The organism is Clostridium gasigenes (assembly GCF_900104115.1).
Classification (GTDB): domain Bacteria; phylum Bacillota; class Clostridia; order Clostridiales; family Clostridiaceae; genus Clostridium; species Clostridium gasigenes.
The window spans coordinates 1-57,671 of the sequence record NZ_FNJM01000009.1 but is presented as its reverse complement, the minus strand read 5'-3'; the positions used below and the strand labels follow the sequence as shown (position 1 = coordinate 57,671).

51 protein-coding genes, 2 pseudogenes and 2 riboswitches (1 of these 55 running past the window's edge) are annotated in these 57,671 nt (G+C 28.7%); of the genes and pseudogenes, 4 read left to right on the top strand and 49 right to left on the bottom strand.

The genetic code is table 11. The features are described 5' to 3' along the window. From cbiT to BLS77_RS13595, 25 genes are all read right to left on the bottom strand, one after another. On the bottom strand, nucleotides 1-78 hold the 5' end (the start) of the coding sequence (gene cbiT, locus BLS77_RS13715; RefSeq protein ID WP_089971001.1) for a precorrin-6Y C5,15-methyltransferase (decarboxylating) subunit CbiT. 513 nt of this gene lie to the left of the window's left edge; 78 of the gene's 591 nt are visible here — the first part of the coding sequence; the start codon lies at nucleotides 76-78; the stop codon falls past the left edge of the window. Between the two features lie 59 nt (nucleotides 79-137). After that, entirely contained in the window at nucleotides 138-743 is a 606-nt protein-coding gene (cbiE, locus tag BLS77_RS13710; RefSeq protein WP_089970998.1) for a precorrin-6y C5,15-methyltransferase (decarboxylating) subunit CbiE, read from the bottom strand. An 80-nt stretch (nucleotides 744-823) separates the two neighbouring features. Beyond that, nucleotides 824-1,942: a cobalt-precorrin-5B (C(1))-methyltransferase CbiD gene (cbiD, locus tag BLS77_RS13705; protein WP_089970996.1), complete on the bottom strand. Its 1,119-nt coding sequence runs from the start codon at nucleotides 1,940-1,942 to the stop codon at nucleotides 824-826. Nucleotides 1,943-1,997: 55 nt separating this feature from the next. Then, nucleotides 1,998-2,621, bottom strand: coding sequence for a precorrin-8X methylmutase (locus BLS77_RS13700; RefSeq protein ID WP_089970993.1), 624 nt, complete (start codon nucleotides 2,619-2,621; stop codon nucleotides 1,998-2,000). 103 nt (nucleotides 2,622-2,724) lie between these two features. Further along, nucleotides 2,725-4,044: a cobyrinic acid a,c-diamide synthase CobB gene (locus tag BLS77_RS13695; protein WP_089970990.1), complete on the bottom strand. Its 1,320-nt coding sequence runs from the start codon at nucleotides 4,042-4,044 to the stop codon at nucleotides 2,725-2,727. Nucleotides 4,045-4,179: 135 nt separating this feature from the next. Then, on the bottom strand, nucleotides 4,180-5,001 hold the full coding sequence (locus BLS77_RS13690; RefSeq protein ID WP_089970985.1) for a sirohydrochlorin cobaltochelatase: 822 nt from the start codon (nucleotides 4,999-5,001) through the stop codon (nucleotides 4,180-4,182). 168 nt (nucleotides 5,002-5,169) lie between these two features. Continuing rightward, nucleotides 5,170-5,344, bottom strand: a riboswitch (cobalamin riboswitch). Nucleotides 5,345-5,454: 110 nt separating this feature from the next. Further along, a complete protein-coding gene (locus BLS77_RS13685; protein WP_089970983.1) occupies nucleotides 5,455-6,549 on the bottom strand; it encodes an iron-containing alcohol dehydrogenase family protein in 1,095 nt (364 codons plus the stop codon). A 14-nt stretch (nucleotides 6,550-6,563) separates the two neighbouring features. Then, nucleotides 6,564-7,997 carry a potassium/proton antiporter gene (locus BLS77_RS13680; RefSeq protein ID WP_089970981.1) on the bottom strand — a complete coding sequence of 478 codons (1,434 nt, stop codon included), beginning with the start codon at nucleotides 7,995-7,997 and terminating at the stop codon, nucleotides 6,564-6,566. 552 nt (nucleotides 7,998-8,549) lie between these two features. Further along, a complete protein-coding gene (locus BLS77_RS13675) occupies nucleotides 8,550-9,512 on the bottom strand; it encodes an ABC transporter permease (protein WP_089970978.1) in 963 nt (320 codons plus the stop codon). A 1-nt stretch (nucleotide 9,513) separates the two neighbouring features. Beyond that, nucleotides 9,514-10,623 carry an ABC transporter permease gene (locus BLS77_RS13670; RefSeq protein ID WP_089970976.1) on the bottom strand — a complete coding sequence of 370 codons (1,110 nt, stop codon included), beginning with the start codon at nucleotides 10,621-10,623 and terminating at the stop codon, nucleotides 9,514-9,516. Next, nucleotides 10,613-12,151: an ABC transporter ATP-binding protein gene (locus BLS77_RS13665; RefSeq protein ID WP_089970973.1), complete on the bottom strand. Its 1,539-nt coding sequence runs from the start codon at nucleotides 12,149-12,151 to the stop codon at nucleotides 10,613-10,615. Before BLS77_RS13665 ends, BLS77_RS13670 begins: the two co-directional genes overlap by 11 nt. 170 nt (nucleotides 12,152-12,321) lie before the next feature. Further along, the gene (locus BLS77_RS13660; protein ID WP_089970970.1) at nucleotides 12,322-13,398 is read right to left on the bottom strand and encodes a BMP family lipoprotein; all 1,077 of its coding nucleotides are present in this window, start codon (nucleotides 13,396-13,398) and stop codon (nucleotides 12,322-12,324) included. Nucleotides 13,399-13,506: 108 nt separating this feature from the next. Continuing rightward, nucleotides 13,507-14,064: a GNAT family N-acetyltransferase gene (locus tag BLS77_RS13655; RefSeq protein ID WP_089970968.1), complete on the bottom strand. Its 558-nt coding sequence runs from the start codon at nucleotides 14,062-14,064 to the stop codon at nucleotides 13,507-13,509. A gap of 82 nt (nucleotides 14,065-14,146) precedes the next feature. Next, nucleotides 14,147-15,484, bottom strand: a complete 1,338-nt coding sequence (locus BLS77_RS13650; protein ID WP_242873990.1) for an MATE family efflux transporter — start codon at nucleotides 15,482-15,484, stop codon at nucleotides 14,147-14,149. Between the two features lie 175 nt (nucleotides 15,485-15,659). Next, nucleotides 15,660-17,618: a type I pullulanase gene (gene pulA / locus BLS77_RS13645; protein ID WP_089971151.1), complete on the bottom strand. Its 1,959-nt coding sequence runs from the start codon at nucleotides 17,616-17,618 to the stop codon at nucleotides 15,660-15,662. Nucleotides 17,619-17,912: 294 nt separating this feature from the next. Continuing rightward, nucleotides 17,913-19,931, bottom strand: a complete 2,019-nt coding sequence (locus BLS77_RS13640) for an amylo-alpha-1,6-glucosidase (RefSeq protein WP_089970964.1) — start codon at nucleotides 19,929-19,931, stop codon at nucleotides 17,913-17,915. 97 nt (nucleotides 19,932-20,028) lie between these two features. Beyond that, on the bottom strand, nucleotides 20,029-22,149 hold the full coding sequence (locus BLS77_RS13635; RefSeq protein ID WP_089970961.1) for a glycoside hydrolase family 31 protein: 2,121 nt from the start codon (nucleotides 22,147-22,149) through the stop codon (nucleotides 20,029-20,031). Nucleotides 22,150-22,240: 91 nt separating this feature from the next. Then, nucleotides 22,241-23,968 carry a glycoside hydrolase family 13 protein gene (locus BLS77_RS13630; protein WP_089970958.1) on the bottom strand — a complete coding sequence of 576 codons (1,728 nt, stop codon included), beginning with the start codon at nucleotides 23,966-23,968 and terminating at the stop codon, nucleotides 22,241-22,243. 387 nt (nucleotides 23,969-24,355) lie between these two features. Continuing rightward, nucleotides 24,356-25,357: a LacI family DNA-binding transcriptional regulator gene (locus BLS77_RS13625; protein WP_089970954.1), complete on the bottom strand. Its 1,002-nt coding sequence runs from the start codon at nucleotides 25,355-25,357 to the stop codon at nucleotides 24,356-24,358. A gap of 162 nt (nucleotides 25,358-25,519) precedes the next feature. Further along, nucleotides 25,520-26,425, bottom strand: a complete 906-nt coding sequence (gene rbsB / locus BLS77_RS13620; protein WP_089970951.1) for a ribose ABC transporter substrate-binding protein RbsB — start codon at nucleotides 26,423-26,425, stop codon at nucleotides 25,520-25,522. 23 nt (nucleotides 26,426-26,448) lie between these two features. Further along, entirely contained in the window at nucleotides 26,449-27,387 is a 939-nt protein-coding gene (locus tag BLS77_RS13615) for an ABC transporter permease (RefSeq protein WP_089970948.1), read from the bottom strand. Between the two features lie 20 nt (nucleotides 27,388-27,407). After that, the gene (locus BLS77_RS13610; RefSeq protein WP_089970945.1) at nucleotides 27,408-28,910 is read right to left on the bottom strand and encodes a sugar ABC transporter ATP-binding protein; all 1,503 of its coding nucleotides are present in this window, start codon (nucleotides 28,908-28,910) and stop codon (nucleotides 27,408-27,410) included. 19 nt (nucleotides 28,911-28,929) lie between these two features. Next, on the bottom strand, nucleotides 28,930-29,325 hold the full coding sequence (gene rbsD / locus BLS77_RS13605; RefSeq protein WP_089970942.1) for a D-ribose pyranase: 396 nt from the start codon (nucleotides 29,323-29,325) through the stop codon (nucleotides 28,930-28,932). A gap of 4 nt (nucleotides 29,326-29,329) precedes the next feature. Beyond that, nucleotides 29,330-30,259 (bottom strand): ribokinase, encoded by a 930-nt coding sequence (rbsK, locus tag BLS77_RS13600; RefSeq protein ID WP_089970939.1) that lies wholly within the window; start codon nucleotides 30,257-30,259, stop codon nucleotides 29,330-29,332. Nucleotides 30,260-30,598: 339 nt separating this feature from the next. Continuing rightward, a complete protein-coding gene (locus BLS77_RS13595) occupies nucleotides 30,599-31,387 on the bottom strand; it encodes a YdcF family protein (RefSeq protein WP_089970938.1) in 789 nt (262 codons plus the stop codon). A gap of 363 nt (nucleotides 31,388-31,750) precedes the next feature. Here BLS77_RS13595 and BLS77_RS13590 point away from each other — a divergent pair, with 363 nt between their 5' ends. Then, on the top strand, nucleotides 31,751-32,968 hold the full coding sequence (locus BLS77_RS13590; protein ID WP_089970937.1) for a phospholipase C: 1,218 nt from the start codon (nucleotides 31,751-31,753) through the stop codon (nucleotides 32,966-32,968). A gap of 71 nt (nucleotides 32,969-33,039) precedes the next feature. Here BLS77_RS13590 and BLS77_RS13585 read toward each other — a convergent pair whose 3' ends face one another. From BLS77_RS13585 to metF, 8 genes and pseudogenes are all read right to left on the bottom strand, one after another. Continuing rightward, a complete protein-coding gene (locus BLS77_RS13585) occupies nucleotides 33,040-34,332 on the bottom strand; it encodes a S41 family peptidase (RefSeq protein WP_089970934.1) in 1,293 nt (430 codons plus the stop codon). 208 nt (nucleotides 34,333-34,540) lie between these two features. Then, entirely contained in the window at nucleotides 34,541-35,293 is a 753-nt protein-coding gene (locus BLS77_RS13580; protein WP_089970931.1) for a GNAT family N-acetyltransferase, read from the bottom strand. Between the two features lie 110 nt (nucleotides 35,294-35,403). Next, complete coding sequence (locus tag BLS77_RS13575; protein ID WP_089970928.1) at nucleotides 35,404-35,865, bottom strand: hypothetical protein; 462 nt, start codon at nucleotides 35,863-35,865, stop codon at nucleotides 35,404-35,406. A gap of 40 nt (nucleotides 35,866-35,905) precedes the next feature. Further along, nucleotides 35,906-36,364 (bottom strand): pyridoxamine 5'-phosphate oxidase family protein, encoded by a 459-nt coding sequence (locus BLS77_RS13570; RefSeq protein WP_089970925.1) that lies wholly within the window; start codon nucleotides 36,362-36,364, stop codon nucleotides 35,906-35,908. A 39-nt stretch (nucleotides 36,365-36,403) separates the two neighbouring features. Further along, a pseudogene (locus BLS77_RS13565) lies at nucleotides 36,404-36,997 on the bottom strand (DUF1349 domain-containing protein). Nucleotides 36,998-37,526: 529 nt separating this feature from the next. Further along, a complete protein-coding gene (metH, locus tag BLS77_RS13560; RefSeq protein ID WP_089970922.1) occupies nucleotides 37,527-41,174 on the bottom strand; it encodes a methionine synthase in 3,648 nt (1,215 codons plus the stop codon). 52 nt (nucleotides 41,175-41,226) lie between these two features. Further along, nucleotides 41,227-41,676 (bottom strand): S-ribosylhomocysteine lyase, encoded by a 450-nt coding sequence (locus BLS77_RS13555; RefSeq protein ID WP_089970919.1) that lies wholly within the window; start codon nucleotides 41,674-41,676, stop codon nucleotides 41,227-41,229. Between the two features lie 61 nt (nucleotides 41,677-41,737). Continuing rightward, nucleotides 41,738-42,625 (bottom strand): methylenetetrahydrofolate reductase [NAD(P)H], encoded by an 888-nt coding sequence (gene metF / locus BLS77_RS13550; RefSeq protein ID WP_089970917.1) that lies wholly within the window; start codon nucleotides 42,623-42,625, stop codon nucleotides 41,738-41,740. A 194-nt stretch (nucleotides 42,626-42,819) separates the two neighbouring features. Further along, a riboswitch (SAM riboswitch) is annotated at nucleotides 42,820-42,955 on the bottom strand. A gap of 137 nt (nucleotides 42,956-43,092) precedes the next feature. On the opposite strand from metF, the gene BLS77_RS13545 reads away from it, so the two are divergent. Then, complete coding sequence (locus tag BLS77_RS13545) at nucleotides 43,093-43,743, top strand: hypothetical protein (protein WP_139164844.1); 651 nt, start codon at nucleotides 43,093-43,095, stop codon at nucleotides 43,741-43,743. Nucleotides 43,744-43,859: 116 nt separating this feature from the next. Here the strand turns inward: BLS77_RS13545 and BLS77_RS13540 are convergent, their stop codons facing one another. The 10 genes from BLS77_RS13540 to BLS77_RS19945 form a co-directional block, all read right to left on the bottom strand. Continuing rightward, nucleotides 43,860-44,234 (bottom strand): hypothetical protein, encoded by a 375-nt coding sequence (locus BLS77_RS13540; RefSeq protein ID WP_089970911.1) that lies wholly within the window; start codon nucleotides 44,232-44,234, stop codon nucleotides 43,860-43,862. 84 nt (nucleotides 44,235-44,318) lie between these two features. Then, nucleotides 44,319-44,987 (bottom strand): ABC transporter ATP-binding protein, encoded by a 669-nt coding sequence (locus BLS77_RS13535; protein ID WP_089970907.1) that lies wholly within the window; start codon nucleotides 44,985-44,987, stop codon nucleotides 44,319-44,321. 6 nt (nucleotides 44,988-44,993) lie between these two features. After that, entirely contained in the window at nucleotides 44,994-46,403 is a 1,410-nt protein-coding gene (locus BLS77_RS13530; protein WP_089970905.1) for an ABC transporter permease, read from the bottom strand. Between the two features lie 106 nt (nucleotides 46,404-46,509). Continuing rightward, nucleotides 46,510-47,619, bottom strand: a complete 1,110-nt coding sequence (locus BLS77_RS13525) for a sensor histidine kinase (protein WP_089970902.1) — start codon at nucleotides 47,617-47,619, stop codon at nucleotides 46,510-46,512. Beyond that, nucleotides 47,604-48,278 (bottom strand): response regulator transcription factor, encoded by a 675-nt coding sequence (locus BLS77_RS13520; protein ID WP_089970900.1) that lies wholly within the window; start codon nucleotides 48,276-48,278, stop codon nucleotides 47,604-47,606. Before BLS77_RS13520 ends, BLS77_RS13525 begins: the two co-directional genes overlap by 16 nt. Before the next feature lie 165 nt (nucleotides 48,279-48,443). Further along, the gene (locus BLS77_RS13515; protein WP_089970887.1) at nucleotides 48,444-49,637 is read right to left on the bottom strand and encodes a S41 family peptidase; all 1,194 of its coding nucleotides are present in this window, start codon (nucleotides 49,635-49,637) and stop codon (nucleotides 48,444-48,446) included. 165 nt (nucleotides 49,638-49,802) lie between these two features. After that, nucleotides 49,803-50,753: an MraY family glycosyltransferase gene (locus BLS77_RS13510; protein WP_089970885.1), complete on the bottom strand. Its 951-nt coding sequence runs from the start codon at nucleotides 50,751-50,753 to the stop codon at nucleotides 49,803-49,805. A 224-nt stretch (nucleotides 50,754-50,977) separates the two neighbouring features. Next, nucleotides 50,978-51,742 carry a conserved phage C-terminal domain-containing protein gene (locus tag BLS77_RS13505; protein ID WP_089970883.1) on the bottom strand — a complete coding sequence of 255 codons (765 nt, stop codon included), beginning with the start codon at nucleotides 51,740-51,742 and terminating at the stop codon, nucleotides 50,978-50,980. Further along, nucleotides 51,715-52,071 carry a hypothetical protein gene (locus tag BLS77_RS13500; RefSeq protein WP_089970880.1) on the bottom strand — a complete coding sequence of 119 codons (357 nt, stop codon included), beginning with the start codon at nucleotides 52,069-52,071 and terminating at the stop codon, nucleotides 51,715-51,717. The genes BLS77_RS13505 and BLS77_RS13500 overlap by 28 nt, the downstream gene beginning before the upstream one ends. Further along, nucleotides 52,064-52,219 (bottom strand): hypothetical protein, encoded by a 156-nt coding sequence (locus tag BLS77_RS19945; RefSeq protein WP_175490862.1) that lies wholly within the window; start codon nucleotides 52,217-52,219, stop codon nucleotides 52,064-52,066. Before BLS77_RS19945 ends, BLS77_RS13500 begins: the two co-directional genes overlap by 8 nt. A 601-nt stretch (nucleotides 52,220-52,820) precedes the next feature. Here BLS77_RS19945 and BLS77_RS13495 point away from each other — a divergent pair. Beyond that, the gene (locus tag BLS77_RS13495) at nucleotides 52,821-53,573 is read left to right on the top strand and encodes an acyl-[acyl-carrier-protein] thioesterase (RefSeq protein WP_089970877.1); all 753 of its coding nucleotides are present in this window, start codon (nucleotides 52,821-52,823) and stop codon (nucleotides 53,571-53,573) included. Nucleotides 53,574-53,711: 138 nt separating this feature from the next. Here BLS77_RS13495 and BLS77_RS13490 read toward each other — a convergent pair whose 3' ends face one another. The 5 genes and pseudogenes from BLS77_RS13490 to BLS77_RS19940 all read right to left on the bottom strand — a co-directional run bounded on the left by BLS77_RS13490 (nucleotide 53,712) and on the right by BLS77_RS19940 (nucleotide 55,861). Next, complete coding sequence (locus BLS77_RS13490; RefSeq protein WP_089970874.1) at nucleotides 53,712-53,894, bottom strand: DUF1858 domain-containing protein; 183 nt, start codon at nucleotides 53,892-53,894, stop codon at nucleotides 53,712-53,714. A 56-nt stretch (nucleotides 53,895-53,950) separates the two neighbouring features. After that, a complete protein-coding gene (locus BLS77_RS13485) occupies nucleotides 53,951-54,505 on the bottom strand; it encodes a hemerythrin domain-containing protein (RefSeq protein WP_089970871.1) in 555 nt (184 codons plus the stop codon). Between the two features lie 12 nt (nucleotides 54,506-54,517). Continuing rightward, nucleotides 54,518-55,153: a hypothetical protein gene (locus tag BLS77_RS13480; protein ID WP_089970868.1), complete on the bottom strand. Its 636-nt coding sequence runs from the start codon at nucleotides 55,151-55,153 to the stop codon at nucleotides 54,518-54,520. Between the two features lie 89 nt (nucleotides 55,154-55,242). Further along, a pseudogene (locus tag BLS77_RS13475) lies at nucleotides 55,243-55,353 on the bottom strand (Dabb family protein); the annotation flags it as partial. 265 nt (nucleotides 55,354-55,618) lie between these two features. After that, complete coding sequence (locus BLS77_RS19940; protein WP_423231037.1) at nucleotides 55,619-55,861, bottom strand: IS3 family transposase; 243 nt, start codon at nucleotides 55,859-55,861, stop codon at nucleotides 55,619-55,621. A gap of 503 nt (nucleotides 55,862-56,364) precedes the next feature. Between BLS77_RS19940 and BLS77_RS13465 the strand changes: the two genes are divergently transcribed. After that, a complete protein-coding gene (locus BLS77_RS13465) occupies nucleotides 56,365-57,093 on the top strand; it encodes a Fic family protein (RefSeq protein WP_089970859.1) in 729 nt (242 codons plus the stop codon). Between the two features lie 103 nt (nucleotides 57,094-57,196). On the opposite strand, the gene BLS77_RS13460 is transcribed toward BLS77_RS13465, so the two are convergent. Beyond that, nucleotides 57,197-57,671 (bottom strand): IS3 family transposase (locus tag BLS77_RS13460; protein ID WP_139164843.1); only part of this gene is annotated, 475 nt, incomplete at its 5' end.

The window sequence follows — 57,671 nt, the reverse complement described above, 5'->3', positions numbered from 1 at the left end:
AATAGTAAGAATTCTAATATCCTTTTTTGTCATAGGACACGTTCCTCTTATGAACTCTTCATCATTTATAAAAACCATTTCTTCCCCTTCCCTTTTAGGCATCTCTAAATAAATAACTATCAATACTCATCAATGCTTTAATTTAAATTTTCTACTATTAAAATACTTAAATCACTATATTCATTACCTATATAATCCTTTGGTGATCCTTGTGTTATAACCTCATTTTCATAAGACAAGTTTTCCCCAACAATAACATTACAATCTATTGATTCTTTTATAAGAATACCACTTAATTTTGCTGGGTTATTTTTTTTATCAGTTAACCAAATTGATATTTTATACCTTCTCACATTTTCTATAAAATCTTCTTCCCTACCATGAAGACTTCCTAAGAAAGCATTGTTCCAAGCCATATTAAGTTTACATGTTAAATATTGAAATGAACTTATTCCTGGTATTACTTTTATATCACCTATATAATTTTTTTTAAAGTAGTTAGTTATTCCATAAAAAGTAGGATCTCCTGAGGCAACGATTGCAACATCCTCTTGTTTATATTCATTTGAAGCATTAAGTATCTTTTCTAATGAATTTATTATTATTTTTTCGCTTTCTATATAATCTATTGATTCAATAGCTCTAGAAAATCCTAAAATAATATTGCATTTATTTAATACACTTACTGCTTTTGGCAATATATACTCTTTATTCCCCGGTCCTATTCCTACTATATATAACATTTTTTCACTCACCTCCTTAGCTTTTATATCTATTGTTACTTACAGCGTTCATAGCTTATCATTCCCTACTCACTTTCTTACTACTTATATGAGTTCCATAAAGTAGTTCCGTTGGAAGAACCATAATACATTACAACATTAGATTTAATTTCACCATAGGTATATAACTCTAATCTGTCTTTAATTTTTTTACCTATATTTTTATATAATTGTTCATAGCCTTCGCCTAAAAGCTTAACCGCCCCTTCACTAGTCTTTTCTTTTAAAACTTTATTAACTAGTTCTATTGGATGACCAAGTAATGCTAGTTCTAATGCTATAACTTCCAATCTTATATCTGATAATCTACTATGTGTATTAAAACATCCATATGCAATTTTGCTCATTTTACCTATATGTCCTACTAAAGTAATAGATTCAACCTTTGATATTACACAGCACTCTAAGGCAAATCCTACATAATTTGAAATAATAACTATATTATTTTCATCACTTTTATTAAGTCCTAACTCTTTTGAATATCTTTCTCCCATATTTCCAAAAGTTAATACTAAGTGCTTACTATTTAGAGATCTTTGATTAATTTCTAATTTAATAGATGCTTTAAGGGCATCTTCTGACATTGGATATACAATTCCTGTAGTACCAAGTATTGAAATCCCATCAATTATTCCAAGTCTTGGATTAAATGTTTTTTTAGCTACTTCCTTTCCCTCTGGAACAAAAATAGTTATTTTAACACCTTCATCATTTTGTAGAACTGATGTAACTTCTCTTTCTATCATTTGTCTTGGAACTGGGTTTATAGCAGCTTCACCTTTATTAACGAATAGCCCATCACAAGTAACTTTGCCAACACCTTCTCCACCTTCAAGGATAAATCCATTCTTAATTTTTTCTGCCCTAGCCCATATCTCAATTCCTGTAGTTGCATCTATATCGTCTCCACCATCTTTAATAACACAACACTCAACATACCCTTCTTTTTTTACTATTGAAGTTATATTAAGTGAAATATCTATTCCTTTAGGTGTATTTATAGTAACTTCTCTTATTTCAACATTATTAAATAACATTGATGTAGCAGCTTTGGCTGCTGCTGTTGCAGATGAACCAGTAGTGTATCCACATCTTAATCTTTTACCACCAGTTTCTACATATAAATCTAAGTTGCACCCACCCGGTGTAATGTTCTCCATTTTATCCACCTCTTTTCACCCCTGGGGTGTAATTTCTTCCATTTTCATTTCCAATTTATCTATCTGTGACCATATAAATAAGAGCATTTACAATAGCTGCTGCTACTCCACTTCCACCTTTTCGTCCATTTACTGTTATATATGGTATATTTAATTCACTCATATTTTCTTTGCTTTCACTTGCTCCTACAAATCCTACTGGTACTGCTATTATTAATTTAGGATTTGCTTTGCCCTCTTTTATTAATTCTTTTAATCTAAATAAAGCTGTTGGTGCATTTCCAAAAACAAATATATCAACATTATCATTACAAGCCTTTTCTACCGCTGCCATTGATCTTGTTATTTCTCTTTCCTTAGCTTCTATGTGAACCTCTTCTAAATTAACATAACAAATTATTTTGCCATTAACTTGATTTAAACCTCTTTTATTAACTCCTGAAAGTGCCATATTTGTATCTGTATAAATCATTGCCCCATTTTTCAAAACTTCTTTTGCTGTCTTTATCGCATCTGGGCTTATTTCAATTAAATTTTTATATTCAAAATCAGCAGTTGTATGTATAACTCTTTTAACAACTAATAATTCTTCATCTGTAAATGAATGTTCTCCTAATTCTTCTCCAATTATTTCAAAACTTCTTTTTTCAATATCCATAGGTTGTTTAATATATTTCATTAAACTCAAACTCCTTTCTATTTTAAATTCTCAATCTAACTCTAGATACTAGCATTTTTTATGATGCCTTATATTCAACATGATTCTATAAAACAAACATTCTTTATTTTATAGAACTATCATAGCCAACTAAAACTTTTAAAAACTCTAAATTACCTATAAAATGTATATGTGGATATCCTGCTAAAGTATTTTTCTTTTTATATCCACAGGTCCACGTTAAGTTTTCCCCAGTCCAAGCCTTTTTTTCCACAATATAACTTGTACTTTCAAGTAATTTAACATCAGACTTATGAAATTCATGACAATTCACTTTAATTTGTTCCTTAGTTTCTTCATTTTCCATTAATACAGTGGCATATCCAAACCGCTTTAGTCCCTTTGTCATTTCACTATATCCAGTAAAGAAACCCACCATTTCATTTCCATTTATTTTTTCAGTAAGATACATTAATCCACCACATTCTGCATAACATTTAAGATTGTTATCTAAAGCTAATTTTATGCTTTCTCTCATAGCTATATTTGCTTCTAACTTTTCTTTAAATACCTCTGGATATCCCCCTCCTAAATATAAAAAATCTATATTTTCTGGAAGCTTCTTATCATGCATTGGACTAAAATATATAATTTCTCCTATTTCTTCTAATAATTCTAAATTCTCTTTATAATAAAATCTAAAAGCTTCATCATAAGCTACTGCTATTTTTAATCCTTGATTTTTTAAATGGAACTTATCTTCGTATTCTGGCATGTCCTTAAAACTATCTATTAAAGAATCTAGATCTATATGTTCTTCTATTAGATTTGCACATATTTCTATTTTCTCTAAAAGATTATCTATTTCAACACTTTGAACTAATCCTAGATGTCTACTTTCTAGTCTTATTTTTTCTTCTTTTGGTACATACCCAAAAACTTTAACATTACAGTTTAACTCTATAGCTGATTTTAAAAGACTATAGTATTTTTCTGAAACTGAGTTTATTACCACTCCAACTACATTTGCATTTCTAAAATCTTTTAACCCATTAATTTCTGCGCATAATGTAACACTTTGTCCTTTTGGTGTAACTACTAATATAATTGGTGAATTATCTAAAACCTTTGCAACTTCATATGTTGATCCCTCTTCTGTAATTCCTATGCCATCATATAAACCCATTACACCTTCTATAATTCCAAGTTCCCCAGTTCCTCTTGAAAAACTTGCTTTTAGTCCATCTTCACCCATAAGGTGTAAATCTAAATTTCTTGATGATTTTCCTATTACTTCACTATGAAATCCTGTATCTATATAATCCGGTCCTACTTTATATCCTTGTATATCATATCCTCTATTTTTTAAAGCTTTCATTAATCCTAATGTAAAAGTAGTTTTACCACCACCACTACGATTTGATGATATTATTAAACTTTTCATATAATTCACCTCTCTTTAGGCATTGTAAAATAAATAGCAAGTCAAGTATGCTAGTCCATTTATTTTCATATTTCTAATTTCCCAAAGTCTTTTTAAAAATAATTACTCAGATTCTCATCTACCTTCTTTTAACTCCTAAGCTTTCTTGGTTTCTCCTATACCTTTCATCTTTCCAGCTATAACATCTTTAATACGTTGTATATATAATTCGTTAAAGCTGTCTATTTCACCTAAGCCTTTAAGATGTAATTTCACATCTATTCCTTCTGCTTTAAACATTGAATTCCATGAATCAGCCTTTTCTGAAGCCATATCATTTTTAACATGATCACCTGCAACAACCATAAGTGGTATTAATGTAACTTCCTTTATATTTCTTTTCTTAACTCTCTTAAGTACACTATCAAAACTTGGATATCCTTCAACAGTTCCAACAAATACATTATCGTAACCTTCATCTTGTAATACCGTTTGCAAACAGCCATATGCTGAATTAGATGGATTTGCAGTTCCATGCCCAAACAAAATCAAATTTTCCTTCTTATCTAGTATTTCTTTAACACTTTCAATAAATAAACTATAATCCTGTGGAAGTTCTTCAATACCTTGATAATAAAATATTGGTCTACCTAAATTTATACTTTTAAATTTATCACTATATTTATTTACTACATTCTTTATATATGTAAATTCTTCTCCTGCTATCATATGAAGTGGTTGTACTATAACCTCTTCTATACCAAGCGCTAATAGCTTATCTAAAGATTCACTTGGCGTATCAACCTCTATATTATGCTTTTCCTTTAATTTTTTAATTATTTTATGTGATGTAAAAGCACGACTAATTTTATATTCACCAAATTCTTCTTGTATTTTATTTTCTATTCTTTCAATAGAATTCGTTAATGCATCTAAATAACTTGTACCAAAACTTACTACTAATATAGCTTTATCCATAGTATCACTCCTAATTTTTTACTTAAGTCATAGTAAAATAAATAACAATCAAAAAACACCCCTACCATAACCTTGGTAGGGGTGCTGTAAATTTACACGACAAAAAACAAGAAATATGTTCAAAAAAATTCAACAATATTCTCTTGCTATTGTCCTTCCCACCGAAGGATAGCATATAATTATTAGGCAGGTCTCCTGACTTGGGTTCATCCTCCTCTCTTCCTTCCTAACCTTTTGGCCAGTGGATATCTTAGAGATTCGTCTCCCTTTACAGTAGCGGGGGCTGTAATGGATTTTAACCATTTTCCCTTTTAATTAAAAAACCTAAAATTAAATATTCTGTTGTTATAATAATAATATATTAATACTCTATATTATTCAAGGTATTATTATATTTTTATTTCAAATACAATTTAAAATATCTTCATAATCATCTTATAGCTTTATCTATATCTATTTTAGACTTCTATAATATATATTATATAATTCTTCATAAGATATATTTTCTGGATGATTTTTTAATTTAGCTTTGTTTTCCCACATAGCATCTGTGTATATTTTTATTTCCTCCTCACTTATTTCTATATCTAATTTTGTAAATTTAGATAATAAGTTTTCTAATTCACTATGTGACTTTAAACCTAATAGCTTATATATATTTTCTACTCTTTCTCTATTTTTAAACACTTTTAAATATTCAATATAAAGACATCCATTAGCTAAACCATGTGGTATATTTTTAAAATATGTTAATGGATAACCCATTCCATGAGGAAGTGATGTTCCTGTTTGAGCAATTATTATTCCCGCCATTGTTGATGCTATCATTAATTTTTGCCTAATTTCACAACTTATTTCTCCTGATATTAATTCTTCTATACATTCACTCCATAGCTTAATTGATTTTTCTGCTAAAGCATCTGTAATAATATTAGCATTTACATTTAAATAACCTTCTACTATATGTGATAGTGAATCTATAGCTGTATTTAGTGTTGTTTTTAGATTCATATGTTGAGTATAAGTTTCATCTAAGAATGCTATTTTAGGAAATACCTCTTGTCCAAAATTAACCTTTGTCTTATTCTTATTATCTGTAACTATTGCATATTGAGTTGTTTCAGTTCCTGTACCTGAAGTTGTTGGAACTGCTATAACATCTAAAGCACATAGTTTTCCAGATTGTAAAATAGTATCCTTAGTTAACTCTTTATTTTTTATCATAATAGCAATTACCTTAGATGCATCTATTGGTGAGCCTCCACCAATTCCTATAATAAAATCAACTTTTTCTCTTTTCCCAATTTCAGCTGCTTTTTCAATAGTTTCTAAAGATGGATTTTCTTCTACTTCACTAAATATAACATATTCAATATTTGCAAACTCTAAAGCCTTAACTACATCATCTAAAGATCCATTTATTTTAGAGGAGTTTCTCCCCGTTATTATATAAGCCTTTTTCCCAAAGCTTTTAAACTCATTATAATTATTAACAATTATATTCTTACCTACTAAAATTCTTGTTGGCATAAAATACTCAAAATTCATTTTAATTCTTCCCCCTATTTTTTATCATTGAGAATATTACTTATTTCATCAAAATTATGTGAGGTTAAAACTAAAATATCTCCCACCATTATTTTTGTAAATCCTTTTGGTATTACAACATCACTATTACGCTTTATCATAACAACAAATATCTCTTCTGGTATGTCTGCATCCATAATAGTTTTATTTGCCCATTCACTTTTCTCATTAATAATAACTTCCATAAGTCTATTTGCTTCCTCGCCTTCATAGTCATTAAATGTTTTTAGAACTGGTGAATCATTATCAACAAGATCTAGCTTTTGTGCAACCTTTGGTAATAATGTTCCTTGTACTGCAACAGAAAATAATGCTATGAAAAATATTATATGAAATATATCATTATCTATTGGTGCTCCATCTGTAACTGCATAAATTGCAAAAACTATGGAAGCCGCGCCTCTAAGTCCAACCCATGATATAAATAATTTTTCCTTAACTGGTACTTTAAAAAAGCTAAGGATACTAAAGGTTGCAGCTGGTCTTGCAATTATGATCATAAATAATGATATTGATATTCCTTTAAATGCAACACTAGGTATTTGTGATGGAAATGCTAATAATCCTAACATGAAAAATAATGTTATTTGCATAATCCATGATATACCATCAAAGAAATGTATTAAACTCTTCTTATGCGGAATTTTACAGTTTCCAATTATAATCCCAGCTAAGTACACACTTAAATACCCATTACCTCCAAAGTACTCACTTACTGCATAAGAAAGTACTGCTATTGCTGCAACGAAAATTATATAGAACCCTTCTATTTCAAAATTCACACGTCTCAATAAATAAGTAGTTAACTTACCTAACAACACTCCTGTTATTATTCCAATTGAAATTTGGCTTATAAGAAGTGGTAATATTAAACCAGCACCACCACCAACTATTAATTGTAATATAATAACTGTAAGCATATACGCAATTGGATCATTACTTCCACTCTCAATTTCTAATATTGAAGCTAGTGATCCTTTTAAATTAAGCTTTTGTGATCTTAAAATTGCGAATACAGCTGCTGCATCTGTGGACGCAACTATAGACCCTATAAGTAAACCTTCTAATAAAGTTGTTTTAAAAACAAAAAAACAAAAAAGTCCTGTAAGTGTCGCTGTAATAATAACACCTACTGTAGACATCATTACAGATTGCAGTGCAACTGGTTTAGCCATTTTCCAGTTTGTACTAAACCCTCCAAAAAACATTATAAATACTAATGCAAATGAACATATATCTTTTGTTAGTTCATAATTATTAAAATATATTCCAACAATTCCATCTGAACCAAATAACATTCCTAATACAATAAATATTAATAATATTGGAACTCCAAACTTATATAGTAATTTTGTAGAAGTTATACATATCAACAATATCAATGCACAAATAATCATTATTTCTATCAATTTAATCACCTCTAAAATTTATTTTTTCTTTTGTAAAATGGCTTATATCATCTGAATACTATTACTGATAGTAATAGTATTAGTAATATGTTTTTCCATCCTAAACTATACATTTCTTAATGTTTTTAAAATATCTAATGCTATAAAATTTATTCCCATTAAAGAATTTATTGCTTCTAGCAACTAGAAAATTATACTACTTACATTCTTAATTACCTTTAAATCATCAACTTATCCACCATTATCTATAATAATCATCTTTTAAGTTCTTGATAAATATTCTTCAATATTCTTAGCTATTTCAGGCAACTTTTCTGCTAACATTTTGACTATCACAGCTTCACCATATTGTTTTAATAACAACTATAAACTTATCTTGTGACACGTTTTAATACTATCCCTACTTACATTATAACATTTTTCATATTATTTATTACAATAAAATATAAAAGAAGTTATACCTATATAGATATAACTTCTTTAAATTCATATTTTTCAAAATAATTAATCACTATTCAAATCTAGTTTTTTCATATTCCTAGATTATAAATATTATCTTTTTCCTGAATCAAATGCTTCTCCCGCAGCTTTCGGTGCTTGAGATGATTTTGAGAATATTATTAACGCTACCAATGTTATTACATAAGGGAATGTTTTTAATAACAATGGTGGTATTGATCCAAGTGATGGGATTACTTGTGACACATTTGCTATTGTAGTTGCAAACCCAAAGAATAATGTTGTAGCTAATATTCCTACTGGTTTCCATTGTCCAAATATTAATGCCGCAAGAGCTAAGAATCCAAGACCTGCAACGCTCCCATTAAATTCTCCTGAATAAGTAACTAGAATTATTCCGCCTCCAAGCCCTGCAAGAGCTCCTGAAATCATAACTCCAGCATATCTCATCCTATAAACATTTATTCCTGCTGAATCTGCAGCTTGAGGATTTTCTCCACAAGCTCTAAGTCTTAATCCAAATTTTGTTTTATAAAGAATGAATATACTTATTAAAAGTATCCCAAGCACTAACCATGTACTTGAATAAGTCTTTGTGAAAAATAAATCTCCTATTATAGGTATATCTGATAACACGGGAATATCACTTTGAGAGAAACCTCTCATTATTCTTATATTACCACTTCCTGTAATGTTTCTTGCAAGGAATATAGTAAGAGCACCAGCAATCATGTTTATTGCTGTACCACTTATAATTTGATTTGCATTTAAGTTAATACTTGCAAATGCATGTAATAACGAGAATATCACTCCAACTACTATAGCTGCTAATAATCCAAGCCATATAGCCAAGTTTCCAAACTCTGAAGAAGGTAATTTATCTTGTAGATTAACTATAGTAAAGGCTGCTGCAAAAGATCCAACTACCATTAGTCCTTCAAGTCCTACATTTACAATACCACTTCTTTCACAGTAAAGTGCTCCTAGTGCTACTATTAGTAAAGGAATTGTATATCCTACTGCATATGGAAATATTTGTTGTACTGTATTCCACATATTAAATCTCCCCCTTGCTTTCTGCAGCTATTTCATCTTTTTTTCTTTTTTTAATATTTAAGCCACCATTTTTCTTTGGTTTATTATTAATATATTTTTTTATGAATTTATCCATAATTACGCTTGTAGCTGCAAAATAAATTATAACAGCCATTATTGTATCTGCTATTTCTGGCGGAACACTTGTCATTGCGCTCATGAATCCCTTTCCAGCATATAAAAGTCCAAAGAATAATGCTGCAAAGAAAACTCCAATTGGTCCATTAGCTCCAAGTAATGAAACCGCAATACCATCAAATCCTTGAGTTGGCATAATACCAATTTGCAGTATATTTGCATTTCCTGCATATTGAACAACACCCGCAAGACCTGCAAGTCCTCCTGAAATCATCATTGAAATTACTATGTTACGTTTTACCGGCATACCTGCATATTCAGCAGCATGTCTATTGAATCCAACTGCCTTTAATTCATATCCAAGCACTGTTTTTTCTAATATAAATAAAACAACTATTACTGCTATAACAGCAACTATAAATCCTAAATTTATAAATGACCCATTAAACATGTCTGTAAGCCAAGGCGTTCTAAGTGACGCTGCATCTGGCAGTGGTCTTGATTCTGTTTCTAAAAAAGTACCCTTGAAGTATGCTGGTATAGTATAATAAACTACCCAATATGCTATCCAATTCATCATTATTGTAGAAACAACTTCATTAACATTAAATTTAGCTTTTAATATTCCTGGGATCCCAGCTGCTATTGCTCCCCCTAAAAACCCAACTAAAATCATAGTTATTAAAAGTAGTGGTTTTGGCAGATCGACACTTAATCCTACTGCTGTTGCACTTAATCCTCCAAATAACATTTGTCCTGCTGCTCCAATATTAAATAATCCTGTTCTAAAAGCAAAGGCAACAGATAGGCCTGTTAATATAATTGGTGTAGCCATAGCTATTGTGTTCCCTATTCTTTCTATATTAAGTGTTCCACCTTGAACTAAATAATTATATGCTTCAATAGGATTTTGACCCATACATATCATTAACAATCCACCAAATACTAGTCCTAATAAAACTGCAAGAATGGACTTTAAACCATTATTTTTCATCAGTTTTCTCCTCCTTCTTTACGCCAGCCATCATTAGCCCTATTTCATTTTCATTTGTTTCTTTTGCATTAACAATACCTATAAGTTCACCATTATTAACTACCGCTATTCTATCTGATACATTTAATATTTCATCTAATTCTAGTGATACTAGTAAAACTGCTTTACCCTTATCTCTTTGTTCAATTAATCTTTTATGAATATATTCTATAGAACCAACATCTAACCCTCTAGTAGGTTGAACTGCAATTAATAACTCTGGATTTAAAATAACTTCTCTTCCTATAATTGCTTTTTGTTGATTTCCCCCTGATAATGTTCTTGCAATTGATGCTCCACCTTCGCCTGATCTTACATCAAAGGTTTCTATAATTTTGTCTGAATGCTCTTTTATAGCTTTCTTATTTAAAAGTCCTTTATTTGAAAATGGCTTATGATTATATACTTCTAGAACCATATTTTCTTCTATAGTATAATCTAAAACCAAACCTCTCTTATGACGATCTTCTGGAATATGTGAAATTCCCTTATTTATTCTTGAACGAACAGATATCTTAGTAATATCATCACCTACGTAATTTACTTTACCTGATTCAATCTTTCTCATGCCTGTAATCGATTCCACTAATTCGCTTTGCCCATTTCCTTCAACCCCAGCAATACCCATGATTTCTCCTGCACGTATTTCTAGTGAAAAATCTTTTAATCCAAGAACCTTTTTGTTATTCATAACATTAAGATTTTCAATTTCCATTACAATATTTCCTGGTGTACAATCTTTCTTATCAACTTTAAATGAAACATCTCTACCAACCATCATTTTAGCCATTTCAGCTTGACTTGTTTCTGCTACATCAACAGTTCCAATATACTTTCCTCTACGGATTGCAGTACATCTATCTGCTACAGCCTTTATTTCTTTCAGCTTATGTGTAATTATAATAATTGATTTACCTTCTTTAACAAGGTCCTTCATTATTTTCATTAATTCTTTTATCTCATTAGGTGTTAAGACGGCTGTTGGTTCATCAAAAATTAATACTTCTGCATCTCTATATAGCATTTTAAGAATTTCTACACGTTGTTGCATACCAACAGAAATATCCTCTATTTTAGCATACGGATCTACATTTAATCCATAACGTTTAGATAATTCTCCTATTTTCTTAGCTGCCTTTTCAGTATCAACACAAAGACCAAGCCACTTTTTAGGTTCTAAACCTAATATAATATTTTCAGTTACTGTAAAATTACTAACTAATTTAAAATGTTGATGAACCATTCCTATTCCAAGCTCATTTGCAACATTTGGATTACTAATTTGAACTTCTTTTCCTCTTACTTTAATAGTTCCAACTTCTGGATTATACATTCCAAAAAGAATTCCCATTAGTGTAGACTTACCTGCACCGTTTTCACCAAGTAATGCATGAATTTCGCCTTTTCTTAATTGAAGTGTAATATTATCATTTGCTACTATCCCTGGAAATTCTTTACGGATATTAAGCATTTCTACTACATATTCCATCTAAACTCCTCCTTAATGTATATTCACGGGAAATTTCTTATATTTCCCAACTTACTCTTTAAAAAAAAATACGGAAGAACTGTATTTTACAACAGCCTCCCTAAATAGATGGTACACTTATTATTGTAATATCTATTAAATATTTACTTGTTTGAAAAAATCATATTAAATTATCTTTCTAAATTACCTTTTTCATTTGATACTTTAATTTCTCCAGCCTTAAGTTTTTCTACTACTTCTTTAACTTTTGTAGTTGTTGGTTCAGAAAGGTTTGGATTCTTTTCTGGGATTCCAACTCCATCATTCTTTATATCATATATTACAGTTTCTCCACCTGGGAATTCACCTTTAGTTTCTTTTACTACCATATCATAAGTTGCTTTGTCTATTTTCTTCATTGCTGAAGTTAATATAACTGATTTTTCGCCTTCATATATACCATGAGTATATTGATCAACGTCAACTCCGATAACCCAAGCTACTTTACCACTTGCAACTCTTGATTTAGCTTCATTTATAGCTCCAACTCCAACTCCACCTGCAGAACAGAATATAGCTTTTACGCCTCTGTCATACATAGTTGCAGCAAGTTGTTGTCCTGCTGGTACATCTGAAAACGTACCTTGATATACTATATTTTCTTTTGTTAATTCCATTTTAGTTCCTAAGTTTTGATTAGCGTAAGCAACCCCTTGTTGGAATCCCCAGTTAAACTTTTGTACTGGTGGAATTTCCATACCGCCGATAAATCCTAATTTTCCTTCTTTAAGTTCAATTGCAGTTGCAATTCCAGCTATGAAACCAGATTGTTCTTCTGCAAAGAATATTGCAACTGAATTAGATCCAACGCTAGGTTGTGATTCTAAAGTTTCTTTTGGTGCTCCATCTAATAAAACAAATTTAGCATCTTTATATTTTCCTTGTGATTCAAAAATAGCTGTTTCAAATTTGTATCCTGGTGTAACTATCATTTTAAAACCAGCATCATACATATCTTTAATTTTAACCATATAATCTGCATGTGTTTCCCCATCTGGTTGTAAATATTTATTCTTTAATTTTAAATCTTTTGTTACGTTTTGCACGCCTGTCCAAGTACCTTCATTGAATGATTTATCATCAATAGTTCCTGAATCAGTAACCATACCTACTTTTAAGTCTGTTGCTGCTTTCTCCCCACTACCACAACCAACTAATCCGGTTACCATAAGTGCAGATAATACTAATGCGATTGTTTTTTTTCTCATTTTTATTCCCCCTATTATTTTTTAAACCTTTTTAAGTAAACGTTATAATGACTTTATGAATTTATTATATATTATAAATTCTATAATTTCAACAATTTTATAAAATATTTAATTTTCCAATTTTTTTACCAATATATATCTTCTTAATCCACCATATTTTATCTTATCTTTTTTTATTTCATATCCTAATTTTTTAAATGTATTTACACTAAATTCATTATATGGTGATGCTGTAGCACATATTACGGCGTCGCCCTCTTCTCTTGCTATTTCTTCTAGTGTCTCACAAATTATCTTTTGAAGTCTATTCCCTCTATATTCCTCTCTTACTACAGTTGATTCTATTTGCCCTACTTTTAAAAGTTCTTCACCTTCTAATTCTATATCATATCCATAATTTCCTTTAGCATATCCTTTTTTGGCATATACACCCATGGCTATTAATTCACCTTCTTCTGTGATATATCCTATTATCTTACCAAAGATATTTATATAATCTATGAATTCTTCTTTATCTGTAGCTGCATATAACCTTTTATCCTTAAGATCTTCTAAAATAATATTTTGAATCTCCATTATTTTATCTATATATGTTATATCTAAGTTCTTTAATTGTACATTTATTATCTTCCCATCTTTTCTTTTTAGTTTCAATATTTTATTCATAGTTCTCTCCTTACCATCCTTTAAATAATTATGCTTTTTGAAAAAAATAACACGCCAATAATCTAGACTATCTTTCACATTACTAAATCATTTTTCTTGATCTCCACTTTCCAGATTTCCATCGTAAGTGGAATATGACAGCTCTTATACATTCATCTGCCATCATAGCAATCCAAACTCCTTGCAACCCCCATCCAAATAATACTCCAAATATATAAGAAAACAATGTAGCTATTGCCCACATAGATGAAATACCTACAAAAATAGGATATTTAATATCTCCGGCAGCCTGCATTCCTCTTATAAGAACCAGGTTAAATGTTCTTCCAACTTCTAATACAATATCTATAAACAATACTGCCTTTCCAAGTTTTAGAATTTCTGGGTTAGAAGTAAATACTCCAAGTAATTGATTACTAAATATAAATACTAAAATAGCAACAATCAATGTTATTATGTTTGCCGGTTTCAAAGTTTCTAATACTTTTTTATATGCTTCATCTTCTTCATTTGCACCTATAAGATATCCAACTCTAATTTGATTAGCTTGGGATACTGCTGATGCATATAAATATGAAAACCAAGTTATTATACTTATGTATGATCTAGCAGTGATAACAGTTATGCCCATAGTATTCACAAATGTTAATATTACCATTTGTGAAGCATTATATGATATAGCTTCTCCGCCTGCTGGTACTCCAATACGCATTAATCTTTTAAATATATCTCTTGGGAATGGGAATAAATATTTTAAAGATACATGTCCTTTTATTTTTTTCTTGAAAATATAAATAATAATTATAACTCCAATTAATCTACTTACTACACTAGATATTGCAACTCCTGCTATACCTAATTTAGGTAATCCCAAATAACCATTTAACAATACTAAGTTACCTATAATATTAAGTATATTTACAATAGCTGAAATATACATACCCTGTTTCATAAATCCGTTACTTCTAAAAATTGCAGAATAAGTCATAAATATTCCTTGAAGAAATACTCCTCCACCTATAATATTCATATAGATTTTAGCATCACTTAATAATTCATCCGGTAATTTTATCAAAGTAAAAATAGCATCATTAAATAGAAATAATATAAGACCTATTACAATACTAAATATTAAATTTGAAAATACCGCCACTGAATATACTTCTGAAACTCTCCTTTGATTATTGGATCCTAAATATTGTGCAACTAATATGGTAGTTGCCATTGTTACAACACTAAACGTTATTAATAATACACTCATTATTTGATTTACATTACCTATAGCTGCTACAGAATCTTCTGAAACTCTGCTTATCATAAGTTGATCAACATTATTTACAAGCATTTGTAATACAAGTTCTATAAATATTGGCCATGTTAGTATAAATAATGATGTTTTTTTATTTATAGTAGCACTCACTGTTTATCCTCCTCATTTTATTCATAAAAATGTAGTTATCTTAAATAAAATTTAAGATAACTACATTAGAATAATAATTTAATTTTTTTCATTAGTTTTTAATATTCTATAAGATTAATGGCTATTTACATTTATGTCAATAGTCATTAATTACTCTGACTTCTGCCTACCTACTCTATTCGTTACTTATCTTCTTCACAACATAAGCTGATATTGGTGGAACCTTAACTAATCCACCTCTTATTTCACTTATAATATCTGTGCCTGCTTTTATATCATTTACTAATACGCCAAAGTATCCTTCCTCAATTTTCACTTCTACTTCTTTATTATTAGCATTATATATAACTATTAATTCTTCATCGCTTTTAATCTTAAAGGCTACTACTGAATCTTCATTGAAATCTTTTCCCTTTTGTAAGAATGTTAATTTTCCCTTAATGTCCTTTGCAGATTCTAGCCTAAATGCCTTATAAGCTTTTCTTAATTGTATTAATCCAGTGTAGTAATTAAATACTTCTATATATTCTTTCTTTCTATTCCAATCTAGCTTATTTACTAAATCAGATGATTTATAGCTATTTTCTTCAAAGGTTCCATCTTCCCTTACTTTTGATCTTAGGAATTCTTCCCCTGCATGTAAGAATGGTATTCCTTGTGAAGTTAATACTATTGCTGCGGATAGCATATTCATTTTTATTAATTCCTCTTCACTTACATCTCCTGATGAAACTTGCAATTTATCCCACAGCGTATAGTTATCGTGAGCTGAATCATAATTTATTGTTTGATAAGGCTCATTTGCCCAATGCTTATCTGAATATAGTACATTTTTATAATCTATTTCATTATGATCTATAGTTGCTACTACTCCAGCCTTTATTGTTTCTTCTTGATTTTTCCCACCATTTACGAACCCCTGCACCTCTGCTTCAAATACATCTCCCTTTATAGCATCTCTCACATCATCGCTAAAACATGCAATTTGCATATCATCGTATTTAATTGTATTAATTTTAAAGGCTGCTTCTTCCTTAGGAAGTGGACTTGCTCCACCAGTCCATCCTTCTCCATACATAATTATTGATGAATCAATTTTATCCAATTCTATTCTTATTTCTTTTATAGTTTCTAAATCATGTATTCCCATCAAATCAAATCTGAATCCATCAATGTGATATTCTCGGGCCCAGTATTTTACTGAATCTATCATATATCTTCTAAACATTGATCTTTCAGAAGCTGTTTCATTTCCACAAGCTGAAGCATCTGAAAATTCTCCATTTTCATCTACTCTATGATAATAAAATGGCACTGCTAAGTTTAAGCAATTTGTCTTAGTATCAAATGTATGATTATATACAACATCCATTACTACCCTTATACCCGCTTCATGAAGCTTTAATACAGCTTGCTTAAACTCTATTATTCTCACATTTCCATTTAAAGGATTTGTAGAATAAGATCCTTCTAAAGCATTATAATTTTGTGGATCATAACCCCAATTAAATTGTTTTGTATTTATATCTGCTTCATTTACTGATTTATAATCAAATATTGGTAACAGATGCAGATGCGTAATTCCTAGTTCCTTTAAATGATCTAATGTAGTCTTTATATCTGTTCCTGGTAATGTTGTTCCTTCTTGAACTAACCCTAAATATTTGCCTTTTTGATTTTCCTCAACACCTGAATTTTCATCTATTGAAAAATCTCTTATATGCAATTCATAAAGTATTGCCTCAGTTGGAGATAAGAATTTTGGCTTTTTGTCTAGCATCCACTTTTCAGGATTTGTAGATTCTAAATCTACAACCATAGATTTTTCTCCATTTACTCCTACTGCTTTCGCATATGGGTCTACTACAACATTCTCATTCTCATAAACTTTAACTGAATAGTTATAGAAAACATCTTTTAAATCTCCCCTTAAACTTAAACTCCATTCTCCTCTTTCACCCTTTTTCATATCAAATGTTTCAACATTATCTTTATTATATATTAACAAATTAACATTACTTGCTGTTGGTGCCCATATAATAAATCTTGTACCTTTTTTTGCATAAACATTCCCAAGACTTCCCTCATAATGATATTTTTCCTTAAACTCTTTTGTAGAAAATATATTTCCCATGGTAGCTACTTTCTCTTCTTCACCTATACAAATCTTATATTCAATAGCTATATCAAACTTTTCATAAAATACTATTTTTCCAATTCCATTATCATAATCAATAATATACTTTTTATCTTCTATTATTTGATTATTTGCTTTTATAACTACACTATAGTTTATTGCCTTCTCTACCTTAAATGTCATTTCATTAAATGTATCTATCTTATAATATTTAATGATGTTATTCATATACCCATCTCCCATATTCTTTAATTCTCCTTATACCTATAAATGTTATTTTAAAACTATGCCTTAATCTACAAATAATTTAGTGTGAACTTTATTTAATTTATCTATATTCCCAAGTATATCTTCATAATATACTCTTATTATTTCACCTACACTCCAAGCCTGTGTATAACATCCTCTTCCATGATGTGGCGCTTCTCCATCAAATATTTCTGCTATTCCACAAAGGCATTGATCTTGTATATGACTTTCCATATCCTTTAAACAATTATCCACAAATTCTACAGATTCTTTTGAATAATCATTTACTTTGCAATAAGCTGTTAAGAAACCACCTAGTGGGAAGCCCCATACTGTTCCTTGATGATATGCCATATCTCTTTCAAATAACTTTCCTATATACATAGGTTTATAATCTTCATGATTTCTACTTAAGCTTCTTAATCCATATGGTGTGTATAATTCTTTATACACAGTATTTACTACAGCTTTTTCCTTTTCTCTATCTAATATAGAAAAGGGTAATGACACTGCCCATATTTGATTTGGTCTTATTGAAGCATCACTTTCATTATCACTTACTACATCATATAAACATTTATCCTTTTCATTCCAGAATTTATTTTCAAAGGAATTCTTAACCTTAATAGCTAATTCTTCATATTCATTTCCTTCTGAATCTCCAAATTTATTTGCAAGTAATGATGTAATCTTTAATGCATTATACCAAAGGGCATTAATTTCTACTGGCTTACCATGTCTTGGAGTAACAACTATATCATTTACTCTTACATCCATCCATGTTACTTGATCTAAACCATCTCCTGCCCAAATTAGATAATCATCTTTCATTCCAATTGAAAAATCTGTACCTTTTTTATAACTATCTATTATTTTCTTAATTGTAGGATATATTTCATTTTTTATAAATGTTACTGATTCTTCTGAATCACTATATAATAAGTAATCATAAATTCCCTTTACATACCATAATGAAGCATCTACTGTATTATATAATGGTTCTTGGCCAAAATCTGGGAACATATTTGGAATCAATCCATTCTTTTCATATAAACTAAAGCTTTTCAATATATCCTTTGCATCCTCTAACCTGTTAGTTGACATTGTTAAACCAGTAATTGCTATCATAGTATCTCTTCCCCAATCTAAAAACCACGGGTACCCTGCAAGTATAGTTTTACTATTTATAGAATCTCTATCAACTATAAAATTATCTGCTCCTAAGGGTAAATACTTTGCTATTGGTCTATCATCATTAAAGGTATTTTTAAGTTTCTCTATTCTTATCTCCTCTTGCTCTACAATCTCTTCTATATTAGTAGGAATTTCTTTTTCAATTGTACCTATAAAGTATACAGTTTTTTCCTCATTCCCATTAAATTCAATTTCAATACTCCCCGGAATATAATATTGCTCTATACATTTATCTCCAGAGGTAATATCCACATCATAGAATACATAATCAGTAAATATTTCTTCCTCATCTTTAGTTTCTCCAGATGTAGCAAATAGATTGATTTTAATATCTTTTTTTGTTTTTGGGATTAATTTAAAACCTTTTTCAGTTATAGTTTTTTCAAAAGTTAAATTATCTAAGCTACTACATTCTCCTGGGTTTCTAAAAGATACAAAAGGTGTTAGCTTTAATATTCCCTCTTGTCCATTTCCTTTTATCTTATATTCTATTATTGCAGTATTTTTACCATATTGAAGAAATACTCTTTTTTGTATATCTACACCACAAGCTAAATATCTATATGTTGGTATTCCCTCATGGGTGAAACTTTGAAGATTTTTAAAACCTTCAATTGTTTCACCTATATATTTTGTTGATGTTAATGGATATAATTTGTTATTTAAAATCAAAGTTTCTTCAACCTTTGGCAAAACCATATATCTTTCATCTGGTGATTTTATAGCTGCTATTAATAATCCGTGATACTTTCTGCTATTAGCTCCTATTATTGTTGAACCTGAAAAACCACTTCTGCCGTTAGTAAGTATCCATTCCTTTTCTATTCCTCTATCATAGCTACTAAAGCTATTTTTACTAAATCTCATAATCCAATCCCTCCCTAATGTATATTATGGATATACAAATAAATAACTAGTCAGTATCCTTGCCTTTGACTAGTTATTTATTTTACAATCCCTTAATTTATATTTTATGATTTATTTTTCTTACTTCTCCATTACTTAATATTGCTGTTATTTCAAGTTCCTTAATAGTAGTTTTTCCTTCTACAACTGTTTCTACTTTTAAATCATTTCCAACATATTTTATTTCAATACTTAAATTATCAGCTTTCAAAGTTTTGTAATTTTTGCTTACTCCATCATCATCATATAAGTTATAATTTGCTTTTTCATTTACAAATGCAATAACTTTAAGTTTTTCATTATTTAATGATTCTACGCTCTTTGCAGTCTTTCCTAAAGGAAGCATCTTATCTTTTTTTATAAAAATTGCAAATTCATCTAAATTTGCTTCAAAATAATGATGACCCTTTGGCATAACTTCAAATTCCATTTCATCTATATTTTTTATTTTTACCATTAACATTTCCTCTGGCAAATAAACATATCTTCCTTTTGAATTCTGTTTATATATAGGTGCAAGCATTAATGAATCACCCATTAATAGTTGATCTTCAACAGTTCTTGATGTTGAATCACTATATTTGAATCCTAATGGCTCAAACATCATATCATCATTTAATGTTGCTTTCATAAATTCACTATATATATACGGTACTAAAGCATATCTTAAATCTATAAGGTTTTTTACTGATTTTTCAGTTCCTAAATCATATGCAAAAGGTTCTTGATTTCTAGTTCCCATAGCTGAATGATTTCTTAGTAATGGTGTAAATATACTCCATTGCATCCATCTTGTTAATAAATCTGGAGTACAGTTACCACCAAAACCGCCTGTATCTGCACCAGTGTACATGTATCCACACATATTTAAGTTTGGCATCATTTTCACATTCATCTCCAAATGTTCCCATAACGATGTGTTATCACCAGTCCATATACCCCCATATCTATGAGCTCCTATAGCTGATGCTCTTGAGAATAATAAAAATCTCTTATTTTCATCTATTTTTTCTAAGCCTTCTGCTGCAGACTTTGTCATATTGTAACCATATAAGTTATGAATATCATTATGCTTAACTTTTTTCCCATCTACATTATGATAGAAGCTATTATAATCATTATTACTATTACTTAAACCAAGTATTGTATCCTTCAATTCAAAGAAACTATATATATCAAGATTCTTGCCTTTATATTCTTCTATTTTGTCAAAAGCTTTTTTCAATCCTTGCTCTGAATAGAATATTGCGGGCTCATTCATGTCATTCCAGAAACCTTCAATTCCTTTATCTACAAGGAATTTATATTTACTTCCAAACCATAATCTTGCATCTTTATCTAAGAAATCTGGAAAGTGTACTTGTCCTGGCCACACTGCTGCTACAAAAGGTTTTCCATCTTCATCTTTGCAATAATGTCCTTTTTCAATTCCATCTTCATAAATCTCATAGCCTTTTTCTATTTTGCAGCCTGCATCTATAATTGGAATTAATTTAATTCCATCTTTTTTCATATCTACTACTAGCTTATCAAAGTTTGGAAATGATTCCTTATTTAATGTGAAGTTTTTGAATCTTTCCATATAATCAATATCTAAATAAATACAATCAATTGGGATTTCCTTATCTCTAAAGTTTTTTGCAAGTTCACGAACTTCGTCTTCATCCTTATAACTCCATCTACTTTGTTGATACCCAAACGCCCATTTTGGTGGAACATAGCTTTGTCCAATTAATTTTCTAAAACTCTTAGTTATTTCACTTTCAGTATCTCCATTTATTATATAAAGATTATACTCTCCATCTACTACTGTTATTTTTAATTCTCCAAGGTTTGTATACCCTATATCAAATACTACTTTGCTAGGACAATCTATATATATACCTAGTTTTTCTTTTCCACTTATTAATATAAAATTATGTGCCCCATAAAGAGACCTTTTATCTTGAGCATGGTTTGGATCATCACTACAATAGCTTTCAAATATCCAACCTCTTTTATTTATACCTCTAACATTTTCTCCTAGACCATAAACTATATCCTCATCTTCTAACTTTACTATAAGGCTCTTATCTTCTATTTCTACTTTTGTTAATTTAGTAATATCTTCACTTTTTATATCCTTAACCACTGCATGGCAATTTATTGGATTAGCAACTGTAAATCTTTTTATATTCATTAATATCCCCTACCTTTAATATTATTTTTGAACTGCAACTATTATTTTTCTATGAATATTTCCAACTAATTTCTACTTATTAATTCTATGTCTATTTTATCTTTAATATTTTAAAGTTCATTGGCTCTATCTCAATATTCCCATTAACAGTTATTTCCCTTCCATTATATAAGTCATAAATTGTACCTTCTAAATTTAGTGATATATTATTTAAATGCATATCATTATTTATTATTACAATTATTTTTTCATCCTCTAAGTTTCTTTCAAAAATTAAAATTTTATCATTACTTCCTATATCTCTGTAATTTCCATGAATTAGCGCTTTATTTTCTTTTCTTATTTTAGCTAAATTTTTATAATGATTTAACATCTCTATATTTTGATTATTAGCATTCCAGGGTATACATTTTCTACACTGTGGATCCTCACCACCATTTACTCCAACTTCATCTCCATAATAAATATATGGAAGTCCTAAATAAGTAAATTGGAATACTGATGCTAATATCATTCTATTTATATCATCATCACATTCAGTTAAAAATCTGTGAGTATCATGGCTTCCTATTAGATTCCACAATTGCTTAGATATGCTTTCCCTATAAATATATCTATTTATAGCTAAGATATCGTTTAACTCTTGGGCATTAATTTTTCTTTTTGCAAAAAAATCTATCATTGCATGTTTAAATGGATAGTTCATTATTGAGTCTAGTTGCTCTCCCCTTAGGTAGGAAACTGATTCATGCATTATTTCTCCTACTAAGACAGCTTCTTTCTTCACCTCTTTAATTCCAATTCTCATTTCTCTCCAGAATTGATGATCTACCTCATCACAAACATCAAATCTCCATCCATCAATATCAGTTTCTCTTATCCAATACTTTGCCACATCAATAAAATACTTTTTAACTTCTGTATTTGCAGTATTTAATTTTGGCATATTTGCTACTTTATTTGCAAAAGTATAATAGTTTATATCTTTTATACTTACTGGTAAATTATCTATGTGATACCAATTAACATACTGTGACTTTTCTTGTTTCTCTAATAAATCCTTAAAGGCAAAGAAGCCACTACCTGTATGATTAAATACCCCATCTAAAATAACCTTAATATTATTCTCATGACAAGTTCTAACTAGTTCCTTTAAGGTTTCAATATCTCCAAAGCTTTCATCTATCATATAATAGTCATCAATGTTATATTTATGATTACTTGGAGATTTAAAAATAGGTGTTAAATATAATAACGTTATTCCTAATTCTCTTAAATAATCTATCTTATTTATTATTCCTCTTAAATCTCCCCCAAATAATGCTCTATGATCTACAGTACCACCCCATTGTTTAACATTTCTAGGATTTATGCTTTCATCGCCATTACAAAATCTATCAGGAAATATTTGATATACAATAGATTCTTGTAACCATTTACTTTCATCATAAATATCTGCTTCGCCTATATATGCATATTGAAATGCTACAATTTCCTGTTCTTCTTCAGTCTTTATCTTACTTCCTCTTTCATCATAATAATAAATTTCTCCATTATTATCTGTTATTTCAAAATAGTATCTATATCTATTTCTAAATATGCTAACATCTATACTATAGATCTCAAACAAATGGTTTTCCTCAAATAAATTCATTTTCACTGCTTTATAAGAACTTTCAAAATCATATCTGCATCTGTAATATAAATTACATTTCTTTATATCATCTTTCGCTACTCTTAATAAAATTCTTAACTCGTCCTTATTTAAAGCATATGCATATGGTACGTCTGGTATATGATAAACTGCATGATTATTCATAGTATCCTCCTAATTTAAACACATAATTTTTATCAATAACTTTAATGTTTATATAATATATTTTTTAAATGACTAGTCACATTCTGGTATATTATTTTTTTAAAATCGTATTATTTTTCTAAATTTCACCTTATATTCAGTATGGAATCGATTCCAAATTAGGTAATAAAGAATAATATACTTCCATCTCATCCTTACCTGAAGAAAACGCTTTCGTATTATACACTTAGATTACCATCCTATTTCATCAATTTCAATAGTATTTTAATATATTTTTCAATTTTTTAAAATTAATTATATAAATCGTTATTTATTCCTTACTATATAAAAATAGCTATGAAATTTTAAGTATTACCTCTTCAATTTCATAGCTCTTTCAATTTAATTTTATTTTATGGTTTTTCTGTCTACTAAATATGGAGTTAAATTTATTACTCTTTTATCTTTTCTCTTACCATTAATAGTATCTATTAATAAATTACAAGATTCTTTCCCCATATTATATATAGGTTGTGCTATTGTAGTTAATTCCGGCTCAATAAATGAACAAATTCCTATGTTATCATATCCTAATATGCCTATATCACCTGGTATTTTATATCCACTTCTTAATAAACATTTCATTCCTCCTATTGCCATAACATCACTGCTATAGAATATTACATCAATAGGTAAATTTTTATTTATTAGCTTTTCAGTAGCTCTTATTCCACCTTCAAGAGATATTTCTTCCTCTTCTATAAGTTCACTATTAAAAATATTGTATTCCTTAGATATTTCTTTAAAATATTCGAGCCTTGAATTTTTACTTATTTCTTTTGTATCTGCTCCAACAAAAGCTACATTTTTATATCCTTTTTTTATCAGATACTTTACTCCAAGAGTTATTCCATCCATATTATCACAAAATACACCATTAATATTATCTTCATTATAAATATGTCTATCTGCAATTACAAAAGGAATATCATTTCCCTCTAAAAGTTCTATAGATTTATTTTTTTCTCCACTTGCTGAAATTATAACCCCATCAACTAATTTACCTATAAGTAATTTTATATAATCTTCTTCCTTTCTTCCACTATTGAAAGTATTACATAAAATCATACTATATCCTTGCTTCTCAGCTTCTGTTTCTATTGCCTTTGCCATTTCTGCAAAGAAAGGATTTCCTATATCTGGAATTACAAAACCTATGGTATAACTTTTTTTAGTACTTAAACTCCTTGCTAAAGCGTTTGGTATATAATTAAGCTCTCTTGCTGCTTTAAATATTTTATTTCTTGTACTATCAGCAACATTTATTCGCTTATTATTTAATACCATTGATACTGTTGTTGTAGATACATTTACATAATTAGCTATATCCAGCAACGTTGTTTTACTCATACAATACACCTCTTAATCTAAGGGAGTTTCAAAAATACTAATCATATTTTTTTACATCCCTAAGGCATCTTCAAAAAATACAAGAATACCTACTAGTTATTTATTTGTACATGCCCTACTATAAAATTATACCATAAGTAATATTTAAAATTAAAACTTTTACTATTTGCTTACAATTTTTAATTCGGCTGCAATTTCTTTATCCACAGTTTCTCCATTAGCTATCTTTGATGCTAACTCAACACCTAATGATCCAATTAAGTCTGGTTGTTGTGCTACTGTTGCCATCATTTCGCCTTTTTCTACAGCATCTAATGCATCTTCATTACCATCAAATCCTATAACCATGGCTTTTATATTACTAGCTATTATAGCTTTTGCTGCTCCTAATGCCATTTCATCATTATGGGCAAATACTACTTGTATATCTGAATTACCTTGAACTATATTTTCCATAACTTGCAATCCCTTTTGTCTATCAAAATCAGCTGCTTGGCTTGCTACAAACTTCACATTTGATTTCCCATCTAAAACGCTATGGAAACCTTCTCCTCTATCTCTTGTAGCTGATGCTCCTGGAATACCTTGAAGTTCAACAACATTGAAATTAGTTGTTGCACCTAATTTTTCTAATACAAATTCCGCTGCCATTGCTCCACCTTTTACATTATCTGAAGCTATATGACTAGCTACTATTCCACCATTTGATTTTCTATCTAATGTTATTACTGGAATATTCTTTTCATTTGCAACTTCTACTGATTGAACAACAGCATCACTATCTGTTGGATTAATTAGTAATGCAGTAACTCCCTGTTGAATTAAATCTTCTACATTTGATTTTTCCTTTACTGAATCATTTTGTGAATCTAAAACTATTAATTTATATCCAAGCTTTTCAGCTTCCTTTTCTGCACCATCTTTCATACTTACAAAGAATGGATTATTTAAAGTTGATAAAACTATCCCTATTTTTTTATCATCGCTAGGTTTTGTACATCCCACAAAGGATGCCATTCCCATAACTGTTACTAACCCAATAGATAATAATCTTTTTACATTTTTCATTTTTATATCCTCCTCTTTTGCAATTAAGCTTTGCTTTTATTCTTTTTGTCTAATAATACAGCTATTAAAATAACTAAACCTTTTACTATTAATTGATAAAATGGTGATACATTCATTATGTTTAATCCATTGTTTAATACACCAATGATAAGAGCACCAATTAATGTTCCTGATATTTTACCTTCTCCACCAGATAATGAAGTTCCTCCAATAACAACTGCTGCTATTGCATCTAATTCAAATCCAATACCCGCATTTGGTGAAGCTGAGCCTATTCTACTTGCGATAATTACTCCTGCTATTGCTGATGCAAAACCAGATACAACATATACAAGAGTTTTTATTTTAGTTGTATTTATTCCTGATAATCTTGCTGAATCTTCATTTCCACCTAAAGCATATATATATCTTCCTAATTTTGTTTGTGATAGTATGTATATTGCAATCCCAGAAACGATTACAGTAATGATAACTGGCATTGGTAAAAATCCTATTTTTCCATTACCTAAATTTACAAAAGAATCTGGTAACTTAGATATTGGAGTACCATTTGTAAATACTAATGTAGCGCCTCTAAATATTGTCATTGTTGCTAGTGTAGCAATAAAGGCTTGTAATTTTCCCTTTGATATTAAAAGTCCATTTATTAAACCAATTCCAATACCTACTAATGCAGCTGCTATAATTGCTAAATAGATATTTCCCGTAGATTTAATTATTGAAGCTGCTAAAGCTCCACTTATAGCTAAAGTTGATCCTACTGATAAATCTATTCCACCAGTTAAAATAACAAAGGTCATTCCTACTGCAATTATTGCATTAACAGACACCTGTGTGAAAACATTAGTTATATTAGACAGTGTTAAAAATGTTGGTGCAACAAAGGTAATTATTGCACATAATACCACTAATCCTATAAGAGATTTATACTTAGATGCATTTTCTTTCAAATTAATATTCATTGTATTTTCCTCCCAACTTTTTAATTAATTCCTACTGCTAATTTCATAATACTTTCTTGAGATGCTTCTCCTCTTAATAATTCTCCTGATACTTTCCCTTCACTCATAACCATTATTCTATCACTTATACCTAAAACCTCTGCCATATCTGATGATATCATTATTATTGCCTTTCCCATTTTCTTAAGTTCATTTAGTAGTTCATATATTTCTTTTTTAGCACCTACATCTATACCCCTAGTAGGTTCATCTACTATTAATATCTCTGGAGATAGCATTAACCATTTAGCTAATATTACTTTTTGTTGATTACCTCCACTAAGATTTTTCATTAACTGCTCTCTATTTGGAGTTTTTATTTTCATTTTTTCTATGTAGTAGTCAACATCCTTCATTGCCTTATTTTTATCTATAGATTTCCATTTATTTTCGTATTTTTTAAGATTAGATAGAATCATATTATCTGCTACTGATAAATTAAGCACACAGCCTTCTTTTTTTCTATCCTCTGATAAATAACAAATTCCATATTCTATGGCTTCATGAATATTTTTAATATCTACTTCCTGTCCCTTAATTTTTATCTTACCTGAAGTTTTTTTATATTCACCAAATATAGTTTTAGCAAGTTCAGACCTTCCAGAACCCATAAGCCCTGCAACACCTAATATTTCACCTTCTTTTACTTCAAAAGTTGCATTATTAACACCTTGTGGTGAACATAAATTTGAAACCTCTAAAATAACATTACCTTTTTTAATATCTCTATATGGTATTTGTTCTTCTATCTTTCTTCCTACCATCATAGAAATTAATTTATCTTTATCAATATCCTCTATTAAAGCATTACCTACATATTTTCCATCTCTTAGAACTTCTACTCTATCACATATGGTGAAAATTTCTTCCATTCTATGAGATATATAAATTATTGCAATCCCTTTTTTCTTTAGATTTTCTATAACAATAAATAAACTTTTTGTTTCAACTTCAGTTAAGGCTGTTGTAGGCTCATCCATTATTATTACTCTTGCATTTTTAGTTAAAGCTTTAGCTATTTCAACCATTTGCTTTTCACCAATATTAATATTACCTACTAGTTTATTTGGATCTATATTACATCCTATTTGTTCTAAAAATAATTTACTTCTTTCAACTAATTCCTTATTATTTATTTTCCCAGTAAACTTATTACTTTTCTCATTTCCTAAAAATATATTTTCTGCTACTGTAAGATTATTTAATACACTCATTTCTTGATGTATTATTGTAATTCCATATTCTTCAGCTGATTTTATCCCTTTTATCTTAGCCTCAGTTCCATCAATAAACACTTTACCTTCATTTTTTTCATAAACTCCACTAAGAATTTTCATTAACGTTGACTTTCCAGCTCCATTTTCTCCCATTAAGGCTGTAACTTCTCCTCCGTAAGCTGTGACATTAACATTGTCTAATGCTTTAACGCCAGGAAATATCTTTGATACACCCTCCATTTTTAGCATTGGTATTCTTTTATCCATACTAAATACCTCCCTTTAACTAAAATACAACTCCTGATTTTAATATTATATTTGCATATGGTGTTTGTTCACCTGTTCTAACAACTGCCATACATTTTTTTAAGTCTTTTTTTAAGTCTTCATGTGATATAAATGTTATTTTAACATCACCTATTACTTTCTTTATTTCCTCAAATAAGTTTGGACTAACTTCCATAGTTTCTTTGGCTATAAGAACTTCTTCCACTTGTAGCTCCATTAAAGTTACCTTTAATGTATCAATAAATGTAGGAACCCCATTTACCAATGCTAAATCTATCCTTTCAGATTCCTTTGGTATAGGTAAACCACAGTCTCCTATAGCAATCATATCTGTATGTCCCATTTTAGAGATTACTAAGCTTAAATTACTGTTTAACAATGGTGTCTTTCTCATAAAATTAATCCTCCCCGTAAATTTCTACTACTTCTTTTAAATATGGTATAGATGGTTGAGCACCTTTTCTTTGAACTGCTAACGATGAAACTCTATTTCCAAAATCTACAGCCTTCAATAAATTTTCTTTATTTATATTTTTCACATCTAACTTGGAGCTTAACCCTCCAATAAAACTATCTCCTGCTGCTGTTGTATCTATTGCATTAACTTTATAAGCTGGTACTAATTCACAAAAATCAGGTCCAATAACAGCTGCTCCTTTTGAGCCTAAAGTTATTATTGCAAAAGTTACGCCATATTCTAAAAATGCTTCTCCTGCTCTTTTAGCATCTTCTAAGGTTGTAACTTTTATACCAGTTATAAGTTCTGCTTCTGTCTCGTTAGGAACTATAATATCTGTTACTCTTAAAAGATTTTTATCTATTTTTTTAGCTGGAGCTGGATTTAATATAGTTAACTTCCCTAGCTCCTTTGCCTTTCTAAATGCCATTAAAGTTATATCTTCTGGTGTTTCAAATTGTGATATTAAGATATCACTTTTCTTTAAAGCTTCTATTGAAGCATCTATTTCTTCTTCTTTAATTGTCATATTAGAACCTGGTACAACTATTATAGAGTTATTACCATTTTCATTAACCATAATAATAGCCATTCCCGTTTCTTCTTTTTTATCTTCAAAAACAAATTTAACATCTATATTATCATCTTCTAATTTACCTTTAAGTATTCTTCCATTTTCATCAAGTCCTATTTTAGATATCATAGTTACATCAGCGCCACTTCTTTTTGCAGCTACTGCTTGATTCGCTCCCTTGCCTCCAGATATCTTTTCAAATGATTTAGATAAAATAGTTTCACCTACTTGAGGTAAATTATTAACCTTTAAAACTAAGTCCATATTTATACTTCCAAGTACACATACCTTATTCATAAATTCATCTCCTGTTTACAAATTGTTAGTTAAACGTTTTACTGAATCGATTAACTATATAATAACTCCATTGAAAACGTTTTGCAAGCTTTTTTTAAAACTTATTTTTAATTAATTATTAAAAAATAAATTAACTAAAAATCTACGCTTTTATACAAACTTTTATTACGAGAAATATTATTATAAATTTGTATAATACTTACTAGCCAGTATTATTACCAATAGCTACCTCAATTATTATAAATTAAAGAAAGAGACTGTTGAAAATTTATAATTAATTTTTCAACAGTCTCTAAATAATATTGTATTTTTTTGAATGCCCTAATAATAACCCTAAATCTATTTATTAAATATATATGCCTTAATTACACCAAAAAACTCTCTAACATGATAATTTAAACTTGTGCTCATATGAGTTTGTGCAGGATACCCTAAACATTTAAATCCTATTTTTTCACCTAAATATTTAGCTCTATACATGTGAAAATTATTTGTTACAACAGTAATTATATAATCTTCATTACCAATTTCTTTTTCTAAAAGCTCTTTAGTAAAGAGAAAATTTTCATATGTACTAGTAGATTTATCTTCACAAATAATTAAATCCTCATTAACTCCTTTGTCTATTAAATACTTACTCATGGCAAAAGCTTCTGTAACATCTTCCCCTTGTCCTTGTCCCCCTGAAACTATTATTTTCATATCTGGGTTTAATTTATTAAATTCTATTACAGCATCTAATCTATATTTTAATGAAACACTTAATTCTTTACCTCTAAGACCTGCACCTAAAACCATTAAGTAATCAGGTTTCCCTGTATCTTTATGATGACCTTCATAAATTATTATTCCTTCAATAACAATAAAAACAGATAATCCTATTGCAAATAAAATAGTTATTATATTTCTAAGTATTTTGGGAAGTTTTCTCCATAAATTTATTTTAAAACTTATTTCTATAAGACCATAAATAACAAGTATTAATCCAAGTATAAAAAATACAATTGAAAATGCTATATGTCCAAAAGCTATCTTTAATCCTATATGATAAGCCATTGAAATAATACCCACTAAAATAATCATACTATCTAAGATCACATTATTTTTTTTCTTAATATCTGAGTTCATAAAATCCCCTTTACATTCAATATTTTTACATTTTTATTTTATCACACTACGCTTTTTATTTAAATATAAACAACTTACAAACTACTTATTTAACAACTCTCCTAATATAACATAAAGTAGGATAATATTATTTTTTAAAAATTCGATTTTAGCATATTAAAGAATCGTTTAATTGTTCGTTGTAAAATTTTAAAATATAATCAATATTAACCAATATAATCATTGTTCTTCCATGGATATTAGTGTAAAATATAGATAAATTACAAATTTGAATTTAAATTTAATTTAAATTCAAATTTATATTCAAATTAATTTCTAAATACATTTACAATTTTTCAACTAATTATATGAGGAGGATTAACAATGAATAAAAATTCAAAAAAATTTCTATGCTTAAGTACACTTATGGTTAGCGTTATCTTTGGTTCAAGTAGCCAAGCCTTTGCTTGGTCAAGTAATGAATCCCCAACACAAATGGACACTCATAAAATGATAGAGGAACAAGCTTTTTACAGTCTTAAAAATGACTTAATTGAAAACGATACCATGAAATTGAATTTATTAAAACTAGAAGAAAATTTATCACAATTAAAAAAAGGGGCTGTTGCTCCAGACTTTGGATCTGTAGGAGTAGATAGAGATTATGGGCTATACCAGGATCATTTTTATGACCCTGATACAGGTAAAAACTTTACAGGTAATGCAGGATATCCATTTCCACTTATTACAGATACTGCTGAATCTCAAACACGAAACTATATAGGACAAGCAGTTGCAAAATGGAAAGATGGAAATTTTTCAGAAGCTACATTTATTTTAGGTAAATCATTACACTATTTTGCAGATATTAATGAACCACATCATGCAAGTAATACAACAGGTGGTGAAGGAACTGCCCATACTAAATTCGAAAATTATGCTGAACAAGTTAAAGATAAATATAAAATCACTACATTGGGCTACAACACTTCTCAAGGAGAATATAAACCTTTAAGTGACCAATATTTATATTTGTCAGATTTTATTACAGCTCAATGTAATACATACGGTAGAGCAGCTAAGGCATTAGCACCGCGTTCATCCTTAAGTAGTTCATGGGCAGATTGGGACTATGTTGCTGATAAAACACTTACCAATGCTCAAAAATCAACTGCCAGTGTTTTATATAGATTTCTTAAAGAAGTGTCTTATCCTTCTACAAGTAGTGATATGCAGCTTCCAATAGGTAAATTCCATGTAGTACTAGGTACTGCTAATGAATTCCAAGCAGGCACTAATGATTATATTTATTTCGGAATGCAATTAGAAGATGGTAAAACTGTAGAATTTGAATGTACGCTTGTAGGAGATGACTTTGAACAAAATTTTAGAACTGCATATGAATTAAATATAACAGATCCTACTTTTGATCCTCAAAATGTTAAAAAAGTATGGATTAGAAAAGCGAAATTTGGAGCAGGTGACGACTGGAAAGTTAATGATATAGAAGTGTATATGAAAGGAATTAGAGTGTTTAATAAAAATATTAATACATGGTTAAGTGGAAATACTACTTATAATATGGATGTTAACGGACTTTAACATTATATAAAATTTAAATAGGGATAGGTAGCTTAATTAGTGTACCTATCCCTACAATATTGTGATTTTATTTATTTGGACAAACCTAAGATGTAATTTAAAATATCATCCTCACCATTAAAAAATGAATCCGCTTTTAAAACTATATCTTTATCCGGATAAACAGAATCTGTATCCTCACTAGAAGTTTTGAAAAAATTACTTGAATATTTAATATCTATATCTGTATTTGTTAAATGTATTTCTTTAACTTCTCCAAAATGATTTGGTTTACCACCAGTTGATTCTCCTATTAGTGTTACATTTGTACCATTTCTAAGCTCCATAGCATTTAATGTTGCTGATGAAAATGTTTTTCTACCTATAATAACATAAAGATTTTCTTTTTTATTAACATTCTCCCTTTTCACTATTTCACTTAAGAATGGATTGAAAATACCAGAGTTTCCTCCACCATTATCTCTTAAATCAATAACTAACTTTTTTATATTTTTACTATCTACAATCTCAAAAACATCCTTTGTAAATTTTAAAAATGAGTAATCCTTCATTTCCGTACAAGAATTATATTTAACATAAAGAAGATTATCATTTTCAATGTAATCAAACCAATAATTAGCCTTACCATTTTGTTTTGTTAATGGTAAATTACTCACTAAATCTGAATCATCAGATAAAAACTTTACATTTTTATAGTCCACTGTTTCAACAGGTTTTACTGTAACATTATTATTCGATTCGCCTTCAAATGTAAAAACCGCCTCAGTATCCTTTACTACCCCTATAAACTTAAGTGGTTCAACATACCTTAATAAATTAGAAAATTGATTTTTTGTTATAGCTTTATTATCTTTCGAAACAAATGGATCAAGCTTTGAACGTATTTCCTCTACAGAATATCCATTTACTTCCACTAATTTTTTTCCCCAATAATCTTTGTAATCTAAAGATGCATCACTTACATAAATATCATTTTCAAACTGAAAAAATGCTATTGGATAAGATAAGGAACCTAAAATATTAACACTTGTATGACTATCATTAATAGTTACTATTACCTTTGCAAGTTCAGCTTTAATTTCTTCATCAGTATATTCTTCTATTTTACTTATAAGCGAATCCATATCATTATTAAAATCACTTTCTGATTTAGAAAAGAATAAATTTTTATGCTTTTTAGGTAACTCAGTTTTTACAAATTCAATATCTGATTTCCAACTTTCATTTCTGTCTCCACTTTTTGATATAGGTGATTTAGTTACTCTGTTAAATCTTGGAAATAAATTTATATATATTACTATTCCAGTGACAATTAATATAGCAACACTTAATATAATAACTTTTCCCCCTTTTTTTAACTTCATTACAGATACCCTCTCTTTCTTTATAAATATTTCTTTATTTATATGCACTTTAAAACTAACCTTTAACAATTAAGGTTCAACTAATTGATAGTCTTCTACTTTCATTTTCACTCCATCTTCCCAATTATCAGAATTAATTGAAGTAAGTTTTAAATATCCATTCTTTTCTTCTATAAAAATAGAATCCTTTGTATCTTATTACCGCCTTTTATTTAAACATGTCATTTTGCCCTGTATCTTTTTTTCCCACAAACCCAATACTTTCATACAAACGAATGGCATACTTGTTACATTCATCTGCTGCAAGGAACGCCCTTATTGCACCCTGTTTTTTGCCATAACTTAAGGCTTGCAGAATTAGGTTCCTTGCAATACTTTGCCTTTGATACTCAATTTTCACCGCTACCTCTCTTATCCAAACTATTGGGCCCTTTTCATTTCCATGTGCATATGTTGCAGTACACACGAGTCCCACTATTTCACCATAGTTATTTCTATGTACTATAACTGCATTGTTTTTTATCCCTGTCTCTGCATCTGAAGATTCTTCTCCTTTTAGCCATATTTCCATCCATTCTGTTGTCTGCCCTGTAAATCCCCTGCTTTGACCTTTACATGATATAGTTACCAAAGATGCATTTTCACATTCAGTTTCATTCAAAAACTCGCTTTCAAAATCACAATGGACATGTTCAAGACTATTCATAAAATAATCGTTCCATGTAGCGAATATTTTAAATCCTGTCTTCTCAAAGTTAGAAATCCAATCAAGCGGAATAAATGTTATTAATGCCTTATCAGTTTCTTTTCTTATTACACTTATTAACTCCTCATCAATATTTGCTGCCCAATGATATTCATTCATTTTACTTTCAGCATTATATCCATACATAAGTAATACCTTTTCATTTTCTATCAACACATTGTAATTAGCTACTGCAACATAATCAAGATATTGCATTGATGAATAATTATAATTATTACTTTTTGCTCTAATATCTAAGAATTCTTGCTCTGTTATATTTATTCACCTCCTAAATCATATGTGAAATAAAAATCATTAAATTCTTTTTATTCTAGTAACTTAAATACTTTTTCTATTGATTCTGTATCTTCAAAATTATTAGATATGCGAAACATCAATTCAGATCCATTATTATTTAGAAAAGCTTTCTCAACTTTACTCTTATCATTTAACATAAGTATTTTAATATTTAGCAATAACATTGCTAAACTACTTGTGTATTCTTCCGATGATATCCCATCCCCTTCGGATAAAGTTACATATGCCATGTGTGCTGATGCAATATCCCCATATTGTTCAGCATATACAAGTTCATCACTTAAGCTCCCACTCTTACTCGCAAATGATTCTATCCCCTGGCTTACTATAATCCCTAACTCCTCTTTATATCTCTTTATCTTAGAATCTTGATAAATGTTATACCCAATAGAAACTATTATTATAATAGTCAATACAGGTAAAACAATTGACTTTAGTTTATTTCTACAATTAACCTTTGCTTCTGCCATATAATTAATCTCCCCATATATTCTTTTTAATTAATATTATCTACATAAAATCTAATTGCTCTGCTACTTTTTTATCAACATATAATATTTGTCTAATTGGATTTTCTTCTACATACTTCCATAATTTTATTGTTTTAGGGGTAATCTTATAGACAACCTGTCCATCTAGTGACCCATAGGCATTATACGATCCTAAATGATCTGATTTATATAAATCCATTAGTTCTATATTTTTTTCTTCTTTCCAATCACCAATTTCTTCAACTGTTCCTTCTATAGAAATATTATTAAAACAAAGTGAAACCTTATTGTTTTCTTGCATTTGACTGTGCTTTATATAACATTTGTTGGTCTGAAAAAATATATAAAGACCTTTATTTATAATGCTCATAGACCTAGACGTGACATTATCCTTATATGATGTAGACAATATCCATATTCTGTTTTTTTCTAAATTTGATATTATTTCATTTTCCAAGTTACAATAGTTTATTCTCATAAAATTCTCCTCTTTGTGTTTTTTAACCTATCTTTTATTTTATGATTTATGCTCTTTCCATAAGCAATCTGTTATCTTCATTTCACTAAATGTAGCTTTAAAAGAATTATTACTTGGCGAACATGCAAGTAACCCGAAATTAATTTCCTTTCTACCTTCAAACAAGTGGAAAATTCTCATCTGTTTAAAGTTTATACCATCAAATTAATTTTCAAGGCAATAATCATTTTCCCTCCTGCTTAATCTATACCACATACATTTTAAAGAAGCTCCTATATCTACTGTTGCCCAATCTGAATATCCATGATTAGTTACAACACTTCCAAGCCATGACCTATTATTGTCATGAAATTCAATTCCTATCTTTACCCAATTTTCACTATTTTGATAAATCACAACTCCACATTGATCAAACAAGGCTGTACTATTAAACTCTGTCTTTACTGTAAATGAAAAATACCTTTCATCTGTTGTAATGTATAAAACATGTGCATTATCATTTCTAAATCCATAATAAGTTCTTTGTCAAAAATCATTATTAGGATCTGTTATAATTTCAACACTATTATTTCCAATCACATAATCTTTAGGTTCAAAAAACCATTTTGCATCTTTCAAATTAAATTCAAACATAATTCCTCCCAATAAAACTAATTATTATGACCGTCTTCATCTTCTAGAATTGGTAAACTGATTTGAAATACATTAACTTAATTTCATATCTTGTGAATCTTACATCAACATTTTTCACGTCTACCTTTTCAACAATATACCGCCACTTTTTAATTTATATTACTTTTACATCCAATTATACCATAATTTAATTACATTACCCAATATCGTGGAGAAAAAGAAACAAAGGTGTATATTTATGAATGTTTAGCTGTTCTAGAAAATCGAACTAATGATACATTACTAATTAAATTTTCAAAATCTACTCTTATACAATTATTTGTTAGTTATCATACTATATAACAATTTATACTAACAGTTTCGATAAAATTCTTAAGCTAGCTAAATCCTATCTAGAATAATTTAACTTTAACAAAAGGAGAATACTTATAATGATTTTTAAAACCATTATAAGCATTCTCCTTTTTTATTAACCTTAGGCATATCCAAATAATAATAGACCAGTGTCCTTGATTTATTTTACTATGCCTTAATCTACAATATTTAAATTAGCTTTTAACTTATCAATATCTTTATTATCTCTATTTGCATAATCTAATAACTGCTCTTCATTTATTCTTTTAACATCAAAATATTTTGCTTCTTCTGACGCAAAGTATAATCCGCATACACTTGCAACTGGTTCCATCATATAACTATCTGTTAGAGTTACCCCTACTTTTTCATCTTTATTTATTACATCAAACAGTTTTTCTTTTTCACTATGATCTCTTAAGCAAGGATATCCAAAGGCTGGTCTAATTCCTATAAATTTATCTTTTAATAATTCTTTTAGTGTTAAATCTTCATCTGCTACATAACCCCATAAATCTTTCCTACCTATTAAATGTATTTTTTCCGCTAATGCTTCTGCTAATCTATCAGAAAGCAACTTTACCATAATTGACGAATAGTCATCTTCTTCTTTTTTAAGCTTTTCACTATATTCCGCTGTGCCTATTCCAAATGTAGTTATAAACCCACCAATATAATCTTTTATTTTACTTTCTTTTGGTGCAATATAATCAGAAAGACATTTATACTCATTATTTTTATTAACTTCTTGTTGTCTTAGCATATTAAAAGTAGTTAACACTTGATTATTTTCTGGGTTATAAACTTCTATATCATCACCTACAGAGTTAGCTTCAAAAACTCCAAATGCAGCTCTACCTTCTATTAGATTCTCGCTATCAAGATAATCTAACATTTTATTAGCATCATTAAATAATTTTCTAGCCTCTTCTCCATATTTACTATCTTCTAATATTCCAGGGTAAGCGCCTTTAAGTCCCCATCCCATGAAAAAGAATGTCCAATCTATATATTTTCTTACATCACATATTTTATAACTAACTACCTTTTGAGCTCCAAGTTTGTTTGGCTTTGTAATTTCACTTTTATTAAAATCAATACAACATTTATTATTTCTAGCTTCTTCTAAAGAAACAAACTTTCTATTTAAGTTCATATAATTTTCTCTTACATTATTATATTCCTCATAGGTATTTTTTATAAACTCACGTCTTGTATCTTTATTGGCTAACTTTTTAGCAACTTCTACAGCTTTTGAAGCATCACTAGAATAAATTACTCCATTTGAATATTTAGGAGCTATTTTTAGTGCTGTATGAATTTTTGAAGTTGTAGCTCCACCAATCATAAGTGGAATATCAAAATTTAGACGTTCCATTTCACTAGCAACATAAGTCATTTCCTCTAGTGATGGAGTTATAAGTCCACTTAATGCTATGATATCTGCATTTTCTCTTTTAGCAGTTTCGAGTATAGTTTCACAAGTAACCATTACTCCTAAATCTATAACTTCAAAATTATTGCAACCAAGCACTACAGATACTATATTTTTTCCTATATCGTGAACATCACCTTTTACTGTAGCGAAAACTACTTTCCCTGCACTACTTTTTTCCCCTTCACTTTTTTCATCTTCAATAAAAGGCATAAGTATGCTAACAGCTTTTTTCATTACCCTTGCACTTTTAACAACTTGAGGAAGAAACATTTTTCCTTCTCCAAAAAGCTCCCCAACAGTATTCATTCCATCCATTAAAGGACCTTCAATTACATCTAATGTACGCGGATAATTTACTCTTGCATGTAGTACATCATCCTCAACAAAATCACTTATCCCTTTAACTAACGCATGTTTAAGCCTATCTTCTACGCTCCCATCTCTCCAAATCAGCTTGTTTACTTCTTTGATATTATTATTGTTTTTTTTAAAGTTTTCTGCGAAGTTTATAAGATCTTCTCCTGCATTTTCACTTTTATTAAATATTACAGCTTCTACTTTTTCAAGTAGCTCTTTATCAATATCATCATAGATTTGAATCATAGCTGGGTTAACTATTCCCATGTCCATTCCAGCTTCAATAGCATGATATAAAAATGCTGAGTGCATAGCTTCTCTTATTAAATTATTCCCTCTAAATGAGAATGATAAATTACTTACTCCTCCACTAATTTTTGCATAAGGTAAATTCTTTTTTATCCATCTAGTTGCATTTATAAAATCTACTGCGTAATTATTATGGTCTTCAATGCCAGTTGCAATAGCTAAAATATTAGGATCAAAAATAATATCCTCAGCTGGAAACTTAACTTTATTAACTAAAATATTATAAACTCTTTCACATATAGCAATTTTCTTCTCAAAGGTATCTGCCTGACCTTTTTCATCAAAAGCCATAACTACAACAGCTGCGCCATACTCTTTTATAATTGTTGCTTGTTTTATAAATTCTTCCTCACCGCATTTTAAAGAAATGGAGTTTACAATATTTTTTCCTTGAATAGATTTTAAACCTATTTCTAAAACCTCAAACTTAGAAGAATCAATCATTATAGGAACCTTTGCAATATTTGGTTCACTAGCTAGTAGCTTTAAAAATTTTTCCATTTCATAACCTGCATCTAAAAGTCCATCATCAAAATTTATATCAATTATCTGAGCTCCATTTTCAACTTGATGAAGTGCTATAGATAATGCTTCATCATATTTCTTTTCTCTTATAAGCCTTGCAAATTTAGCTGAACCTGCTACATTTGTTCTTTCTCCTATATTAACAAAGTTACTATTTTTATTTATTTTTGAAGCTTCAAGTCCACAAAAAACACTTTCTTTTTCAATATTTGGAATTAATCTTGGTTTAAATTTACTTACTACTTCACTTATAGCTTTTATATGTTCATAAGTAGTTCCGCAACATCCACCTACAATATTTATATGCCCCTCTTTTGCAAGTTCTTTTATAAAACTAGCTGTTTCCTTTGGCGACTCATCATACTCACCTAATGAATTTGGTAGTCCTGCATTTGGATATAAACTTATATAAACTCCTTGCGATTTAGAAAGTTCTTTAATTAAAGGTATTAAATCCTTTGCCCCAAAAGAACAATTAAGACCAATACTTAATATTCTTTCATTTTTTAGAGATCCTGCAAAAGCTTCTAATGTTTGACCTGATAAAATCCTACCACTTTTATCAACTGTACCTGAAATCATAATAGGCAAATCTAAATATTTTCTATTTAGAACATTATTAACAGCTATAATTGCAGCTCTTCCATTTAATGAATCAAATATTGTTTCTATTAACAATAAATCAACACCACCATCTATAAGACCAGTAGCTTGTTCTTCAAAAGCTATTACTAATTCATCAAAACTAATACCTCTAAACCCTGGATTATTAATATCTGGAGACATTGAAGCTGTTTTATTAGTTGGACCTATGGATCCTGCTACAAATCTAGGCTTAGATGGATCTTTCTTTGTATAAATATCAGCAGCCGCCCTTGCTATTTTAGCGCCACAATAATTTAATTCATAAACTTTATTTTCTAAATTGTAATCAGATTGTGATATTCTAGTTGAGTTAAAAGTGTTTGTTTCAATAATATCTGCACCTGCTTCAAGATATTTTTTATGAATATCCATTATTATCTCCGGTGAAGTAAGATTTAATAAATCATTATTTCCTTGCTGATTGCATGTACACGCGCAATCTCCTCTAAATACTTTCTCTCCAAGTTTATAATCTTGTATACTAGTTCCCATAGCCCCATCTAATACAAGAATTCTATTTTTTAAATGCTTCTCTATTTCATATTTCATATTTATGCCCCCAATTTACAATTTACACCCCTGGGGTGTAATATTTTCCATTTTAATAAATATCTAAGCTAAAACCTCTTTCTAGCACTTCTTTTGCATATTCCTTTGCTCCAAATAATGATAAATCCTTGTAATTTCCACATTGAATTTCATTAGCTGCTGGAATTTCCTTTGCTTGTAAAACTACCTTTAATGATTTTTCTAGTGCTTCTTTAATTTCACTTGGTTCTCTATTTCCCCAAAGGCTTAAATAAAATCCTGTTCTACATCCCATTGGTGATAAATCTATTATTCCATCTAACTCATTTCTTAATTCATGAGCTAACAAATGCTCAAGTCCATGCATTGCTGCTGTTCCAAAAGCTTCTTTATTTGGTTGCAAAAATCTAATATCAAATTTACAAACCATATCACCTTTTTCTCCATCTAAAACACAACACTTTCTTATATAAGGAGCCTTAACATTTCTATGATCTAACTCAAAACTTTCTACTTTATCCATTTTCTTTTACCTCCTACATTTTTCTTTTACTACTGTTTTATATTTATTTGAACATGCCTTTTTAAATTGCATTTCCATTGTTAACAGAATTTATTATAGATGAAATGCTTCCATTAATTCTTTTCGCTACATATGGATTATTCATTGTGTATAAATGTATTCCATCCACACCACTTGAAATTAAATCCACCATTTGTTCTGTTGCATAAGCAATTCCTGCATCTCTTAATGCTTCTTTATTATGTTCATATCTATCCATTATTTTAAGAAACTTCTTTGGAATGTTAGTTCCGCAAAGTGATGTTATTCTTTCTACTTGTTTCTTATTTATAACAGGCATAATCCCTGCTTGAATTGGTGATTTAATATTATATTTTTCTTTTTTTTCTAAAAAATCATAAAAATAATTATTATCAAAAAACAGTTGAGATATAAAGTGAGATGCACCTGCTTCTTCCTTTAATTTTAGGTTTAATATATCTCTATCTAAATCCTTACAATCTATATGACCTTCTGGATAACAAGCTCCAACTATATTAAAATCTCCTCTTCTTTTTATATGATTAACAAGCTCCGAGGCATAGTTAAATTCCCCTTTGGATAATTTATGACTTGTCATATCTCCTCTTAAGGCTAAAATATTTTCTATTCCAGCATTTTTTAAATCCCTAAGGAGAAAATCTATTTCCTCCTTAGTTGAATTTATACAAGTTAAATGTGCTAATGATTCTATTCCATACTTACTTTTAACTAGTGATGATAATTCACATGTTCTATTTTCAGTTAAGCTTCCCCCAGCCCCATAGGTTACGCTTATATAATCTGGAGTTAAATCTTTTAACTCCTCTAGTGTATTGTAAATAGTTTCTACTGATGATGATACCTTTGGTGGAAATATTTCAAATGAAAACACCAAATTCTTTTCTTCAAATAATTCTCTAATATTCATAAATTTTGCCCCCCTATAATTTAAATTTGCCTAAGTCATTTTTAAAAAATATCAAGTCAAGGTACTTTTTATTAGCTAGTTAATTTTTTGTAGATACCTTATCCTACTTAGCTTCGCTATTAAATCTCTTATCTTCTAAAATCAAAAAAAGCCTATAGGATATTCCTATAGACTTAGTAAGCCACTATAAAATACCCTTATCTATCAGTTTTTAATAAAACTGCAGGATTTAGCACCACACATTTTTAAACTAGTAATTTAAAATTAATAATTTAAAACATTGGTTGCTGGGTTTCACAGGGCCAGTCCCTCCACCACTCTTGATAAGTAAATTTATTCTTTTTTATAATTATATACCCATTTCTCAAAATTGTAAATTAAATATTCTAAATACTCTTAAAAAATCCATTAATTACTGATATAATATACTTGTACATATTTTAAAAGAGGAAAGGGTGATAGGTTCTATGGGGAGTAAAAAAATTAGAAATAAAGAATTAAAAGAAGTTAAAAAATTAGAATTAGATAAAATTAATAAAGATGCTTCTGAAAAAATTAGTAAAAGAAAAGGTACAGCTTTATTAAACATGATTGCTTTATTATCAGCTATAATTGTTATTTATATGGGGAATTTCATGAATAAGACAGTAGCTGCAGAGCCAAACCTTAAAGATTCTACTAATCTCATACAAAAAGAACTAAAGCTTGAAGAATCTGAGGCTATAAGTTCAATTTTTGCAGGAGATGCTCCTTATGTCCTTTATAAACAAAATAATCAGCTTGGTTTAGTTAAAGGTAATCCAGCAAAATTCTTAAAATCTAGATTTTATTTAGATACTGATTTAAAGTTTATCCCAAATGGAAAGGCTGTTTCAACAGTTACACATAGATATGAAGATAAGAGCCAAGATAGAGTTATTCTTTATGGTGATTTAACAGCAACAAAGGCTAAATACGCTGAAGTTACTTACAATGGCAAAATAGAAAAATTAGAATTTGAAGCTAGTACTCCATTTATGCAATTAGTTGAATTTGATGCAGTAGATAACCAAACTCCTACTGTTAAAATATTTGATACAGATAATAAAGATATAACTAGTGAATTAATGAATTCTTAAAATATAACTAAAAAAGGAAAGTTTACTTTGTAAACTTTCCTTTTTTAGTTATAGCTCCAACCTCAATATTATTTAATTTGGCAAATTCCCGGTTTACAATTCATTATAATATATTTTTATTCTACATCTAATTCTTTTAAAATCATATCTATTTCATCATATTCCTCTTCTACTACTACTGATGCTTTCTCTAAATAGTCTTTATCTAATTTATTTATACTCTCAACATCCTCTAAATAAATAACCTTTTTAATAATGTAACTTAATGCAGCTAAGCATATTCCATAAAATACATATTGCGTTACAGAGTTTAAATAATAATTAATAACTTCTGTTATTTGCTTAATAGGATCAAATCCCTGTTTAATTAAGCTTGATATATACATATGTGATGTATATATATTAAATATTGCAAATATAACCATAACTATTGCCATTGTATTTAATATTTGGGTAGCCTTTGAAACCTTATTTCTTTCTTGTAATTTCATAATATCCTCCTATTTATGTTATTAAAATCTAGTCAATACAAATCTTTATTTTATTAATAAACGCCTGACTTAATCTAATTAATTCTACTCCTTTATAAAGATAAGTTTTCCTTTAGTAAGCCCCCATATCTCGTCTGAAAAATAAGAAACCTTTTTAGAATGAGTTACTATAATTACGCATTTATTCTCTTTATGTGCTAACTCTTCTAATATTTTTAGTATCTCATCTTCAGTTTCATTATCTAAATTACCTGTTGGCTCATCTGATATTATTATATCTGGGTTATGAGCAAGTGATCTTGCAATTGCAACCCTTTGTTGTTCCCCTCCTGATAATTTCAAAACCTTTCTTAATGCAGTTTGATGATCTATTCCAACCTTGCTTAGTAACTCAAATGCATATAGCTTTTTATCAGGAACTTTTACGTTACTAATATCCATTGACAACAATATATTTTCAAGGGCTGATGTATTAGTAAAAAGATTATATCCTTGAAATATAACCCCAATATTCTTTGATCTATAAATATCTTTATCTATATTATTTAACGACTTATCATTATATAATATATCACCAGATTTGCAATTATCTAATCCAGCTATTAATGATAATAAGCTAGTTTTTCCTGCACCAGATTTTCCTATTATTGCATAAATTTTTCCTCTCTCAAAATCTACGCTTATATTATTAAAAACTGGCGTCTTTGCACCTTCATATGAATATGAAACATTTTTCACACTTAATACTGCCATAATTTTCTATCCCCTCTCTGTAAGTATTTTTCTTGGTTCATATTTTGTAATATAACTTACGCCTACAACACTACTTACTAAAGCTATTAATAGTGCAACTCCTGTTACCTCTAGTATTGCTTTTCCATTTAAAGTTACATCAATTTCAGATATTGTATCCTCACTTGCCGAACCAGTTGAATTTGATATAGCCATTCTAAACCCTTGACTTGGCACCTTATCTGTCTTTTGTGCCTCAATTTGCTTTTGCAATAGTGAATTTGATACCGGTTGTGATAATACGCTACCAGCTCCTATTCCAATTACTAAACATATTGCTGTTATTATTAATGACTCTGATATTAATCCTATTGCTACCTTACCTTTTTTCATTCCTATAGCACGTAATACACCAATTTCATACTTTCTTTCTCTTATTGATAATGTATTTAGTAATATTAATATTACTGATCCTAACCCTAATACTACTAATACAAACATTAATGTTATAGATCCTAGCCCCTCTACTGGCCCAACTATTTTATTATAACTTTCTTCGTCAGTAGTTACATTATACATATCAGGTAATCCCTTAGCTCTTACTTCTTCTTCAAAATTCTTAATCATATCAGGATTCTTTAAGTAATACTTAGCTTGAATGTATAATTCTTCATCACCTGATATTCCCTGTGCTGTTTCTAAATTAATTAATATTTCATTTCTCTTATTCATAGCCGCTTGTTTAAAAGGCATGCTATATTCATTTGTAGAATCAAAATATATACCTGTTACCTTTAGTTTATATGCATCACCATTTTCATCCGTAGCTTTGTTAACTTCTATAAAATCTCCAACCTTAATATTATTTAACTCAGCAAATTCTTGGCTTACAATACATTCATCTTTTTCTTTATACATTTCACCATCTATTATTTTTCTTTTACCACTTTTAAATTCCTCTAGTGATTCTAAGGTTGAATTACCTATAATTTTAAAATTTGGCATAGCTGACTCAATTGCTTTACCATCTGGTCCAATTGCTTTACTTATCATCAAACCATTTCCAGCATCCTCATCTTCATCAATTGCCTTTAGTGTTTTTGATACAGCTCCAAATTCAGATGTAAAAATACTTTCTTTCAAATATTCAGATTCTGCAAAATCAAAATACTGCTTAGTCTTTATAGCTTCTATAGGCCCAGCAGCCATCATTCCACTTTTATCTTCGCTTTGGTTCATTAACTTATCCATATCTGGAGCTAATGTCACTTCACTTCCAAACCTATTTTTATAATCTTTTATAATTTCATCTGTTGTTGTATTAATGCTAAAAGCAACTACAGTTGAAACTATTATTCCTAGTATTATTATTCCTATTAAAATATTCCTACCTTTGTTTCTATAAATATTTTTCATGGCATTTTTAAAAATATACATTATAACCATCCTCCAATTCATACTTTATATATTTATAATATCAAAAGCTATGTTAATCTATTGTTAATGGCTTAGTCTTCTCGAAACCTTTTACTGATTGCATAGTTTATAATGCCTTAAATGCCATATAAAATTTTGCACCTTTCCCACTTTCACTATCTACAAATGTAATACCCTCGCTGAGGTTAGTTATTTGATACACAAGGCTAAGACCTATCCCATATCCATCTTTCTTTAAATTTCCACCTCTATATTCAAAGTTGAATATCTTATCAATAATTTCTTTATCTATGCCTTTTCCACCATCCTCAACACAAATTATAGCACTTCCATTTTTGTTATATGCCTTAACTATGATTTTACTATTATCACCATACTTTATTGCATTTTCTATAAGATTACATACAGCTCTATATATCCAAATCTCTCTACTTTTTATAGTAGGTATTTCCTCTTCATCTATTTTAAGTTCTATATTATTATAAACTTTACTATATATATCAACAGCTTCAGCACAAACAAGTCCTAAATCTACTTCTTCATCATATTTTATATCCTCTGTTGCATTTAATGCTAAGATATCATCTAAACTACAGCTCATTTTATCAATTAGTCCTATTAATTCATCACGTTCTCCTAGTTGTATTTTGGCTCTTAATATTGCTAAGGTATTCTTTTGCTCATGACTTATGTAGGAGTTAATACTATTTGCTTCTTTTAATAACATTTTTATTTTTTGTGATGACTTAGCTAAAGCACTTCCTACTCCACTAAGCTCTCCTTCAAATATATTTTCATCTATATTCCCATTAATTATATCTGGCAAAGAACATGCTATTTTCTCTATAGGATATATTACTTTTCTACTTATAAATTTTGATATTAATATAGATATCACCATGACAATTGCAAATACTACTAACATTACCACCATACCATTAGAAATTATTTCTTTATTATAAGTTCTCTGCATATCACTATTTGTAATGACCTTAGCTGGTAACTCTGCTATTTTAGTTGAAACAGATCCCTGCGTTATGGCAGTACTAATCTCAGCCTGACTATATGAAATAAAATAACTATTTATATTAGATATAGGTTTATCTATTTTATTAATTAAAATAAATCCTAATATTAGTACTATCATAGTAATAAAAAAGGCATAAGTAATTAATAGTATGTTTAGCTTTCCTTTATAATTTAATCTTTTTCCCATATTCTATATCCTTTCCCTTTTAAGGTTATTAAAATATCTTTTTCTGCTCCAATTTTTAACTTCTTTCTTAAATTAGCTATATGTACCCTAAGTACTGATGAAAACTGGTCAAAAAACTCATCATATACATGTTCTGTTATACTTTCACTAGATACTACATTAGGATGATTATTTGCAATATACTCTAATATATCAAATTCTTTAGCTGATAATTTTACTTCTTTTAACTTATAACTAACTACTCTAGTTTTCGGATTTATTAATAATTCGCCTATTTTTATTTCTGAATTTACTCTTCCATAAAGTCTTCTTACAACTGCATTTATTCTTGCTCTTAACTCTATTAAATCAAAAGGTTTTACTATATAATCATCTGAACCTAAATCTAACCCCATAGCTCTTTCCTTTACCTCATTTCTAGCAGTAACAATTATTACTGGTGTTGTTATTCCCGTTTCTCTTATACTTTTTAAAACTTCAAGTCCATCTTTATCAGGTAAATTTAAATCTAATAAAATAGAATCATATTCATTAACAAATATTTTTTCTTCGCCATCTTGTCCTGTATTTGCAATGTCTGATGAAAACCCAAACTCTTCAAGACCTCTTTTTACTACATTTGCTAATTCTTTATCATCTTCTATAATAAGTATTCTCATACTTCACCTCTTTAAATCTATTTCGATTAATTATAATATAATCAATGTTAATCTAATGTTAACCTACTTAGGCATTTCCAGATAAATAACAAGTCAGTATTCTTGTTATTTATTTGGAAATGCCTTATTTGCATAAACTAATGTTATTGCTTCTTTAAATGCGATCTATTTCAAATATTCTAAAACTGGATCTTTACCATTAATAAAATCATAAATACCTACTTCTACATTTATATCTGGCAATAAAGAATCACTATTATCATCTTCTATTAAATTATAATATTCTGTAGAATATGTTATTAAAAATTTACTGTTTGGCAAATTAAACTTTTCTATTTCCCCATAACAGTTAGGCTTTCCTCCAGTAGGCTCTCCTATTAAAGTTGCATTTGTATTATTTTTAAATGAAAATGTATTTAAAAGTGCTGATGAAAACGTATCTCTTCCTATAACTATAAATAATTTCCCAAACTTATTTATTTTATCATTTTCTTGGACATATTTTATAAATGGTTCTAGTAATCTTGAATCTCCACCTGTATTATTTCTTAAATCTACTACTAACTTATTAACATTATTTTCTTCCATAAACTTAATAATATTTTTAGTAAAATCCTCTATTGACTCTTCTAAAACATCTCTACATGAATTATATTTAAAATATAATATCTGTTTCTCCTCTAAATACTCAAACCAATAATTTTTATGATTATTCTTTCTATACAAAGGTATTTTATTAAATAGCTCTTTATCGTTCTTATTGATATTACATTGTTCTTTATTCTCACTATCTAGTAGAAGTAACTCATTATACTTATTTATATCTACCGAATTTATATTTCTAGTTTTAATTTCACCATTTAATCCTTCAAACTTCATACTGCAATTTTCTATATCATCAATAATCATTAATCCATACAAAAGTTCAACAGCCTGAAGATATTTAACTATATTTGCTTTTAAGTATGATTTATTTTCGTGAGATATAATTTCTGTTAATTCCTCTAGAACTTCATTTATAGGTACATTATTAATTTCAATAACCTTGGAATATTCTAATTCCTTATATTCACCTAAAGTTTTAATTACATATATCCCTTCCTTAAACCAATAAAATTCTAGTGGCAGCAAATAATTCATCGGTAACTTAACAGCTGTATGTGCATCTCCTATACTAGCAATAACTCTACTTATTTCAACTTTCATATCATTATAATCTAGCTTTTCTATCCTGCCCTTAAGCTCTTTTATATTATTCTCAAAACTTTCTCTAGTTATATTAAAAAATAAGTTTTTATGTTTACTTATTAGGGTCTCCTTTAAAAATTCAATATCCTCATTCCACTTATCTATCCACATATTAATACTCCTTCCTAAATTCATCCACAGATTCAAAATATATAATATACTCTACCCTGTTAACTAATTATTTTTTCGAAAATTGATAAGGCATAGTAAAATAAAAAAAACAACTCTATATAAATAGAATTGCTTTAAGATTCTTCAAATAAAGCCACTATAATATTATTTCTTTATAAGTAATAATATTATAGATATGGCACTAAAAGTTAAACTGATAATATTTATGTATGTTACTACTTGTCTTTGACTAAACCCTTTTTCTTGTAACCTGTAATGTATTTGACTTCTATCTGCTTGATATACTGGTTTTCCTTCTAAAAATCTTTTAACTATAACAAACAAATTATCAAATATAGGTACTGCCAGTGCTAATATTGGTATAAATAAGCTCAATACTGTGGCTTGTTTAAAAGCACCATCTAAAGCTATTATACTTAATATAAAACCTAATAAATTAGCTCCTGAATCTCCCATAAATATCCTTGCTGGATATCTGTTATACACTAAAAACCCAACTATTACTCCTGCTAATATTAGTGATATAATTGCTGAATCTCCTTGGTTTAATATTAATGCTGCACCCGCAAATGTCATGGCTGATATAAATGATAACCCACCCGCTAATCCATCCATACCATCTGACCAATTTATTACTGTAGTTACACCAAAAATCCATGTTATTGTAAGTGTAAATTGTAAAAGCATACTTAATTCTATATATATTCCTGTAAAAGGATTTGTAAATCCTATAAAAACTATTCCGCATTTAAAAACTATAAAAGCTGCTAAAAGCTGTATTATTAATCTTGGATATATAGGAAATTCTTTTCCATTAGACTTGTAATAATCATCAATTAATCCAATTAATAATATTAATGATCCACCAATAAACACACCTAATTTTTCAGTTATATTTCCTTGATTTACAAACAAATAAATTGCAAAAAAACCAATATACATAGCAATTCCACCACAAAGTGGTATTTCGCCCCTATGCTTTTTTCTTTCTGTTGGCTTATCTGTAAAATTATATTTTATAGATAATTTCATTAGTATTGGAGTTACTAGATATACTATTAAAAATGCCAGTATAAATGCCAATATATTTTCCATATAAATTCGACTCCTTAGCTTTTAGGCATCTATTAAATAATAACTATTTAATATACTAGTCTATTTTGTGCCGTATTATGTTATAAAATAATTTCGTCATAAAAAGATACTCTCTTTTTTATTATACTATTATTCCACATTTATATCAATTATAAAAATATTACTTTAATGTTACATTGCCTAATACCTCAATCCAACTAGTATCATCACATAATTTACAAGGTTTAGAAAAGTTCTCGCTCTGCCCATTCTCTTTCCTCTGCTGTAAGTGATCTGTTACTTGTGTTGCTTCCTTGGCTCCATCTGCTTGCTTTTTCTTCATCTCCATTTACCTGATTCGTTCTATTATTTCTAGCATCTTTAAATTTCCCTCCATATGCTTGTCCCCCTTTCCCATCATTATTATTTTTATATAAATTAGAACTTGAATTATCTCTATATCCATTAAAATTACCAGCTTTAGATTCCAAGTTGTTATTAATTACGCAAGATTTCATATTCATATTAAATTCATTTACATACCCTTCAAACTTTGTCCCAAATAAGGTTTCTGGCCTCAAATACTTTTCCATATCACTGTCTAACCACTCATTAGCCTTTGCACTAATTATATTTTGGAAATCTTCCAAGCCATAACCTTCCTTAATCCTTGCATTTATTAGCTTTTCATTCTTAACTGTTGTCACCTTATAATTTGTTCCACACAGAATATTTAAATACTCAATTACATAATGATACAAGGGCTTTTCACTACAATTATTCCTATTATCATTGCTTGCCCTAGTTTCCTCATTATTAAAACTATTTTGCTTATGCTGCTGTACATCTTTATAACTATCATTTGTTTCATTATGTTCAATAACATCTACTGAAATTTCCTTTGTATTTATTTTAATATCCTGTAAATTTATATTTAAGCTTTTATTTTCTTCATAAATTTCATTTATTAAAGGAACTTGTCCTATTTCCATGTTTTCCATATTTTCCATATTTCCATGTTTTCCATGTTTTCAACATTTGCTTTTCCCTCAAATTTATCGCCCTTAACTTTTATAATTCTTCGTTCTACTGTTTTATTGTCATTCTTATAAATCATTTTTATATTTATGTATCCCTTAGTCTTTAAAGCTTTAATTACCCCAGAGCATCTACCCTTGCTTAACCCACTGAATATCATAAAATGAGTATTTCCTGCATAACATCCATTTATTCCATCTAATGATGATATCTCAACTAAAAACACTTTTTCTGTAAGTGTTAGCTCTTTATCTAACCAAACCTTAGCTGGTATCCAAACTCCCTTAAATGCTCTATCCATAAAAACCACTCCACCCTTTTTTATTTTTATATTTGTTCCCCTTACTTTTAATATATGCAGTAACATAACTTTTTGAAAATATTTTTAAATTTATTTTTATTTGTTGATTTTCCCACTTATCGTTTCTTTTCTTAATCTCTAATATCATTTTCTAATATATTTTATTTACTTTTAAATTTACCTTTTTTTGTCTGCAAGACAATATATCTAATCTATCTTAACTTGTATTATTAAATTGTATTATTAGCTTGTATTACTTACTTTAACGTTCATGGAACACCCTATACCTATTTATGGAATACCTTATATCTATTTATTGAACAGGCTATATGTATTTATGGACCACCCCTATGTGAATTTTTGGAACAGGTATTCACTAATTCCAAATCAAAATTTCTATGCCAGTCCTTCTTTTTTATTTTAAATGAAAGTGGAAATCCACTGAGGGGTCCAACTTAATTATTGACTCAGTGAGTCAACCTTGTTAAAAATAAAGGGAGGCGTGTTTCACGCTCACCTTTGATAAATTACACATATGTAATTTATCATTAAACTTTAGTTCTTGAAGTTTGCTGTTAAAGTTCTCATATAATGCAACCGATTCTTGCTATACTCCTCACTGATAAGTGCGTTTTTCAATTTATCTCTAGTGTATATAATGCCTATAATTATGGTATAATTTAAAAGTACAGTTTAAAGATTCCATAATGAATAGTACGTTAAGACTATATAAAAGGGGGGCTATATACTTGAATGATAAATTTAAAAAGGAATATAAAATAAATACTTATGATGTTGATTCTAACCTAAAATGCAAATTCTCATCTTTAGTAAATTACTTATGGGATGTTGTTATCTCACAATCTGATTCTTTAGGTGAAACAGACCAAGGTTTCGTAAATAATAATTGTGTTTGGATTCTTTTAAAATATGATATACATATATATGAATATCCTAATTTTAGAGAAACAATAAGTGTGGATACTGAAGTATTAGGGGGTAAGAAGTTTTATGGTTATAGAGGCTATACTATTAGAAATTCAGAAGATAAAATTATAGGTGAAGCTTTTTCTATAGCTATCTTAATTGACCTTGATAAAAGGCGTCCTGCCAAAATATCTCCTGATCAATATGAAATATACGGAATTAAAGGTGATGTAAAAAAACCTATTCCTTTAGATGATATACCTGATATAGAGAAAATAGACTATTCTAAAGACTATCCTATTAGATATAGTGACATTGATTCAAATAATCATGTTAATAATGTGAAATATATGGAAATGTCAATAGATACACTGCCACGTTCTATCTCAAAAGAATATACCCTAATTAATATTAAGGTACTATTTAAGAAAGAAACATCTGATGGAGATACTATTAATGTTTCTACTGAAGTAATTAAAAATGAAACTGATGAACTTATTACTCTTCATACTATTATAGGTAATGAGAAAAAGCTTCTTACAAAGTTACAATTAAAATGGAAAAAGAATAGTTAATTATCTATTCTCAAAAAGCATAAAAACCTTAGCAAAGAGTTAATTTCAAAAATCACTCAATACTAAGGTTTTTACATGCTTTCTATCTATTATCTAATTCTTATTTTTTATCTAATTCCTTTTTTAATATACTAGAAATTACTTATTTAAAGCTTCTAATAAACTTTCTAAGTTTAATCCATGTACTGTTGCAGCGTCTTCTATTGTTTCTGCTTGAGCTGATGGACATCCAACACATCCCATTCCAAAGCCCATTAATATTTCTGGAGCATTATCCTTTGCTCTTATTACTTCTCCTATAGTCATGTCTTTAGTTATCATAAAAATCACCTATCCTTTTAATATTTATTAAATTTAATAATTTTTTACTCTCTAATTTATTTAATATCATACTTTAGTTTTAATTCTTCTAATATAGCTAAATTCTCATCTTTTATATTAGTATTTTCACTTTCAAATTTTGCACATTCCTCGTTAAGTTCATCTATAGTTTCCTTCTTTAATTGTCTTTCTGCAAATTTATATACTACATTGTCTTCTTTATGAATGTGCCTCTCTAAAAGATTAGTATAAGAAACTGCATTTGCAATTACATCTAGCTTAGCTTCATTATTTCCTTCTTTAAAAGATTCTAATGCAGCTTGTAAATTTATCATATACAATCTTCCGAGATCATGTTCTACAAGCATTCCGTATTTAACTACTTTTTCTGCTGTTGCTCCTATTTCATCTACCATTCTATTAAATAACATTGTTTCTTCTTTTTTATGATGATGTGAATCTGCATAGTTTTTTATAAAATATATTACCTTATAAAAATCTTCGTAATTCACTTCTCCTCCTTCTAAAATACCAAAACAAGCTTTTCTAACAACCTTTAACATTTGTTTAATATTTTTATGTTCTTCTATCATTAATTCTACTGCATTCATATTCATATTCTCCTATACTCTTCCTATTTGCATCCCATTATTTTCATCTTTAGTATATTTAAATTCATTATTCACTTCTGTAACAAAAGATTTTATCCATAAGTTTCTTAAATCATAAAAATAATTTACATCTCCATTTGCAGATTCCCAAATATCTTTGTGAACGCAAATTCTTCTTTTCCAAATAACTTTTTCTTCATCTTGTGATATAACTTCATTTACTCTATCACAAGGCATCCCATCTAAAATATAATCATTTACTGAATTAAATATATCAATAGCTGTATTTAATGATTTTCCCTCTTCTTTTACCTCTTTAGCAGCTTTTATACCTTGTCTTATATATAAATCTTCTAATTTTTCCTTTGAATTTTCTTTTTCTAAAAGTTTACCTGTCCATGTTGCAAGTCTTCCTTCTGCTGAATGTATTTTTTCTTGAAGCCATCCATGAATATTTGATGTATCAATCATTTCCTCAAGTGGAAGCTTTGGTAACTTTTCTCCATATTTATTATTTATATCTTTTGATAGGCTTTCTATGTCTAAACCTTCATTTTTTGCTAAATCTATTATTTCTTCTTCTAAACCTTCAAACCAAACTATTTTATTAAATAACCAGTAATGAATTTTTCCTAAATATAAACTCATTTTTTCGTCCTCCTATATCTCATATTTATTTTCTAACATTAGTTTAACATTAATCTATAGTTTTATTCGGTAACATTTGTCACATTTAATTAAAATTTATAATCTACTGATACTCTTTCTTCTACAGACTTTTTAATAAACTCAGCTACTTTCACATGTTTTGGATGATTTATATATATATTTAGTTCTTCCATACTTTCAAATTCAGAACATGAACATTATTTAAAATAACATTCCAGTATAGATATTTCTTTTTTGTTCCATAAATTCATTTTCTTGTTACAAAAAAATGCAATAAAGCCTCTAATAAAGTGGTCTCTATGTCAAGGACAGTTAGAAAAAAATGCCTAAAAATGAATTGGAATATTTTTTATGGAAGATGTATGACAAGAAAGCACTGGTATTATACCGTTTATAGGTATTTACCAGTGTTTTAAATTATATTAATATATAAAATTAGTTTAGCTAGATTTTAATCGGATATTCACCGGTTTCTAGATATTCGTAGTATTTATTTGGTGATAGCTTGGCCAAATTCCATTGATATCTATCGTTATTGTAATAACCAATATAATTATCAATTTCTTGTTTTAGTAGATTAAATGTGTTGCATTTTCCAAGGTGAATCTCATCTTCCATATGTCCGAAGAAGGACTCTTGCGGGGCATTATCCAAGCAATTACCTCTTCGAGACATCGATTGTCTAATTTCTTGCTTTGATATAATCTCTTGAAATTTAACGCTAGTATAATAGCAACCTTGATCTGATTTTACAATAAAAAAAGACCCTATAAAATAGAGTCAGTTAAATAAATGTTTTGCACTTTTTTTCTAACTGTCCATTCTATAGGTACCATTTTATAGCTCTATTGCAGTTCCTTTACTTCACTATTTTAAACAATACTTATACCTGAAAATAGTTCCTTCACTGCAGGTATTAATCCTGCAAAACTTGTCTGAGCAATGGTTTGCTACGTTATCACGAAATGTGATAACGTTATAAAAGAATATGATGAAAATAATAGTTAGAGAAAAAAAAGCCTATTTCCTTTGGAGGTACTGCAAAAGAGGCTTGCCTAACACGAAATTGCTAGCTAACAACCTAGTTTGATATAAATACACACCCTATTGTTATTGTTTAATATATTTAAATTAGATATAATATTAAGTAATATACTATTAATATATATTGATACCTTTAGGGGGAGAAAATGAATTTACAAAATATAAATCAAGACTATGATTACAATAAATTTTTACAAATATTAAATGAGACAAAAGGAATCAACAATTCACTAAATCAAATACTTAAATATGATTTTATTTATAATTCCAATAAAATTGAAGGTAGTACATTTACTACTGAGGCATTACAAATGTTAATTGAAAAAAATATAGTCACCGGTACTCATAGCTTAGATGATGTACAGGAAAGTGTTAACTCCTTTTATACATTTGATTTAATTGTTGATAATTTAGATAATAAACTTACTTTAGAAATTATTAAAGAGTGGCATGGAAGTTTAATGTATAGAACTAGGTTATATGACCTAGGCCTATCAGGTGTTTTTAAAAAATATTCTAATAAAATTTTAGGAGCTAACTTTAATACTGCAAACCCATGGGAAGTTGAAGATAAGTTAAATTCTTTAATAAGTAGTTTCAATGATTTAGAATTTCCAACACTCTATGATATAGCAAAATTCCATTTAGAATTTGAAGTAATTCACCCCTTCCAAGATGGTAATGGACGAATTGGACGCTTTATATTCTTAAAACAATTATTAGATAACAAACTACCATTGCAATATATGAATGGTGATAGCTCAGATGAATATAAAAAATCATTGGCCGAATCTACAAATGACAATGTAGATCCATTAGTAACTTACCTAAAAAAACAAGATGATTTTATAAAACTAAATAAAGATATGTTTTAATCAAACAAAGGTGTTGCAAATTATGAACTGACCTCTGTCAAGTAGACAGGTTAAATAATTAAAAATGTATAAGTTGATGCGACCATATTATTGGTCGCATTTTTTATGCACTTTGTTTCTTTGATTCTAACATTGCTTTATAAGCTTGTATTCGTTTATTTTTAGGAATAGGATATTGAATTGGATTATCATTTCTTAATGCAGCATTTCTTACTTCAATAGGTGCTAGAGTACCATATCTTTCTTGATATCTATAGTTGTTGTAATAATCTATATATTCATCGATTGCCTTACGTAATTCTTCTTCATTGCAAAAATCAGATATATAATACATCTCTGATTTGATAATGCCCCAAAATCCTTCGGTCGGTGCATTATCAATGCAGCACCCAACTCTAGACATGGATTGTTCTATGCCTTGTTCCTGTAACTTCGTTTGGAACGCTTTGCTTGTGTATTGAAACCCTCTATCGCTATGAAATAATGGTATTGCATTTGGATTCTTTTCGATTGCAAGATCATATGTATCAAATACAAGCTTATTATCATTTCTATTACTTAATACATAAGATACAACC

What these genes read in the sequence shown, in the direction of transcription:
- cbiE (WP_089970998.1), bottom strand. Translation starts at nt 743, where the DNA reads ATGTTATATATAGTAGGAATAGGACCGGGGAATAAAGAGTATATATTG.
- cbiD (WP_089970996.1), bottom strand. Translation starts at nt 1,942, where the DNA reads ATGGAGAACATTACACCGGGTGGGTGCAACTTAGATTTATATGTAGAA.
- BLS77_RS13700 (WP_089970993.1), bottom strand. Translation starts at nt 2,621, where the DNA reads ATGAAATATATTAAACAACCTATGGATATTGAAAAAAGAAGTTTTGAA.
- BLS77_RS13695 (WP_089970990.1), bottom strand. Translation starts at nt 4,044, where the DNA reads ATGAAAAGTTTAATAATATCATCAAATCGTAGTGGTGGTGGTAAAACT.
- BLS77_RS13690 (WP_089970985.1), bottom strand. Translation starts at nt 5,001, where the DNA reads ATGGATAAAGCTATATTAGTAGTAAGTTTTGGTACAAGTTATTTAGAT.
- BLS77_RS13685 (WP_089970983.1), bottom strand. Translation starts at nt 6,549, where the DNA reads ATGAATTTTGAGTATTTTATGCCAACAAGAATTTTAGTAGGTAAGAAT.
- BLS77_RS13675 (WP_089970978.1), bottom strand. Translation starts at nt 9,512, where the DNA reads ATGTGGAATACAGTACAACAAATATTTCCATATGCAGTAGGATATACA.
- BLS77_RS13670 (WP_089970976.1), bottom strand. Translation starts at nt 10,623, where the DNA reads ATGAAAAATAATGGTTTAAAGTCCATTCTTGCAGTTTTATTAGGACTA.
- BLS77_RS13665 (WP_089970973.1), bottom strand. Translation starts at nt 12,151, where the DNA reads ATGGAATATGTAGTAGAAATGCTTAATATCCGTAAAGAATTTCCAGGG.
- BLS77_RS13660 (WP_089970970.1), bottom strand. Translation starts at nt 13,398, where the DNA reads ATGAGAAAAAAAACAATCGCATTAGTATTATCTGCACTTATGGTAACC.
- BLS77_RS13655 (WP_089970968.1), bottom strand. Translation starts at nt 14,064, where the DNA reads ATGAATAAAATATTGAAACTAAAAAGAAAAGATGGGAAGATAATAAAT.
- pulA (WP_089971151.1), bottom strand. Translation starts at nt 17,618, where the DNA reads ATGGGAAATATATTTTCTACAAAAGAGTTTAAGGAAAAATATCATTAT.
- BLS77_RS13640 (WP_089970964.1), bottom strand. Translation starts at nt 19,931, where the DNA reads ATGAGATTTAGTAAAAATAGCTTTAGTAGCTATGATAGAGGAATAGAA.
- BLS77_RS13635 (WP_089970961.1), bottom strand. Translation starts at nt 22,149, where the DNA reads ATGAATATAAAAAGATTTACAGTTGCTAATCCAATAAATTGCCATGCA.
- BLS77_RS13630 (WP_089970958.1), bottom strand. Translation starts at nt 23,968, where the DNA reads ATGAATAATCATGCAGTTTATCATATACCAGACGTACCATATGCATAT.
- BLS77_RS13625 (WP_089970954.1), bottom strand. Translation starts at nt 25,357, where the DNA reads ATGAGTAAAACAACGTTGCTGGATATAGCTAATTATGTAAATGTATCT.
- rbsB (WP_089970951.1), bottom strand. Translation starts at nt 26,425, where the DNA reads ATGAAAAATGTAAAAAGATTATTATCTATTGGGTTAGTAACAGTTATG.
- BLS77_RS13615 (WP_089970948.1), bottom strand. Translation starts at nt 27,387, where the DNA reads ATGAATATTAATTTGAAAGAAAATGCATCTAAGTATAAATCTCTTATA.
- BLS77_RS13610 (WP_089970945.1), bottom strand. Translation starts at nt 28,910, where the DNA reads ATGGATAAAAGAATACCAATGCTAAAAATGGAGGGTGTATCAAAGATA.
- rbsD (WP_089970942.1), bottom strand. Translation starts at nt 29,325, where the DNA reads ATGAGAAAGACACCATTGTTAAACAGTAATTTAAGCTTAGTAATCTCT.
- rbsK (WP_089970939.1), bottom strand. Translation starts at nt 30,259, where the DNA reads ATGAATAAGGTATGTGTACTTGGAAGTATAAATATGGACTTAGTTTTA.
- BLS77_RS13595 (WP_089970938.1), bottom strand. Translation starts at nt 31,387, where the DNA reads ATGAACTCAGATATTAAGAAAAAAAATAATGTGATCTTAGATAGTATG.
- BLS77_RS13590 (WP_089970937.1), top strand. Translation starts at nt 31,751, where the DNA reads ATGAATAAAAATTCAAAAAAATTTCTATGCTTAAGTACACTTATGGTT.
- BLS77_RS13585 (WP_089970934.1), bottom strand. Translation starts at nt 34,332, where the DNA reads ATGAAGTTAAAAAAAGGGGGAAAAGTTATTATATTAAGTGTTGCTATA.
- BLS77_RS13580 (WP_089970931.1), bottom strand. Translation starts at nt 35,293, where the DNA reads ATGCAATATCTTGATTATGTTGCAGTAGCTAATTACAATGTGTTGATA.
- BLS77_RS13575 (WP_089970928.1), bottom strand. Translation starts at nt 35,865, where the DNA reads ATGGCAGAAGCAAAGGTTAATTGTAGAAATAAACTAAAGTCAATTGTT.
- BLS77_RS13570 (WP_089970925.1), bottom strand. Translation starts at nt 36,364, where the DNA reads ATGAGAATAAACTATTGTAACTTGGAAAATGAAATAATATCAAATTTA.
- metH (WP_089970922.1), bottom strand. Translation starts at nt 41,174, where the DNA reads ATGAAATATGAAATAGAGAAGCATTTAAAAAATAGAATTCTTGTATTA.
- BLS77_RS13555 (WP_089970919.1), bottom strand. Translation starts at nt 41,676, where the DNA reads ATGGATAAAGTAGAAAGTTTTGAGTTAGATCATAGAAATGTTAAGGCT.
- metF (WP_089970917.1), bottom strand. Translation starts at nt 42,625, where the DNA reads ATGAATATTAGAGAATTATTTGAAGAAAAGAATTTGGTGTTTTCATTT.
- BLS77_RS13545 (WP_139164844.1), top strand. Translation starts at nt 43,093, where the DNA reads ATGGGGAGTAAAAAAATTAGAAATAAAGAATTAAAAGAAGTTAAAAAA.
- BLS77_RS13540 (WP_089970911.1), bottom strand. Translation starts at nt 44,234, where the DNA reads ATGAAATTACAAGAAAGAAATAAGGTTTCAAAGGCTACCCAAATATTA.
- BLS77_RS13535 (WP_089970907.1), bottom strand. Translation starts at nt 44,987, where the DNA reads ATGGCAGTATTAAGTGTGAAAAATGTTTCATATTCATATGAAGGTGCA.
- BLS77_RS13530 (WP_089970905.1), bottom strand. Translation starts at nt 46,403, where the DNA reads ATGTATATTTTTAAAAATGCCATGAAAAATATTTATAGAAACAAAGGT.
- BLS77_RS13525 (WP_089970902.1), bottom strand. Translation starts at nt 47,619, where the DNA reads ATGGGAAAAAGATTAAATTATAAAGGAAAGCTAAACATACTATTAATT.
- BLS77_RS13520 (WP_089970900.1), bottom strand. Translation starts at nt 48,278, where the DNA reads ATGAGAATACTTATTATAGAAGATGATAAAGAATTAGCAAATGTAGTA.
- BLS77_RS13515 (WP_089970887.1), bottom strand. Translation starts at nt 49,637, where the DNA reads ATGTGGATAGATAAGTGGAATGAGGATATTGAATTTTTAAAGGAGACC.
- BLS77_RS13510 (WP_089970885.1), bottom strand. Translation starts at nt 50,753, where the DNA reads ATGGAAAATATATTGGCATTTATACTGGCATTTTTAATAGTATATCTA.
- BLS77_RS13505 (WP_089970883.1), bottom strand. Translation starts at nt 51,742, where the DNA reads ATGGAAAATATGGAAAACATGGAAATAGGACAAGTTCCTTTAATAAAT.
- BLS77_RS13500 (WP_089970880.1), bottom strand. Translation starts at nt 52,071, where the DNA reads ATGGATAGAGCATTTAAGGGAGTTTGGATACCAGCTAAGGTTTGGTTA.
- BLS77_RS19945 (WP_175490862.1), bottom strand. Translation starts at nt 52,219, where the DNA reads ATGATATTAGAGATTAAGAAAAGAAACGATAAGTGGGAAAATCAACAA.
- BLS77_RS13490 (WP_089970874.1), bottom strand. Translation starts at nt 53,894, where the DNA reads ATGATAACTAAAGACATGACTATAGGAGAAGTAATAAGAGCAAAGGAT.
- BLS77_RS13485 (WP_089970871.1), bottom strand. Translation starts at nt 54,505, where the DNA reads ATGAATGCAGTAGAATTAATGATAGAAGAACATAAAAATATTAAACAA.
- BLS77_RS13480 (WP_089970868.1), bottom strand. Translation starts at nt 55,153, where the DNA reads ATGAGTTTATATTTAGGAAAAATTCATTACTGGTTATTTAATAAAATA.
- BLS77_RS13465 (WP_089970859.1), top strand. Translation starts at nt 56,365, where the DNA reads ATGAATTTACAAAATATAAATCAAGACTATGATTACAATAAATTTTTA.